This is a genomic window from Kitasatospora sp. UYEF31 (assembly GCF_057291755.1).
Genome location: NZ_JBXAWK010000023.1, coordinates 2,501 through 59,348, shown reverse-complemented (window position 1 = coordinate 59,348; position 56,848 = coordinate 2,501). Strand labels below are relative to the sequence as shown.

Annotated in this window: 53 protein-coding genes, 1 tRNA gene and 1 pseudogene (2 of these 55 cut by a window edge); 25 read left to right on the top strand and 30 right to left on the bottom strand. The window is 70.1% G+C overall.

What is annotated here, in order from left to right; genetic code table 11:
• Nucleotides 1-477: the 5' portion of an HNH endonuclease family protein gene (locus tag AC0Z36_RS14140; protein ID WP_485463193.1), read on the bottom strand. 219 nt of this gene lie to the left of the window's left edge; 477 of the gene's 696 nt are visible here — the first part of the coding sequence; it begins with the start codon at nt 475-477; the stop codon falls past the left edge of the window.
• 216 nt (nt 478-693) lie between these two features.
• Here AC0Z36_RS14140 and AC0Z36_RS14135 point away from each other — a divergent pair, with 216 nt between their 5' ends.
• From AC0Z36_RS14135 to AC0Z36_RS14115, 5 genes are all read left to right on the top strand, one after another.
• Nucleotides 694-1,170 carry a GNAT family N-acetyltransferase gene (locus tag AC0Z36_RS14135; RefSeq protein ID WP_485463192.1) on the top strand — a complete coding sequence of 159 codons (477 nt, stop codon included), beginning with the start codon at nt 694-696 and terminating at the stop codon, nt 1,168-1,170.
• 146 nt (nt 1,171-1,316) lie between these two features.
• Nucleotides 1,317-2,006 (top strand): class I SAM-dependent methyltransferase, encoded by a 690-nt coding sequence (locus AC0Z36_RS14130; protein WP_485463191.1) that lies wholly within the window; start codon nt 1,317-1,319, stop codon nt 2,004-2,006.
• Between the two features lie 157 nt (nt 2,007-2,163).
• On the top strand, nt 2,164-2,640 hold the full coding sequence (locus AC0Z36_RS14125; protein ID WP_485463190.1) for a DUF3237 domain-containing protein: 477 nt from the start codon (nt 2,164-2,166) through the stop codon (nt 2,638-2,640).
• A gap of 135 nt (nt 2,641-2,775) precedes the next feature.
• Nucleotides 2,776-3,552 carry an FAD-dependent monooxygenase gene (locus AC0Z36_RS14120; protein WP_485463189.1) on the top strand — a complete coding sequence of 259 codons (777 nt, stop codon included), beginning with the start codon at nt 2,776-2,778 and terminating at the stop codon, nt 3,550-3,552.
• Nucleotides 3,553-3,605: 53 nt separating this feature from the next.
• Complete coding sequence (locus AC0Z36_RS14115) at nt 3,606-4,277, top strand: hypothetical protein (RefSeq protein ID WP_485463188.1); 672 nt, start codon at nt 3,606-3,608, stop codon at nt 4,275-4,277.
• A gap of 43 nt (nt 4,278-4,320) precedes the next feature.
• On the opposite strand, the gene AC0Z36_RS14110 is transcribed toward AC0Z36_RS14115, so the two are convergent.
• The 5 genes from AC0Z36_RS14110 to AC0Z36_RS14090 all read right to left on the bottom strand — a co-directional run bounded on the left by AC0Z36_RS14110 (nt 4,321) and on the right by AC0Z36_RS14090 (nt 8,223).
• A complete protein-coding gene (locus AC0Z36_RS14110; RefSeq protein ID WP_485463187.1) occupies nt 4,321-4,698 on the bottom strand; it encodes a hypothetical protein in 378 nt (125 codons plus the stop codon).
• A gap of 19 nt (nt 4,699-4,717) precedes the next feature.
• Nucleotides 4,718-5,269, bottom strand: a complete 552-nt coding sequence (locus AC0Z36_RS14105; RefSeq protein WP_485463186.1) for a methylated-DNA--[protein]-cysteine S-methyltransferase — start codon at nt 5,267-5,269, stop codon at nt 4,718-4,720.
• A complete protein-coding gene (locus AC0Z36_RS14100) occupies nt 5,266-6,819 on the bottom strand; it encodes an AlkA N-terminal domain-containing protein (RefSeq protein WP_485463185.1) in 1,554 nt (517 codons plus the stop codon). The genes AC0Z36_RS14105 and AC0Z36_RS14100 overlap by 4 nt, the downstream gene beginning before the upstream one ends.
• A 174-nt stretch (nt 6,820-6,993) precedes the next feature.
• Complete coding sequence (locus tag AC0Z36_RS14095; protein ID WP_485463229.1) at nt 6,994-7,656, bottom strand: B3/B4 domain-containing protein; 663 nt, start codon at nt 7,654-7,656, stop codon at nt 6,994-6,996.
• A 6-nt stretch (nt 7,657-7,662) separates the two neighbouring features.
• Nucleotides 7,663-8,223, bottom strand: coding sequence for a helix-turn-helix domain-containing protein (locus AC0Z36_RS14090; RefSeq protein WP_485463228.1), 561 nt, complete (start codon nt 8,221-8,223; stop codon nt 7,663-7,665).
• Nucleotides 8,224-8,589: 366 nt separating this feature from the next.
• Here AC0Z36_RS14090 and AC0Z36_RS14085 point away from each other — a divergent pair, with 366 nt between their 5' ends.
• The 3 genes and pseudogenes from AC0Z36_RS14085 to AC0Z36_RS14075 all read left to right on the top strand — a co-directional run.
• Nucleotides 8,590-9,585 carry an aldo/keto reductase gene (locus AC0Z36_RS14085; RefSeq protein ID WP_485463184.1) on the top strand — a complete coding sequence of 332 codons (996 nt, stop codon included), beginning with the start codon at nt 8,590-8,592 and terminating at the stop codon, nt 9,583-9,585.
• 264 nt (nt 9,586-9,849) lie between these two features.
• Nucleotides 9,850-10,650, top strand: coding sequence for a putative protein N(5)-glutamine methyltransferase (locus AC0Z36_RS14080; protein ID WP_485463183.1), 801 nt, complete (start codon nt 9,850-9,852; stop codon nt 10,648-10,650).
• A gap of 389 nt (nt 10,651-11,039) precedes the next feature.
• Nucleotides 11,040-11,165, top strand: a pseudogene (locus AC0Z36_RS14075) (Appr-1-p processing protein); the annotation flags it as partial.
• 173 nt (nt 11,166-11,338) lie between these two features.
• Here the strand turns inward: AC0Z36_RS14075 and AC0Z36_RS14070 are convergent.
• Entirely contained in the window at nt 11,339-11,899 is a 561-nt protein-coding gene (locus AC0Z36_RS14070) for a rhomboid-like protein (protein ID WP_485463182.1), read from the bottom strand.
• A gap of 68 nt (nt 11,900-11,967) precedes the next feature.
• Nucleotides 11,968-12,042, bottom strand: a tRNA-Cys gene (locus AC0Z36_RS14065).
• A 182-nt stretch (nt 12,043-12,224) separates the two neighbouring features.
• Between AC0Z36_RS14065 and AC0Z36_RS14060 the strand changes: the two genes are divergently transcribed.
• On the top strand, nt 12,225-12,947 hold the full coding sequence (locus AC0Z36_RS14060) for a Mut7-C RNAse domain-containing protein (RefSeq protein ID WP_485463181.1): 723 nt from the start codon (nt 12,225-12,227) through the stop codon (nt 12,945-12,947).
• 12 nt (nt 12,948-12,959) lie between these two features.
• On the opposite strand, the gene AC0Z36_RS14055 is transcribed toward AC0Z36_RS14060, so the two are convergent.
• The 7 genes from AC0Z36_RS14055 to AC0Z36_RS14025 form a co-directional block, all read right to left on the bottom strand.
• Nucleotides 12,960-13,205, bottom strand: coding sequence for a type B 50S ribosomal protein L31 (locus AC0Z36_RS14055; protein WP_485463180.1), 246 nt, complete (start codon nt 13,203-13,205; stop codon nt 12,960-12,962).
• Between the two features lie 188 nt (nt 13,206-13,393).
• Nucleotides 13,394-13,672 (bottom strand): 30S ribosomal protein S18, encoded by a 279-nt coding sequence (gene rpsR, locus AC0Z36_RS14050; RefSeq protein ID WP_485463179.1) that lies wholly within the window; start codon nt 13,670-13,672, stop codon nt 13,394-13,396.
• A gap of 18 nt (nt 13,673-13,690) precedes the next feature.
• On the bottom strand, nt 13,691-14,842 hold the full coding sequence (locus AC0Z36_RS14045; RefSeq protein ID WP_485463178.1) for a GTP-binding protein: 1,152 nt from the start codon (nt 14,840-14,842) through the stop codon (nt 13,691-13,693).
• A 161-nt stretch (nt 14,843-15,003) separates the two neighbouring features.
• Entirely contained in the window at nt 15,004-16,056 is a 1,053-nt protein-coding gene (locus AC0Z36_RS14040; RefSeq protein WP_485463177.1) for a L,D-transpeptidase, read from the bottom strand.
• Between the two features lie 203 nt (nt 16,057-16,259).
• Complete coding sequence (locus AC0Z36_RS14035; protein WP_485463176.1) at nt 16,260-16,592, bottom strand: hypothetical protein; 333 nt, start codon at nt 16,590-16,592, stop codon at nt 16,260-16,262.
• A 78-nt stretch (nt 16,593-16,670) separates the two neighbouring features.
• The gene (locus AC0Z36_RS14030; RefSeq protein WP_485463175.1) at nt 16,671-17,051 is read right to left on the bottom strand and encodes a PPOX class F420-dependent oxidoreductase; all 381 of its coding nucleotides are present in this window, start codon (nt 17,049-17,051) and stop codon (nt 16,671-16,673) included.
• Nucleotides 17,052-17,186: 135 nt separating this feature from the next.
• Entirely contained in the window at nt 17,187-17,828 is a 642-nt protein-coding gene (locus tag AC0Z36_RS14025) for a hypothetical protein (protein WP_485463174.1), read from the bottom strand.
• Between the two features lie 325 nt (nt 17,829-18,153).
• Between AC0Z36_RS14025 and AC0Z36_RS14020 the strand changes: the two genes are divergently transcribed.
• Entirely contained in the window at nt 18,154-19,047 is an 894-nt protein-coding gene (locus AC0Z36_RS14020; protein ID WP_485463173.1) for an ADP-ribosylglycohydrolase family protein, read from the top strand.
• Nucleotides 19,048-19,101: 54 nt separating this feature from the next.
• Here AC0Z36_RS14020 and AC0Z36_RS14015 read toward each other — a convergent pair whose 3' ends face one another.
• The 6 genes from AC0Z36_RS14015 to AC0Z36_RS13990 all read right to left on the bottom strand — a co-directional run bounded on the left by AC0Z36_RS14015 (nt 19,102) and on the right by AC0Z36_RS13990 (nt 27,108).
• A complete protein-coding gene (locus tag AC0Z36_RS14015) occupies nt 19,102-20,169 on the bottom strand; it encodes a DegT/DnrJ/EryC1/StrS family aminotransferase (protein ID WP_485463172.1) in 1,068 nt (355 codons plus the stop codon).
• A gap of 86 nt (nt 20,170-20,255) precedes the next feature.
• Nucleotides 20,256-21,632 (bottom strand): hypothetical protein, encoded by a 1,377-nt coding sequence (locus AC0Z36_RS14010; RefSeq protein ID WP_485463171.1) that lies wholly within the window; start codon nt 21,630-21,632, stop codon nt 20,256-20,258.
• Entirely contained in the window at nt 21,633-22,694 is a 1,062-nt protein-coding gene (locus AC0Z36_RS14005) for a GNAT family N-acetyltransferase (RefSeq protein WP_485463170.1), read from the bottom strand.
• Nucleotides 22,691-23,806 carry a glycosyltransferase gene (locus tag AC0Z36_RS14000; RefSeq protein ID WP_485463169.1) on the bottom strand — a complete coding sequence of 372 codons (1,116 nt, stop codon included), beginning with the start codon at nt 23,804-23,806 and terminating at the stop codon, nt 22,691-22,693. Before AC0Z36_RS14000 ends, AC0Z36_RS14005 begins: the two co-directional genes overlap by 4 nt.
• The gene (locus tag AC0Z36_RS13995; RefSeq protein WP_485463168.1) at nt 23,803-25,668 is read right to left on the bottom strand and encodes an AAA family ATPase; all 1,866 of its coding nucleotides are present in this window, start codon (nt 25,666-25,668) and stop codon (nt 23,803-23,805) included. The genes AC0Z36_RS14000 and AC0Z36_RS13995 overlap by 4 nt, the downstream gene beginning before the upstream one ends.
• A gap of 327 nt (nt 25,669-25,995) precedes the next feature.
• Nucleotides 25,996-27,108, bottom strand: coding sequence for a glycosyltransferase (locus tag AC0Z36_RS13990; protein WP_485463167.1), 1,113 nt, complete (start codon nt 27,106-27,108; stop codon nt 25,996-25,998).
• A gap of 395 nt (nt 27,109-27,503) precedes the next feature.
• Here AC0Z36_RS13990 and AC0Z36_RS13985 point away from each other — a divergent pair, with 395 nt between their 5' ends.
• The 7 genes from AC0Z36_RS13985 (at nt 27,504) to AC0Z36_RS13955 (ending at nt 35,391) form a co-directional block, all read left to right on the top strand.
• Entirely contained in the window at nt 27,504-28,565 is a 1,062-nt protein-coding gene (locus AC0Z36_RS13985) for a glycosyltransferase family 4 protein (protein WP_485463166.1), read from the top strand.
• A gap of 164 nt (nt 28,566-28,729) precedes the next feature.
• Nucleotides 28,730-29,704 carry an ABC transporter permease gene (locus AC0Z36_RS13980; RefSeq protein WP_485463165.1) on the top strand — a complete coding sequence of 325 codons (975 nt, stop codon included), beginning with the start codon at nt 28,730-28,732 and terminating at the stop codon, nt 29,702-29,704.
• Nucleotides 29,694-30,929, top strand: coding sequence for an ABC transporter ATP-binding protein (locus AC0Z36_RS13975; protein WP_485463164.1), 1,236 nt, complete (start codon nt 29,694-29,696; stop codon nt 30,927-30,929). Before AC0Z36_RS13980 ends, AC0Z36_RS13975 begins: the two co-directional genes overlap by 11 nt.
• A 3-nt stretch (nt 30,930-30,932) precedes the next feature.
• Nucleotides 30,933-32,129 (top strand): glycosyltransferase family 4 protein, encoded by a 1,197-nt coding sequence (locus tag AC0Z36_RS13970; protein WP_485463163.1) that lies wholly within the window; start codon nt 30,933-30,935, stop codon nt 32,127-32,129.
• 61 nt (nt 32,130-32,190) lie between these two features.
• Nucleotides 32,191-33,228, top strand: a complete 1,038-nt coding sequence (locus tag AC0Z36_RS13965; protein WP_485463162.1) for a glycosyltransferase family 4 protein — start codon at nt 32,191-32,193, stop codon at nt 33,226-33,228.
• Nucleotides 33,225-34,091: a glycosyltransferase gene (locus AC0Z36_RS13960; RefSeq protein WP_485463161.1), complete on the top strand. Its 867-nt coding sequence runs from the start codon at nt 33,225-33,227 to the stop codon at nt 34,089-34,091. The genes AC0Z36_RS13965 and AC0Z36_RS13960 overlap by 4 nt, the downstream gene beginning before the upstream one ends.
• 91 nt (nt 34,092-34,182) lie before the next feature.
• On the top strand, nt 34,183-35,391 hold the full coding sequence (locus AC0Z36_RS13955; RefSeq protein WP_485463160.1) for a glycosyltransferase family 4 protein: 1,209 nt from the start codon (nt 34,183-34,185) through the stop codon (nt 35,389-35,391).
• Nucleotides 35,392-36,039: 648 nt separating this feature from the next.
• Here the strand turns inward: AC0Z36_RS13955 and AC0Z36_RS13950 are convergent.
• From AC0Z36_RS13950 to AC0Z36_RS13935, 4 genes are all read right to left on the bottom strand, one after another.
• Nucleotides 36,040-37,293 (bottom strand): MFS transporter, encoded by a 1,254-nt coding sequence (locus tag AC0Z36_RS13950; protein ID WP_485463159.1) that lies wholly within the window; start codon nt 37,291-37,293, stop codon nt 36,040-36,042.
• A 244-nt stretch (nt 37,294-37,537) separates the two neighbouring features.
• Nucleotides 37,538-38,308 (bottom strand): ABC transporter permease, encoded by a 771-nt coding sequence (locus AC0Z36_RS13945; RefSeq protein WP_485463158.1) that lies wholly within the window; start codon nt 38,306-38,308, stop codon nt 37,538-37,540.
• On the bottom strand, nt 38,308-38,727 hold the full coding sequence (locus tag AC0Z36_RS13940; RefSeq protein ID WP_485463157.1) for an ATP-binding cassette domain-containing protein: 420 nt from the start codon (nt 38,725-38,727) through the stop codon (nt 38,308-38,310). Before AC0Z36_RS13940 ends, AC0Z36_RS13945 begins: the two co-directional genes overlap by 1 nt.
• Nucleotides 38,728-38,904: 177 nt before the next feature.
• Nucleotides 38,905-39,318, bottom strand: a complete 414-nt coding sequence (locus tag AC0Z36_RS13935) for a sensor histidine kinase (RefSeq protein ID WP_485463156.1) — start codon at nt 39,316-39,318, stop codon at nt 38,905-38,907.
• Between the two features lie 124 nt (nt 39,319-39,442).
• Between AC0Z36_RS13935 and AC0Z36_RS13930 the strand changes: the two genes are divergently transcribed.
• Entirely contained in the window at nt 39,443-39,628 is a 186-nt protein-coding gene (locus AC0Z36_RS13930) for a hypothetical protein (RefSeq protein ID WP_485463155.1), read from the top strand.
• On the opposite strand, the gene AC0Z36_RS13925 is transcribed toward AC0Z36_RS13930, so the two are convergent.
• The 3 genes from AC0Z36_RS13925 to AC0Z36_RS13915 form a co-directional block, all read right to left on the bottom strand.
• Nucleotides 39,618-40,379 carry a trypsin-like serine peptidase gene (locus AC0Z36_RS13925; RefSeq protein WP_485463154.1) on the bottom strand — a complete coding sequence of 254 codons (762 nt, stop codon included), beginning with the start codon at nt 40,377-40,379 and terminating at the stop codon, nt 39,618-39,620. The genes AC0Z36_RS13930 and AC0Z36_RS13925 overlap by 11 nt on opposite strands.
• Before the next feature lie 171 nt (nt 40,380-40,550).
• On the bottom strand, nt 40,551-41,348 hold the full coding sequence (locus AC0Z36_RS13920) for a trypsin-like serine peptidase (RefSeq protein WP_485463153.1): 798 nt from the start codon (nt 41,346-41,348) through the stop codon (nt 40,551-40,553).
• Between the two features lie 71 nt (nt 41,349-41,419).
• Complete coding sequence (locus AC0Z36_RS13915) at nt 41,420-42,454, bottom strand: glycosyltransferase family 2 protein (RefSeq protein WP_485463152.1); 1,035 nt, start codon at nt 42,452-42,454, stop codon at nt 41,420-41,422.
• Between the two features lie 345 nt (nt 42,455-42,799).
• Here AC0Z36_RS13915 and AC0Z36_RS13910 point away from each other — a divergent pair, with 345 nt between their 5' ends.
• The 4 genes from AC0Z36_RS13910 (at nt 42,800) to AC0Z36_RS13895 (ending at nt 45,884) form a co-directional block, all read left to right on the top strand.
• Nucleotides 42,800-42,922 (top strand): hypothetical protein, encoded by a 123-nt coding sequence (locus AC0Z36_RS13910; RefSeq protein ID WP_485463151.1) that lies wholly within the window; start codon nt 42,800-42,802, stop codon nt 42,920-42,922.
• Nucleotides 42,923-43,206: 284 nt separating this feature from the next.
• Nucleotides 43,207-44,031, top strand: coding sequence for a polysaccharide deacetylase family protein (locus AC0Z36_RS13905; protein WP_485463150.1), 825 nt, complete (start codon nt 43,207-43,209; stop codon nt 44,029-44,031).
• Nucleotides 44,024-45,199, top strand: a complete 1,176-nt coding sequence (locus AC0Z36_RS13900; RefSeq protein ID WP_485463149.1) for a glycosyltransferase — start codon at nt 44,024-44,026, stop codon at nt 45,197-45,199. Before AC0Z36_RS13905 ends, AC0Z36_RS13900 begins: the two co-directional genes overlap by 8 nt.
• A gap of 40 nt (nt 45,200-45,239) precedes the next feature.
• Nucleotides 45,240-45,884 (top strand): sugar transferase, encoded by a 645-nt coding sequence (locus AC0Z36_RS13895; protein ID WP_485463148.1) that lies wholly within the window; start codon nt 45,240-45,242, stop codon nt 45,882-45,884.
• 39 nt (nt 45,885-45,923) lie between these two features.
• Here the strand turns inward: AC0Z36_RS13895 and AC0Z36_RS13890 are convergent, their stop codons facing one another.
• Nucleotides 45,924-46,922 (bottom strand): O-antigen ligase family protein, encoded by a 999-nt coding sequence (locus AC0Z36_RS13890; RefSeq protein WP_485463147.1) that lies wholly within the window; start codon nt 46,920-46,922, stop codon nt 45,924-45,926.
• A gap of 14 nt (nt 46,923-46,936) precedes the next feature.
• On the opposite strand from AC0Z36_RS13890, the gene AC0Z36_RS13885 reads away from it, so the two are divergent.
• A complete protein-coding gene (locus tag AC0Z36_RS13885) occupies nt 46,937-47,545 on the top strand; it encodes an acetyltransferase (protein WP_485463146.1) in 609 nt (202 codons plus the stop codon).
• Between the two features lie 52 nt (nt 47,546-47,597).
• Here the strand turns inward: AC0Z36_RS13885 and AC0Z36_RS13880 are convergent, their stop codons facing one another.
• Nucleotides 47,598-48,527 carry an NAD-dependent epimerase/dehydratase family protein gene (locus AC0Z36_RS13880; RefSeq protein WP_485463145.1) on the bottom strand — a complete coding sequence of 310 codons (930 nt, stop codon included), beginning with the start codon at nt 48,525-48,527 and terminating at the stop codon, nt 47,598-47,600.
• 420 nt (nt 48,528-48,947) lie between these two features.
• On the opposite strand from AC0Z36_RS13880, the gene AC0Z36_RS13875 reads away from it, so the two are divergent.
• Together AC0Z36_RS13875 and AC0Z36_RS13870 are read left to right on the top strand one after the other, a co-directional pair.
• Nucleotides 48,948-52,172, top strand: a complete 3,225-nt coding sequence (locus tag AC0Z36_RS13875) for a DUF4082 domain-containing protein (protein WP_485463144.1) — start codon at nt 48,948-48,950, stop codon at nt 52,170-52,172.
• A 249-nt stretch (nt 52,173-52,421) separates the two neighbouring features.
• Nucleotides 52,422-56,848 carry the 5' portion of a DUF4082 domain-containing protein gene (locus AC0Z36_RS13870; RefSeq protein ID WP_485463143.1) on the top strand. It continues 226 nt past the right edge of the window, so the window shows 4,427 of its 4,653 coding nt (coding positions 1-4,427); it begins with the start codon at nt 52,422-52,424; the stop codon falls past the right edge of the window.

The following is a 56,848-nucleotide window of genomic DNA, read 5'->3' as shown; positions in this document are numbered from 1 at the left end:
GCGCTTCGTGTCGTCCCACGTGTCCGCGCCCGACCGCCACGCCTCGGCCAGCGGCACGTGGTGGTCGATGTCGATGTCGGCCGGCTTTGTGTAAGCCTTGCCGTTCCACGGGTCCACCCAGGTGCCGGACGTCACCTTGGTCCCGGTGACCTTGACGTCCACGCCCTGGAGGAAGAGCACCGCCTGGCGGGAGTCCATCCCTGGGTTCGGCAGGCCGGTGAAGCCCATCGCGACCGCGTTCGACCAGTGCGGGAACCGGGTGCGGCTGTAGCCCTTCATCGGGTGGTCCGCGGCGACCGGGAGCGCGTCGAGCTGCTTGACGAGTTCGCTCTTCGAGGCCAGGTCCACGGTGGGCCGCGCGGCCCCGGGCGGGGGTGTCGTCCCCGCGTCCTTGGTTTCCGAGGCGGTGCACGAGGCCAGGATGGCAACTGAGGCCGCGCAGACCAAGGTCGCACGGAGGGCGTGGGCCTGCCGCATGGTGGATCTCCCCGAGAAGGATATAGAACGTACGAGCGGACGCCGGACGTCTGCCCCAACCGTAGTCGAACAAAAGTCCAGTGGGGCGGCGCCGACAATCAGGACAAGGGCCGTCGGGTCGTCCGGGCGCGGGTCGTCGGGTCCCGTCGTGCGGGAGGCCGGGTCCCCGGGGCGCGGGACGTCAGTCCGCGCCGGAGGTCCCGTAGGCTCCGACGCATGATCAGAAAAGCCGTCGAAGCCGATGTTCCGCAGATCCACGCGATGGTGTGCGAGCTGGCCGAGTACGAGAAGGCCCGGCACGAAGTCAAGGCGACGCACGAGCAACTCCGTACGGCCCTCTTCGGTCCGTCCCCGGCCGCGTTCGCGCACATCGCCGAGGACGACAACACCGGCGGGACCGTCGGATTCGCCCTGTGGTTCGTGAACTTCTCCACCTGGCGGGGCGTGCACGGCCTGTACCTCGAAGACCTCTACGTCCGCCCCGACAAGCGCGGCGCCGGCCACGGCCGGGCGCTGCTCCAAGAACTCGCCTCCGTGTGCGTCGAGCGCGGCTACGCCAGGTTCGAGTGGAGCGTGCTCGACTGGAACGAACCGTCCATCGGCTTCTACAAAGCGCTGGGTGCCAAGCCCATGGACGAGTGGACGGTCTTCCGGATGGACGGCGACGCTCTGCGGGAGTTCGGCACCCGCTGACCGGTCACCGCACGCGCCGACCGCACGCGCCGACCGCACGCGCCGACCGCGTGCTCCAGCCGCACGGCCTGGCCGCGCGGTCTACCGGAACCGTTGACCTTCTGCCTTCAATGGTCAGGACATTGCGACGGATCCCAGGAGGACGCATGGCCCGGACGAACGTCAGACTCCTGCTCGTGGCGGCGGCGCTCGGGGGCGCCGCCTTCTGGAGCTCCCGGCAGAGCGGCCACTACCTCTTCGCCGCGTTCTACCAGCGGCGCAGCGAGGCCATGGAGAAGTCCTGGCTCGGGGGAGTGCGCGAAGAGCTCCTGCGCGACATCTCCGGCACGGTCCTGGAGGTCGGCGCGGGCACGGGCGCGAACCTGCCGCACTACGGCGGGGCGAAGCGCGTCGTCGTGACCGAACCGGACCCGGCGATGGGCCGCCGCCTCGCCGGGAATCTGCACACAGCCGCCGCCCCGGTCGGGATCGTGGCCGCTTCCGCTGAGCAACTGCCTTTCGCTGACGGGAGTTTCGACACGGTGGTGTGTACGGCGGTGCTCTGCTCAGTGAGCGACCCCGGGCGGGCCATCGGTGAACTCCGCCGGGTCCTGCGCCCCGGCGGTTCGCTGCTCTTCCTGGAGCACGTCATCGCGGAGCCCGGTGCCCGCCGCCGCCGTCAGCGGCGCATCGACCCGGTGTGGCGGCGGCTGTTCGCCGGCTGCCGCCTCACCCGGGACACCGTCGGAGCCCTGGAACAGGCCGGGTTCGTCATCGACGGCCTCCGGACGATCCGTGACTCTTCGGAGCTGAAGCCGTCCTCGCCGCTGGTCGCGGGAACCGCCGTACGCCCCTGACCCCCCTGCCGGGGATTGTCCGCGGTTGGACTACGGTCCGGCCCGGACGAGGGCTTCCGGACGAGGGCTTCCGGACGAGGGCTTCCGGACGAGGGCTTCCGGACAAGAGCTTCCGGACAAGAGCTTCCAGGCAAGAGTCAGAGCACAGGGGCGCACGATGAGCACGCAGTACGAACCCGCCAAGCCGGGTCTGGAATTCCTCGCGCGGTTCAGGGTCGCGCTGGACCCGGTCCTGCGACTGGGCGACACCCCGTGGGGGAACCGCCGGATCGTCAACATCGTCGGCGGTTCCTTCGAGGGCCCCCGGTTCGCCGGTGAGATCCTGTCCGGTGGCGCGGACTGGCAGGTCGTCCACGGCGACGGCTGCGCGACCATCGACACCCGGTACACCCTGCGGACGCACGACGGGGCGCTCGTCTACCTCCAGACGGGCGGCCTGCGGCACGGTCCCGCCGAGGTCATGGCCCGGGTCGCGGCGGGCGAGGACGTGGACCCCGGCACGTACTACTGCCGACAGACCTGCCGTTTTGAGACCGGTGACGCGCGTTACGGCTGGCTGAACCGCACGGTCGCGCTGGCTTCGGGCATGCGGGCGGCGGACACGGTCCTGCACGACGCGTACGCGGTCCTCTGAAGTCTCTTATGTCAACACGGTTGTCATAGATCGCGGCAGGGGTGATCCTTAGCTCTATCCGGTCCACATCCCTGTCGCGGTCAATCGCCGCGGCCGGGGATGGGGCGACCCAGAAATCGAGCAAGGGGAACTTCCGTGCGGGTGATCATCGCCGGTGGCGGTATCGGCGGACTGACGGCGGCACTGTCGCTGCACGCGGCCGGGATCAAGGACGTGACCGTCCTGGAGGCGGTCCCGCAGATCAGGCCGCTCGGCGTCGGCATCAACCTCCTGCCGCACGCCGTAAGGGAGTTGACCGAACTCGGCCTCGCTGCGGACGTCGCGGCACTCGGTGTCCCGACCGGTGAGCTGGCCTACTTCAACCGCTTCGGCCAGCGCATCTGGTCCGAGCCGCGCGGCGTCGACGCCGGTTACCGCTGGCCGCAGTTCTCCGTCCACCGGGGCCGTCTCCAGATGATGCTCCTGAACGCGGTCCTGGACCGGCTCGGGCCCGACGCGGTCGTCTGCGGTGCACCGGTCAGGACCTGGGAGGACACCGGAGACGGCGTACGGGTGCACACCCCGGACACGGCCTACGACGGCGACCTCCTCATCGCCGCGGACGGCATCCGCTCGGTGATCCGGCAGCAGCTTTACCCGCAGGAGGGCGCGCCGCCGTGGAACGGCCTCGTGCTGTGGCGCGGAACAACGTACGCCGAGCCGTTCCTCACCGGGCGCACCATGATCATGGCGGGCGACGGCAGCGAGAAGTTCGTGACCTACCCGCTGACGACCGAACCCGACGAACACGGCCGCGTCCTGCTCAACTGGATCGCCGAACGCGAGGAAGTCGCCACGGCGTACAAGAAGACTGCGGGTTTCGACCCGGCGCTGCTCAACGACCGGGATTCGTACAGTGTGACCTTGACCTGATGATGGGTCAGTCCCGATGCGGCCTGAGTGTGCCAGGTCCTACGATGCTCGGCATGCTCAGGCGGCTGATTCCCCCGATGACTGTTCTTGCGCTGGCGGCTGCCCTCACAGCCTGCGGCGGGGACAGCGGTTCAGGCCCTACAGCCGGACACCGCATCAACCTTCTCGAACTCCGCGCGGCCGCCGCTCCACTCAAGGACGGCGGGCCGGTCTGCCCGGTCGCGTACGACATGGCCAAGGCCGCGAAGAGCGCCGGGATCCCCGGCGACGTGGTGCCCGGGACCCCGGCCGCGACCGCGGAGGCGGCCACCGCGTCCGACGCCGAAGCGGCGGCGGCGCGGGCCGACCCGGTGAACAGCAAGCTGTCGTTCCTGGCCCAGACCAACGGCGTCCACGTGGAATGCGACTACCGCGTCGGGACCGCGCAGGTCACCGTCCGCACGTGGGTGACCGAACGCGGCGGGGCGCTGAACATGGCGCTGCCGCAGTTCCGGGCCGACACGGGCATGAGCATGGAATCGCTGCCGGAGTACATCACCACGATCTACAAGACGCCCTTCGGCAAGGCACTCCCGACCCCCGAGGGCAAAGTCGCCGGGGTGCGCGTCCCGATGGACCAGAAGACCTTCCCCAAGAGCGACGCGGGGATCACCGTGAAGACCGAGGGCCTCGCCGCAGACCAGGTCACCGGCCTGACCGAAGCCCTGGCCGCACAGGTCTCCTAGCGCCTGGTCCGGTGGGAAACCCAGAACAGGCCCGAGAAGACCGTCACTCGCGCATCTCCGGCGGCAGCTCGTCCTGGCGCGCGAAGGTCCCCTCCGGCAGGACCCGGCCGCGCGGCACGTTCTGCCCCCGGCGGCGGTACGTGTTGCACAGCAGACAGCGTCCCCACCCCGGCGGCGTCTCCTCGGCGGGCTCCACCGCGCCCTGCGGGTGCACGTCGCAGCCGGTCAGTGACAGGGGCCGGGTGGAATCCTTCGCCGCCAGCCACAGGGCACGCGTGGCCTGGGAGATCTTCTCCAGGTCACCCTGGGTCGAATAGGGACCGGCCTCCTGGAGGAGCTCGTCCACCGCCCGGTGCAGGCGGCGGAGGTCGGCCAACTGGCCGGGAAGGCCCTCGGGTACGCGGAAGGAACTGGATGCCATGACGTCGAGGGTAACCCGGTCAGTTGCGTTCGAGACCCAGAAGCAACTGTTTGCGCGGCAGCCCGCCGCCGTACCCGGTCAGTGAACCGTCCGCACCGATCACCCGGTGGCACGGCACGATGATGGACACCGGATTGCGACCGTTGGCCATGCCCACGGCCCGCGACGCCGACGGCTTCCCCAGCCGCGCGGCGAGCCGGCCGTACGACGTCGTCCTCCCGTACGGAATCGTCGTCAGCGCCCGCCACACGCTCAGCTGGAACCCGGTGCCACGCGGCGCCAACGACAGGTCGAACGTCGTCAGCTCCCCGGCGAAGTAGGCCCCGAACTGCGCCACGGCCTCCTTGAAGGGGCCGCGGTCCTCGACCCACTCGGCGCCCATCGACGGGGCGTACTTGTGTTCGGCCCCCATGTGCACGCTGGTCAGCGACCGCCCGTCGCCGGTGATCAACAGTTCACCGACGGGGGAGGGCTCAAGGGTGTACCGCACCGGCCCGTCCAGGCGCGGCAGGAACTCCACCGGCTCCCAGACCTCCTCGGCCGGGACATCGAACAGTGACATCTCGCTCATGCCTCATCATCCTCAGGGGTCTCACGTACGGAGTGGGTCTCACGTACGGAGTGGGTCTCACGTACGGAGTGGGTCTCACGTACGGAGTGGGTTTCGAGCACGGAAGGAGTTTCGAGTACGGACCACACATGGTGCATCGCGTACGAACGCCAGGGCCGCCAGGTCGCGGCCAGCTCCGCCACCGCGGCGGGCTTCGTGTCGCAGCCGAGCCGGGCCAGGCCGTGCTTCACGCCCAGATCCGTCGGCAGGAACACGTCAGGATCACCGAGCGCCCGCATCCTGATGTACGACGCCGTCCACGGGCCGATGCCGGACAGCTCCTGCAACCGCGCGTCGGCCTCGTCCCGGTCGGCACCCGGGCTCAGCTCGACCTTCCCGACGGCCAGCGCGCCGCACATGCCGACGAGCGCCTTCTTCCGGGCACCCGGCATCGGCAGGTCCGCGGGATCGGCCTCCGCCAGCGCCGCCGACGTCGGGAAAGCGTGCGTGAGCCTGCCGTCCGGGGAGGTGAGCGGCTTGCCGTACTTCACCGCCAACCGCCCCGCGACCGTCCGCGCCCCCGCCACCGACACCTGCTGGCCGAGCAGCGCGCGGACGGCCAGCTCCGCTGGATCGACATGGCCGGGGGAGCGCAGCCCGGGAGACCCTGAAACCAAAGGTCCGAGTACGGGGCTCCCGCCCAGCGCCTCGGCGACGGCCTGTGGATCCGCGTCGAGGTCGAGCAGCCGACGGCAGCGCTGCACCGCGGTACCGAGATCCCGCAGATCCGCCAAGGCCAACCGGCACTGTACGTAGCCGTCCCCCGCCGAAAGCTCGACAACCCCCGTCGCGTGCGGAAGGGACAGCACCCGCCGGTAGACGCCGCCGGAGAACTCCTCGACCCCCGGCACAGCGCGCAGCCCGATGAACCCCAGCAGCCTGGGCAGATCGATCGGCGGCCGGTACGGCAACCGCAGTGCGATAGTGCCCGGAGCGGCGGTCTCCCGCCGCCCTGGAACGGACGCCCGAACCTGCGACGGCGTCCGCGCGAACACATCCCTTACGGTTTCGTTGAACTGCCGCACACTCGCGAACCCGGCCGCGAAAGCCACCTGCGTCACCGGCAGCCCGGTGGTCTCCAGGAGCACCCGCGCGGTCTGCGCCCGCTGCGCCCTGGCCAGTGCCAGCGGACCGGCCCCCAGCTCCGCCAGGAGCAGCCGGTTCAGCTGCCGCCCGCTGTAGCCGAGCTGCGCCGCGAGCCCGCTGACCCCGTCCCGGTCGACCACACCGTCGGCGATCGACCGCATCGCGCGGGCGACTACGTCCGCCCGTACGTTCCACTCCGGCGAGCCCGGCGACGCGTCCGGACGGCACCGCTTGCACGCCCGGAACCCGGCCGCCTGCGCGGCCGCCGCCGACGGGTGGAACTTCACGTTCTCCCGCTTCGGCGTCTGCGCCGGACAGCTCGGCCGACAGTAGATGCCCGTACTGGTCACCGCAGTGATGAACCAGCCGTCGAAACGGCTGTCCTTACTGCTGATGGCCCGGTACCTGCTCTCGTCATCCTTCATGGGGTCCAGTCTCGTCGCTTGACACCGAGACTACTAGCGGATTTCGGACATCGCCGTTTCGCGGTGCACTGCGGAATATTCGCACAGGCTCGTCGCGGGCCGCCGTAATGACCCTGGAGCCTGCGGGGAGGGGTGATTCCCCGCAGACCCCAAGATCATCACACTAGTGGCATTTCAGGCGGTCCGGGAAGTCACCCGAACCCCGGGGTTGCCGGCGGTCAGCGCTCCGGTGAGCGCCGCGCCGGCGTCGGCCAGTTCCGCGTCGCTCATCGGCTTGAGCGCGTCCAGGATGAACAGCGCGTGGGTGGTGTTGTGGGAGATGCGCGTACGGACGCACTGGCGCCAGTTCCACCGGCGGCAGGTGACGCCCGCGTCGTCCCGCCACACGACCTCGCCCGCGCGCGGGTGCTCGGCCTCGAACTCCTCAGTGCCGTCGGCCCGGACGAGCCGGGCCGCACCCACGTAGCGGTCCAGGTCCTCGCCGCCCACCGGCACGACGTGCGCGATGGAGACCGCGTTGTAGATGTCGGTCAGCCGGTCGATCCGGGGGAGTCCTTCGTCGAGCCGCCGGAGCAGGGCCTCCACGCTGGGCCTGGTCCGCTGCGGCTTCGCGCCGAACGCGCGGTAGGCGTCCCGCCACGCGACGACGTGCGGGTGGTCCCCGGACTCCTTCAGCTGCTCCATCTGCTTGCGGGCGGACTCTTCGGCCCCGCGTAGCAGGTCCTCGCTGAACCCATCGCTCGGACCGGGTTTCAGCCCCTCGGCTTCGATGAGCAACACCCGGTAGTCCGGCTGGAGTTCACGTACGGCCGCGTCAACGGTGACGGCGTCGAGCATGGTCACTTATTCCCCTCGCGGTGGTGCGGGTGGCAGGTGGACGGTCATCAGCAGTTCGCAGCCGCCGCGCCCGGCTCCCCGGTAGGAGTGCGCGACGTCCGCGTCGAAGGCGGCGGTGGTCCCGGCGGGGACGGTGTGCGCGCTGCCGCCGAGGGTGAGGGCCAGGGTCCCGGACAGCACGGTCACGGTCTCGGTGACACCGTCCGGATGCGGGTGGCTGTCGTACGTCTCGCCCTTGCCGAGCAGCCATCGCCAGAACTCGACCGGCGTGGGTCCTGTGGTGAGCAACAGGCGTGCTTCGCCGCCCAGTTCGCCGCGCCACAGGGGTTCGGCGTCCACGGTTTTTGCGAACCGCACCCGTTGTTCCGCCGGCTGCTCAAGGAGTGCTGACACCGGCAGCCCGAGCGCGTCGGCGAGCCGGACCAGCGTGGCGAGGTTGGGGTTGGCGGCGGCGTTCTCCAGCGCCACCAGCGCACCCTTGCTGACGCCCGCCCGGACGGTCAGCTGGTCCACGGACAGTCCGAGCCGGGTGCGCGCCGCGCGCACGTTGCGCGCGACGTCCGCCATCGCTTGATCGCCGGTCAACCGCTCCACCATCCTTCGGTCGGTTGAATGTATCAGGCGGTCGGTTTGTTGTGTCCACCGGAATTCGCGGGCAGGGCGGCCGTAACGGTCACCCAGGTCCGGCACCGCCTGCCTGCCCCGAGGTCTCGTCGGTGATCCACGCGGACTCGACCGACCGGCGCCTGTCTTCGCGGCGGCGATCCGCAGGAGTAGGTGATTTTGGCCGCTGAGGGGTGTCGCCCCGGCCAGAGAAGCTGATCTTGAGTGGTCTGTGACGCTGGGGCGTTACTTTCCACTCAAGGTCAAGAGCGTGCGCGTGTCCGTAAACCCCCTTGCCTGGGCGGCACTTCAGGCGTTGGCTGTACGTCCATGAAATACACCCAGCTCGGACGCACCGGTCTCAAGGTCAGCCGACTCGTGCTCGGCACGATGAACTTCGGCCCGCAGACCGATGAGTCCGGCAGTCATACACTCATGGACGCGGCCCTCGACGCGGGCGTGAACTTCTTCGACACCGCCAATGTGTACGGCTGGGGCGACAGCAAAGGGCGGACCGAGGAGATCATCGGATCCTGGTTCGCCAAGGGCGGCGACCGCAGGGAGAAGGTCGTCCTCGCCACCAAGATGTACGGCTCGATGCTCCCCGGCGGGGAGGTCTGGCCGAACCACGACAAACTCTCGGCGCTGAACATCCGCCGGGCCGTCGAAGCCAGCCTCAAGCGGCTCAACACCGACTACATCGACCTCTACCAGTTCCACCACGTCGACCGCAGCACGCCCTTCGAGGAGATCTGGCAGGCGATCGACGTACTGGTCCGGCAGGGCAAAATCCTTTATGCGGGATCGTCCAACTTCCCCGGCTACAAGATCGCCCAGGCGAACGAGACCGCCGCCCGTACCGGCCGCGTCGGACTGGTCAGCGAGCAGTGCCTCTACAACCTCGCCGAGCGCCGCGCCGAGATGGAGGTCATCCCGGCGGCGCAGGAGTACGGCGTCGGCGTCATCCCCTGGTCCCCGTTGCACGGCGGGCTCCTCGGCGGCGTCATCCGCAAGGAGCGCGAAGGCGGCGCTGCCCGATCCGGCAGCGGCCGGTCGGCGGCCTCGCTCGCGAACACGACCGTACGGGCCCAGGTCCAGGCGTACGAGGACCTCCTCGACAAGCACGGCCTGGAACCCGGCGAGGTGGCCCTGGCCTGGCTGCTGACCCGGCCGGGGGTGACCGGACCGATCGTCGGACCGCGTACGGAGGAGCAGTTCGCGTCGGCGCTGCGGGCCGTGGAGCTGGAACTCCCGGACGAACTGCTGGCCGCGCTGGACGAGGTCTTCCCGGGCCCGGGTCCCTCGCCGGAGGCTTTCGCCTGGTAGTCCGCCGGGACCAGCCCGAGGAGTTCCCGCGGGGGCGGTCGCCGCGGGAACTCCACAGGCACTGCCGGGCGACGCTGTCCATCGTGTATGTTTCAGCGCGACACGGTCTGGACTGACCAGTTCTGCCGTACTCAACACCGCACAAGCCAAGGAGGTGGGACCCAATGACGCTGTGTCAGATCGGGTGCTCTCCCTCCGCGATTGTGCGGTCAGCCTGAAATAGGTGACCGAGAGAGCGCCCTTGGCGTCCCGAAAGGCTCTCTCATGCTGGTCTCCTCGGCACCTCTCCACCGCTCCGTCATCGTCTCCAAACTTCGTGCCGCCGGCTGTGTGTTCGCCGAAGACGAGGCGGAGTTGATCCTCTCCACCGCACAGACCCCGTCCGACCTCGTCGCCATGCTGGACCGGCGCGTCACCGGGGTCCCCCTCGAACACGTCCTCGGCTGGGCCGAGTTCTACGGCCTGCGGATCGCAGTCGACCCCGGCGTCTTCGTTCCCCGCCGCCGTACGGAATTCCTCGTCCGCCGGGCCGCCGGCCTCGCCCGGCCGGGGGCCGTCGTCGTAGACCTGTGCTGCGGCTCGGGCGCGGTGGGCGCCGCGCTGGTCGCGGCACTTGGCCGGATCGAGCTGTACGCCGCCGACATCGACCCCGCCGCGGTGCGCTGTGCCCGCCGCAACGTCGCCGCCGGTGGCGGGCTGGTGTACGAAGGTGACCTCTACGAGCCGCTGCCCGCCTCCCTCCGGGGCCGCGTCGACGTCCTGGTCGCCAACGCGCCCTACGTGCCCACCGGGGCGATCAGGCTGCTGCCCCCGGAGGCGCGCATCCATGAGGCCCGGGTGGCGCTCGACGGCGGAGCGGACGGATCCGACGTTCAGCGGCGGGTGGCCGCCGCAGCGCCGCAATGGCTCGCGCCGGGCGGCCACCTGCTGATCGAGACGAGCGAACGCCAGGCAGATCGGACCGCCGAAACCGTCGCCCGCAACGGGCTGATCCCACAGGTCGTCAGTTTCGATGAGCTGGACGCCACCGTCGTCATCGGAACCAGGCCCGTCCGTAGGGCGTAGCCCGGAAGCGGGTTCCGGTAATCGACGGCTGTTCATCTGCATTCCGGGTAGTCGTCGTTGTAACCGGCCTGCTGGCGCTGAGGGGGGCCATGAGCAATCCGCTTGATCCGTACAACCCTGATCCGTACAACCCTGATCCGTACAACCCCGGGCCACTTCCGCCGGGCCCGTACAACTCCGGTCCCTACAGCAGTAATCCGCCCAACCCGTGGGAGCCCTTCCGCCGCCCCAGTCGCCTCAACCGGTCCAGCCTCCGCTGCCCACCGGACCAGTGGGGCCGCCGCCCATTGTGCTGTTGATTCTGCTCGCGACGGTGGGAACGCCAGCGCTTCAGCCGCTGGGAGGCGTCCTTTGCGGGGGACGGCAGGTGTCCGGTCCGCTGACTGAAGGTAGCTCCCAAGCCGCTGGAACTGGAAGCCTCGGTTCACATGCCCCGCATCGGGTGCGGACTGGCTGGCGGGCGCTGGGAGATGGTGGAGCGGTTGATCATCGGTCGGCTCATCGACCGGGGGTAACCTCGCGGCCGTCCGCCTTCTCCGGCGGTCCGCAACTGATCTGTCGCTGAGTCAGGTCCGGAGCTACCTGGCAGCTGTCGCAGCTTCCGGAACCCCACCCGCAGTGCTGGTGGAGCTGACCGTGCACCTGCGTTGGAGACTCCGGTGGCCGATCCTGGCAAGCGGCCCGCCGCTTACCGCGCGGTCCGCAGCGCCGTCCCCGCAGCCACCCCCACCAGCAACGCCGTCAGATGCCCGGCGTCTGTGAACCCCGGATCGTCAAGCAGCGGCTTCACGCCCAGCAGGCCCACCAGCAGCGGCACACTCACCGCCCGGCCGGGCGCGTGCGCCGCGATCGAACCCAGCAGGCAGTACGTGCCGTAGCTGACTCCGACGTCCACCGCCCCATCCGTTTCCGGGTCGCGGGCGCGGAGTTTCAGCCCCGCGTAGACCAGCGCGGTCGTCCCGGCGTGGCCGAGCAGGAACAGCCCCGCCGACCTGCGGCTGCCCCAGTACAACTCCGCGCCGCCGAGCAGCGCGAGCAAGGTGGCCGCGTCGCGCGGGGCCGGCTTCCGTTCGACCAGCAGCGCGCTCGTGAACAGGGTGTGCAGCCGACGCAGATCGAGGTTGACGACATTGCTTGAGTTGGCCCGTACGACGGACTCGGAATGTTCACTCCGATGTACGAACGCACTCCCGGCCATGACGGTCGCGGTGTAGGCGGGGGACCAGCGGAAGCGGGACAGGATGCGCACCCGGCAGGTCTATCACTTCGCCGGGGGTCGTCCCCCGGCAGACGCAGCACCTGTCGGGCGCGAACTTATGGAAGCCGTGATCGGATTCGAACCGATGTGCTCTGCTTTGCAGGCAGATCCCTGGGCCTCTCGGGCATACGGCTGGGCTGGTTTCCTGTTGTTTTTCCCAGACAGACAGACAGACAGACAGACAGACAGACAGACCGACCGTAAGAGCCTCCGTGATCGCGCATCAACGGTTCCCCGTGAGATGTAACACAGCGTTCACAACTGCGTACGGATATCCCTTGGCCGCAGTCGGGGCACCCATGGCAAGCTGACCCCCGTGAACGGGCCTGAGATCACCATGGACATCGCCGCGGAACTGCGGATCTTCGTTGCGCCGAACCGGCGTGAAGGGCGCTTCGCCGTGACCACCGACGGGATGTCGACACTCGGCCACGTCGTGGAGGCGGCGGGGATCCCGCTGACGGAGGCGGGAACGCTGACCGTGAACAAGGGGACGGTCGAGCCGTCGTACGTCGCCGTACAAGGCGACCTGGTCGAGGTCGCGGCCGTCGCGCGCCCCCAGGGGCTGCCCGCGGACGTGCCGTTGAAGTTCCTGCTCGACGTACACCTGGGCACGCTCGCCCGGCGGATGCGCCTGCTCGGGATCGACACCGCGTACGAGAACCTGAACGACGACGCGGACCTGGCCGCACAGTCCGAGGCCGAACAGCGGGTGATGCTGACGCGGGACCGCGGGCTGTTGCAGCGCCGGCAGATCTTCGCGGGCGCGTACATCTACAGTGACCGGCCCGATGAGCAGATCAAGGACGTACTGGAGCGGTTCGCTCCGGAGCTTGTCCCGTGGACGCGGTGTACGGCGTGCAACGGGCTGCTGGAGTCCGCCGGCAAGGACGAGGTGGAAGCCCGTCTGCTGCCCGGCACGGAGCGGTCGTACGACGTCTTCGCGCAATGCACCGCGTGCGAGCGGGTGTACTGGCGCGGCGCCCACCACGAACGTTTGGAAGCGATCGTGGCGGACGCCGTGAAGGTGCTCTCCTGAAAAGGAGGGAACTTACTTCTTGCCGAACCGGCGCTCGAACTGCTCGACGCGGCCGGCGGTGTCCATGACGCGCGACTTGCCCGTGTAGAACGGGTGGCTCGCGGACGAGATCTCCACGTCGACGACCGGGTAGGTGTTGCCGTCCGTCCACTCGATCGTCTTGGTCGACGTCATCGTGGAGCGGGTCAGGAAGGTGAGCTCCCCGACGACGTCGCGGAAGACGACCGGGTGGTAGTCGGGGTGGATGTCAGGCTTCACGGTGGGCCTCCTGCTCGGGCGTGGATGTGGGGGGAACGCGGCGGCCGGCCGCCGCATTCCGGTTCCGGGAAGCCACTGGAGTCCCCGGCCGGTGGTGCTGATCCGGCCGGGGACCCCAGTGGTCTCCCAGATTCCCTGGATGACCAGGGCCTAGGTGCTGGTTCCCCGGTCAGACCGGGGAACCAGTGCTAGCGCTGCTTCTTGCGGGCCTCGGCGCCGGTGGGGTTCGAGGAGTACGGAAGGAGCGCCATCTCACGGGCGTTCTTCACTGCCTTGGCGACCTGGCGCTGCTGCTGGGTGGTGAGCCCGGTCACGCGGCGGCTGCGGATTTTCCCGCGGTCGGAGATGAACTGACGAAGGAGGTTGAAGTCCTTGTAGTCCACGTATTCGATCTTCGCTGCGAACAGCGGGTTCTTCTTGGGCTTGCGAGGTTTCAGCGTCTTTTCCGGACGCGGTCTGGCGGCCATGCTTTGCTCCGTACGTAGTTAGGCGGTCACATCGAGGAAAACGGCGAAGGGATCAGAAAGGGTACGCCAGAAGGCGGGCCCTTGGGCGATCTCCTCGTCCGTGAGCAGGCATGCGTCCAGGACTTCGAACAGCGGATCGCGGTCCAGCCCAAGTGCGGTGAAAGCCACCTGTTGGCCGCGGTCGCCGTGCAGCGGGTCCCAGTCGAGGGCTGCGGCGGCCTGCCGAACGGCCGGCATTTCGTCCCAGACTTCATCGGTCACCGCTGCCAGCCACGGTCCTGCGGTCTCAATGGTCAGGTTGCCGCCGGCAGTGCTCCAGGACAGCAGGTCGTCGGGGCGGCTGGCAAGCCACACGCGTCCCCGGCTGCGTGCAGCCCCCAGGACGATATCCTCCAGCGCCTCGAACAGTCGCCCCGGGTGCAGTGGACGGCGTCGGTTCCACAGCGCGGTGGCCGCTCCGCCGAGCTCGGCGTCGAACGGAAGCTGCGCGCACGCGGGGTGCACGCCGGCCGACGCGGCGACGACGTCGAAGCCCGCGAGGCTCTCCGCGGCCAGGGTCCGCGACGCGAGGCGGACGACGCGGGCGGCGGGGTGGAGGAGCCGGATGAGCTCGTCGCCGGGGCCGGTTTCGGCGTCCGCGGGGCAGACGATCAGTGGCGCGTATTCGATCTGGCGGGCCAGGACTTCGGCGACGGTGCCGTCGTCCCCGGCGGTCATCGCCAGGTCGATGTCGGACAGGTCGACCGGCTGGGTGAGGTCTTCGGGCAGCCGGCACGGGTCGACGGCGGTGACGACGGCCGTCAGCAGCAGGGACTCCCCGCCGTACGTGACGACGGACTCGGCCGCCTCCTGGAGGTCGACTGACTCCCAGGTCTCGATGACGGCCGTGCGGTAACGGCCCGAGGCGGCGAACGCCTGCAGCAACGGGAGCAGGTCCTCACGCAGCCCGCAGCAAGCGCAGTCGTTCTCCAGCTCGACCCGGACCCGCTCGATGACGCCGGTCGGGTCGCTGACCACACGTTCGATCAGTCCGGTGCCGTTGCGGCGCAGGTTGTGGTGCACGACGACGGCTTCCGGCGCGGTTTCGAGCAGTTCGGACACCGTCGCCCGCCGGACGTCGGCGTGCAGACCGCCGACGAGGACGACGTTCATCGGTGGACGGTCCTCCATGCGGCTCACCTCATTCCAGCAGTGCGGTGGAAACGATTTTCATTAACTTACCGCACGCCAGGCCGGTAGTCCCGCCCGCACAGTCGTCCCCCAAGGAGAACACGGCCGAGGGGTGCGGCCCAACCGGGGTCAGGGAGGGGCCGTACGGGTGAGGATATCGATCAAGTGTTCCGCACGCCCGTGGCACTCCCCGCCAGCCAGCGGTCCCACGTCAGGTTCCAGTCGCCGTACCCGTTGCCGAACTCGTCCATCGGCTTGCCGGAGCTGCCCACCGCGTAGACGACGTCGCCCTTCCGGGAGAGCCCGTACAGCCACTCGGCGTCCGCCTCGGACATGCCGACGCAGCCGTGGCTGACATTCTCCCTGCCGAACGATTCGGCGTTGTCCGGGGCCGCGTGGATGTACTCGCCGCTGACCGTCTCGCGCATGCTCCAGTTGTACTTCCCGTAGTACCCGTCCTTGTGGCCGCGCGGGATCCCGATGGTCCGGGAGTCCATCAGGACCGTGCCGTCCTTGGCCAGGACGACCTTCACACCGTCGCGGGTCTTGAACCGGGGTTCCCCGCCGCTGAACGGGATCGTGCGCAGCGTCTCGCCGTTCCGTACGACCGTCATCTTGTAGCTCGCGAGGTCCAGCGTGGAGACCATCGAATCACCGAAGGCGAACGTGACCCTGCGGTCCTGGCCCGCCGCGGTGCCGTCGGCCAGCTTCACCTCGGCGAGCCTGGCGTCCAGGGTGACCCTGGTGTTCGCCGGCCAGTACTTCTCCGGGCGGAAGTTCAGGTAGGTGCTGCCCTTGGCCTCGCCCCAGTGCCACGCTCCGGTGACCTTCGCCGGGCTGGTGGTGACCTTCAGCCGGCCCTCGATGCCCGCGCGCAGCGACGTGTCGATTTTCAGGTTCTTGAAGACGATCGACACGGGGTGGCCGACGCCGACCGTCTCGCCCTCCAGTGGGGCGATCTCCGGCTTCACCGTCCTCCGGGCGCCCGTCAGCGTCGCCGCGGCCGGGGCGGGAGCGCCTGACGGCCGCGTGGAGGGTGTCACGGGCGTCTTGGGTGCTGGGACGCCCAGGGCGGCGTCCTGGGCGGCTGGAGGTGCCGTACGGGCCTTCTCCGACGGGGAGCCGCACGCAGCCAGGGCCAGGCCTGCGGTGAGGAGTCCGGTGAGGGCGCCTGCGGGCGTGCGGAAACGGCGACTGCGGGCGGCGGATATCAAGACTGCGTCGGTCCTTCGAAGGGGTGCGGGGAGCATCCGTACGATACGGTACGGCCCGATAACCTCCCGAAACGGACATCTGTCGAGTGGGTCTGAGTCCGTGAAGGGCTGGTGAAAGGCCCGCGGGAGACCGGCGGGTGTTCGAGGAGCCGTCAGCCGGGTTCGCCCGGCGCCCGGTCCTGGCCGCGGTCGCTGACGCCCAGTCACACAGCGGGCGTTCCGGTGACGTCGTACAGGTGGTGCACCGGGTCGTGGATGAAATAGCGCGCGAGCGACTCCACCGTGAACACGGACCCGTCGCTGCGGTTGCCCGTCCGGTCCCACTGGTCGCCGGAGACCTGCTCGAACCCCGCGGCCAGGACTTCGGCGGCAGCGGCCAGGCCGCCGTCCGCCGCCAGGATGTCCGTCCAGGCCCCGGCGTTGGCCCGCAGCAGCCCGGCGACCGCTTCGCGGACGACGCCCGGGGTGTCGAAACCGCAGTCGGGGCAGGGCAGTCGCAGGACCCAGGTCCAGTCTTTGGTGTCAGGAGTGATCATGGAATCAAGAATCGCGACCGCCGGCCCTTCAGCACCAGCGAAATATCCTGCGGGATTCCGTTCGGCAGAACTGAACAGTCAGGTCAGCGTGACCGCGATGCCGACCGTGCCCTGCTTCCCGCGCCGCAGCCGGCTCCCCAGCATCGTCAGCCGGCCGACCACGCCGTACTTCTTCCGGATCGCCACCCTGGCCTGCTCCGAACCCGCCTCGTCGAGCAGCCGCGCGGTGCCGGGCACGGAGTCGCCGAGCGGCTTGCCCCGCAGGTCGCACGGGCCGACGAGCACAGCCGGGTTGTTCCGGATCCGCTTGACCTTCCACGAGTCGGACACCGTCCACACGATCAGCTCCGCACCGTCCCTGGCCACCCACACCGGAGTGGGCACGGCGGTGCCGTCCTTGCGGAAGGTGCTGACGAGGAGGTACTTGCCGTCGCCGAGGTGCTGCGTGTCCGTTGCCATGGGCCGACTCTGTCACGGCCGGCCACCGCGGAATACGACAACTGAGCGGCACCACGCCGGGAATGACCCGGTGTGGTGCCGCTCAGTTGTCGAACAACTGCTGACCCGGCTGCGTCCTTCAAACAGTCGGTCGTATCAATAGCGCGGGGGCAGTTGCCCCGGGTTGCCCGGACCGGGCGCGCGCGGAGTCGGCACCTGCGACTGCTGGCTGAACTGCGGCCGCTGCGGGAACGGCGGCGGGTTCGGCACCGCGGACGGGTTGGTGCTGTAGCCGTTCGGGTTCGGCTGTGCCTGCACGGGACCGCCGAACGCGTTGAACGAACCGCTCGGCGCACCGGCCGGTTGCGGCTGCGGATAGGCGGACGGCGCCGGAGGAGTGCCGTACTGGCCACCGCCCTGCTGCCCGCCGCCCTGCTGGCCGTTGGCGTACTGCCCGTTGGAGTACTGGCTGTTCCCGTACTGGCTGCTGCCGTACGGCGCGGGCTGTGGAACAGCGCCGTACTGGCCGCTGTTCGGGTTGGGCCCGCCGGAGTTGTGACCGAATCCGTTGTTCCCGTACTGCGGGCGCGACGATTGGCCACTCGGCAGCGCCGGCAGTGCCGGACGCGACTCCTGCCGGTCGCCCATCATGCCGCCGTAGCCGAGCCGGAAGTCCGGAATGGGCAGATGGAAGGGGGTGTTGTCCGGTCGGCCCAACTCGGCCACCAGACGGTCGTAGATCGGGGTCTCCGAATACGGCGAGGTGTAGCCGCCGTCATAGGCACGAGCCGAGGTCATGGCCGATAAGGTACGCGATCCTCCGTGGTTGGGAACCCCCCGGGGCCGTTGTTTTCACGTTAATCCGCGCTCATGTTTCCCGCGGGTACGGACGAAGTCCCCCCGCGCAACTGATATTCGCCTGTGACCTGGGGTTTCGCCCCCATTCGGGCCGATGTGAGATAGCTCGCCCACAACTCTGGCCAACCCGTGGTAAGCGGAGGATGATTCAGCGCGACTGACTGCTGCGGCGTCCGGATGGTGACAGGCGAACGGCGGCGTACCCCGGAGAGGGGTGGACGTGCGATCCCGAAAACGCATTTCAGGAAATTTCCATAATTCGACGGTGGTTTCCCCGCTGCGCAAAGCACCGCGCCACCGGGACGGAACCGACGCGATCGACGCGGCGCTGCCGGTGGACACCCGCCCTGATCCGCCCCCGCCGCCCGACGTCCTCCTCGACCGCGTGCACGGCGGCTGGCTCGGCCGGCACACGACCGCGCCGGAGTCCCTGGACCGCAGCATCTTCACCCTGCGCATGGTCGAGACGTACGGCATCGGCTTCACACCCGCGGACGCGGCCGCGGCCTGGCTCCGGATGATGCCGCTGCTGCACGGCGACGCCGCAGACTCCGCGGCGTACACGAACCTCGGTGAAGGACTCCTGCCGCCGGACACCGCCGAACCCCGGTGGGCCGACTCGGACGGCGCGATGCGCCGCGCCGACCTGTACGGCTTCTTCGCCCCCGGCGATCCGCGCCGGGCCGCGCGGCTCGCCCGCAAGGACGCCGCGGTGACCCACAGCGGCGAGGGCCTGTACGCGGCGATGTGGACGGCCGCACTGTTCTCCGTCGCGTTCACGGCCTACGACGCCGAGCAGGCTGTCGGCCTGTCGCTGCGTCACCTGCCGCCGACCTGTCAGGTCGCCGAGACCGTCCGGGCCGTCATCGTCGACCGTGTGCGGGGGACAGGGCTGCCGGAGGCCACCGGAACACGGGGTACCGCGGTCCGGTCGGCCGGTTCGCTCGCCGCCGCGTTCCTGTGGAGCGAAGGCGACTGGGAGCAGTGCGTGGAACTCGCGGCACCGGAGAGCGCCGCGCTGGCCGGTGCGCTGGCCGGGGTACGGAGCGGCGCGGAGCGCTTCGCCCCACAGTCCGGGCCGGTCGCCACGGCGGTCCCGGAGGCGGGGGACTGCCGGGTGATCGACCTGGCGGCGCGCACGTGCGTGCTGGCGGTGTGAGCGGCGGTGTGAGCGGCGGGGTGTCCCCGGCGGATTGAGGGCACCCCGCCGCCGTCAGATCCGCGCCGCGTGCTCCTGCACCCGCACCACCGCGTCCGCGATCCGCAGCACCTCAACCTCCGTCATATGCGACCAAAGCGGCACCGTCAGCACCCGCTCGGCCAGGTCGTCGGTCACCGGCAGCGGCCGGAACGGCAGGTGAGCGTACGCCTTCTGACGGTGCACCGGCGGATGGAAGTAGCGCCGGGTGTCGATGCCTTCGGCCTTGAGCGCCTCGGCAAGCCGCACCGTGCCGAGGCCGAAGAGTGTCGGATCGACGATCAGTGTCAGGTCCTTCCACGTGGAAGTGTCCCGCGTGTCGAGTCGCGGCAGCCGTACGCCGGGAAGTCCCCTGACCCGCCCGGCGAACGCCCCCACCATCGCCGTCCGGTGCGCCACCCGTTCCTTCAGTCCCCGCAGTGAGACCAGCGCGACGGCGGCGTGCAGCTCGGACATCCGCGCGTTCAACCCCGGGAACAGGCAGTCGTAGTCGCCCGGATTGCCGTAACCGCGACCGATCCGCACGGCCTCCGCGAGGCCCTCGTCGCGCGTCGCGACGATGCCGCCCTCGCCGGCCACGACCACCTTCGTCGGGCTCATGCTGAAGACTTCGGCACTCCCGAAACCGCCGACGGGACGGCCCCGGTACGTCGAACCCAGACCGTGCGCGGCGTCGTAGAGCAGCGGGACCCCGGCCTCGTCGGCGACCTGCTGCAACTCGTCGGCCCGGCAGGGCGTTCCGTACACATGGGTCGCCATCATCGCCGTCGCGCCCGACTCCGCGACCGCGCGGGCCGCGTCCACCGGGTCGAGTGTCAGAGCGTCCGGCTCCACATCGGCGAATACGGGTGTGCCGCCGTTCCAGTGCGCCGCGTGCGCGGTCGCCGAGAACGAGAACGACGGCATCACCACCGGCCCCCGCGTGCCCAGCGCCTGGAGCACCAGCATCAGGCCGCTCGTGCAGTTCGACACCGCCACGACGTACGGGACGTCGAGGACCACGGCGAGTTCGGCCTCCAGCTCCCGCACGGTGGCCCCGTCGGTCAGCTGCCCCGAGTCCAGGATCGCGTCCAGACGCTTCATCAGCTCAGGCCGGTCCGGTATCTGAACCCGCGTCAGTGGCAGACCCTCCGGAAACGCCGCTTCCCCACCCAACACCGCAGGCAGACTCATCTTTTCCCCCCAGATACCCGTGACGACGGAACCGGCGGCTGCCTGGAACCGGCCTTGCCCGCAGGGCCCTTGCGGTCCGCCCCGGGAGGCGGTGGCAGCGCGAAGAGCACCAGTACGAACGGGAACACCTGAACACGCTCACGCGTCAGGATCCCGAAGTTGTGGATGTTGGAGAACGCCATCGCGAACAACAGCACGTAGATGATCGAGAAGGCCACGTACGGTTGCTTGACCAGCAGTTTGGGAATCCGTCGCAGCCGCGACCAGGTCGCCACCACCATGCCGAGCAGCACCACGCCCTCCATCGACGCGATCAGCGCCTGGAGGTTGTGCGCCTCGAACGGGAACGGCCGGAAGACCACCGTCATCAGCGACTGCGGCAACTGGAACGGCGAAATGCTCGGCGCGGCGGCGTCGGCCACCACCGAACCGCCCTGCCCGGTCTGTGTCTGGGTCTTGGCGAGCACGGCGTTGGCCGAAGTCACACTGACGTCAGCGGTGTTGAAGAACTTCCCCACCTGTTTGAGCGCCACCACGCACCCCGCGCCGATGGCCACCGCGCCGACACCGGCCCGCAGCGGTCCGAGCGCGGAGACCTGGTCGGGTTTGCTCCGCAGCAGATAGGCCACCACCAGCGCGCCCATCGCGATGACCGTCACATGCGGGCGGACGAAGCCGGACCCCACCATGCCGAGCGCGAGCATCACGAACGCCCCGCGCCGCCGGGCCAGGAGCAGCGCGGCGCCGTAGGTCGTGATGCCGAGCGTGAACATCATCCAGGTGTCCTTGCCGATGCCCGAAGGCCAGAACAGCAGGGACGGCAGGAAGAAGACGAGGTACGCGTAGCGCTTCCGGTCGCCGTCCGGGAAGGCGATGGTGAAGGAGCGCCAGAAGAGGTACAGGCCCCAGAACCCCAGCCAGGAGTACACCAGGTAGCCGCCGAGCAGTGACTGCCCGGTGAAGGCGTACACGGTCCCGGTCAGGATCATGATGAAGCCGGTGCCGACCACCTTGCGCCCGATGTCCACGTCGAAGTCGCCGACCCGGAACTGGTCGGCCACGAAGCGGCCCACTTTGTCGTACAGGACGGCGTCGGCCTGCCCGTCGTACAGCACGAAGGACATCCAGTAGCGGGCGAACGAGCACAGCAGTTTGAGGATGACGGCGTAGATGACCAGGCGTTGCAGCCACGGTTCATCGTGGACCGTGAGGCGCTGGAGCAACGGCACGCTGATGGTCAGCAGTAGCGGGAACACGATCAGCGCGCCCCACATGTCGTACGCCTTGTGCTCCATCGACCACGCGAACGCACCCGTGTAACCCGTGACGATGATGATCGCGAGCGCCGACCCCCACGGGAGCCTGACGGCCACCTAGAAGACCTCCAGATCGCCGAGCGCGAGCTGCCACTCACTCAGGCGACCGGTCTCGTACGGGAGTTCCCGCAGCGCCCTGGTCACAAGACCCATCCCCAGGCCGGGCGCGGTCAGATACCCGGCCGTCGGGGCGGCCCGCTTCAGATTCGATCCGCAGGTCGGGTGGGTGGCGACATGGTCGCAGCCGGACAGCTCCTTCGAGGCGACGGCATTGAGGAGACGGCGCGCGGTCCGCCGGTCGCCCGGCCGGGTCAGCACTTGCGACAGGGTGAACTCGCGCAGCGGGCCGCGCATCCGCGGCCGGCCGAAGGCCACCCCGGCCAGGATGCCGTGCTCGTACGCGGCGACCACCCGGTAGTCAAGGCCGGGAGCCGCGCCGTACCGCCAGCCGAGGTAGGCGGGGGAGAGCTTGGTGTGCAGGCGTTCGGGGTGGTGCGCCGACTCCGCCGCCGCGACCAGCTCGGCGAGCCCGCGGTGCGCGGCGGGGTCGCCGAAGAACTGCCGGGCAGTGGGGAACCGGCACACGGCCGGTCCGGCTGACGGGTGCGCGTTCATGTCCCGCACCCCCCGGAGGAACCTGGCGGGGCGCAGGACCCGTACCGCGACCGGCACGTGACCTACCTCGTGCCAGCCCATCTTCAGATAGCCGGGCCTGCTGCTGCTGTTCGGCGTGTTGAACACGAAGTCGGCACCGAGGCTGCCGTCTCCGACGAGTTGCAGGGTCAGCTTCTTGAACAGGCCCCGGCCCTGTGCGTCGGGGTGCGTGGCGGTGTCCACCGCGCGGACCGCGCGCACGGTTTCGCTCCCGCGTTTGAACTCCCAGCGCAACAGTAGGCGTACGGCGACGATCCGGCCCGAGTCCGCGACCGCGACCAGGCCCGGACTCGGGCCGAACGGACTGTCCAGGTGCTTCCAGCTGAAGAAGTCGGAACTGCGGTCGCCGGTGGGGCCGCCGCCGAGGCTCGCGCCGAGCAGGTCCAGGAGCTGCGGCAGATCGTCCCCGGTGTACCCGCGGACGCGGTACCCGCCGGCGATGGGGTCCTCGCGTGGGGCGGTCATCCGGTCAGCACCCGTCCGTAGAGCAGTTCGATCCGGCGTTGGGCGTCCGCGACGTCGAACGCCCGGGCGCGTACGGCGGCGGCTTCGCCCAGCATCGTCCGCTGCGCGGGATCCACGGCGAGGCCGACCAGGACAGCGCCCAGGGCCTCGGGGTCGCCCGGTGGCACAAGCCGGCCGTCGACACCGTCGGTGACGATCTCCGGCATCCCGCCGACACGGGTGACCGCCGCCGGGAGCCCGGTGGCCATCGCCTCCATCAGCGAGACGGGCAGCCCCTCCTGACGGGAACTCAGACAGAAGACGTCGAACCCGGGCAGCAGCTCCGGGACGTCGGAGCGGGAACCCGCGAAGACCACGGACCCCGCCAGGTCGGGCTCGGCGGCGCGGGCGCGCAACCCGGCCTCGAGGGGTCCGGAGCCGATCATCACCAGCGTCGCGCCCGGAACGTACCGACGGAGTTTCGCGTGCGCGTCGAGCAGACAGGCCTGGTCCTTCTTCGGCGTGAAGTTGGCGACCGTGCCGACGACGAAGGCGTCCTGACCGAGGTCGAGCCGGGCGCGGGCCCGCGCCCTGGCCCCCGGGCCGGCGATGTGCGCACTCAGGTCGGGCCCGTGGTGGACCACTTCGACCGGGGCCTTGGCCCGCCGCGGGTCGATCGACTCGGCCACGGCCCGCGACACCGCGACGACACCGTCCACCCGTCCGTACGTCCACGTGTTGGCGATCCGGGTGGCGGCCCGGTAGCGGGGCCACAGGTTGTGCTCGGTGTGCACCATGGGGAGGCGCCGGGGCAGTAACAACCGGGCGGCCACGGCCGGGACGGGGGCGTGCGTGTGTATCAGGCCGTAGCCGCGCGGCCGGGCGAGACCGCGCAGCCGCAGCGGCCAGCGGCGGTCGAGGCCCGCGCCCTGTTTCCGCGAGCCCAGGCAGTGCACCGTCAAGCCCTGTTCGCGCAGCGCGGGTACAAGCGCGTCCTTCCAGGGCAGGACGTACGCGATCTCAACCTCGTAGCGCGAAGTGTCGATGTGCCGCGCGCAGTTCACCAGCAACTGCTCGGCACCGCCCCGACCCAGGCCCTTGGTCAGCCACAGCACCCGGACCCGGTCGCTCATGGCTGGTCCCCGCTGCCGGGCCGGGGGGAGGCCGCGGGGTACGGCGCGCCGTAGCCGTCCCCGGGGTGCCCGTCGTCGAACGGGCCCGGGGCCAGGCCGCGGCCCCCGTCGACGTCCTTCGCCCAACTGGGCGTGGCCCGCGAGGAGACGGCGACCGTGTCGTCGTCGAGGTCGTCCGGGTCGCTGATCCCGCCGGTGGGCAGCGGCCGGGGCTGGCCGAGGGGGGCGTCCACCGCCGTGCGGGGGGTCCCGGCGACCGGCCGTGCGCCCCAGCGGAAGGAACTGTTGCCACCGCCGCCGGTCTCCGTCGCACCCACGAGGGCGATCCCCGCCACGGGTACACCCGTACGACTGATCAGATCGGCGACCCGACCGGCCTGGTCGGGGGACAGGTTGCCGCTGCGGGCGACCACAAGCAGCGCGTCGGCGTGCTGCACCAGATCGTTGGTGTCGTTGGCGAACAGCAGCGGAGCCGAGTCGAGCAGCACGATGTCGCCGTGGTGCCGGGCCTGCGCGATGACCTCGCCGATGTGCAACAGCAGGGCCGCCGGGTAGGAGGTCGGCGCCCCGGCGGTGACCATCCGCACGTTCGGGACCGGCGTGGAGCGGATCACGTCCTCGAGGTTCATCGGACGCTCGGCGGTCAGCAGGTCGGACATGCCGGCACCAGGCTTCGCGTCGAGGTAGAGGTGCGTCTGCGGATTGCGGAAGTCGCAGTCCAGGACCAGCACACTGCGCCCGGCCTCGGCGAGTGCGGCGGCCAGGTTCGTGACGGTCGACGTGCGCCCGTCCTGCTGGCGGGCCGACATCACCAGCACGACCGGAGCCGGGTTGTCGTAACCACGCTGCTGCGGGACGGCCGCCGGCCTGCGCGGACCCGGGCCGGGCCGGTCACCGCCCAGCCGGAAGGCCAGACCGGGCGGCCCGGACAGCATCAGGGCCGACCGCAGGGCCCGGTAGGCCTCGGCGACGGGGGAGTCCGGGCGCGCGGCCACCAGCACCGCGTGCCCCTTGCGGTGGCGGCGTGGGGCCGGTGGGATCTCCGCCAGGACCGGGAACCCGAAAGCCTCTTCGACCTGCGGCCGGGTGCGCAGCCGGGTGTCCATCCGGTCCAGCATCAGCGCCGCGACCAGGCCGAGCGCGAGCCCGAGTGCCCCCGCCAGCGCCAGGCGCAGCGGACGCGAGGACGGCGCGAGGATGCTGCCCTTGGCGTCCGGGATGCTCTTCGGACCCTCCAGGACCTGCATGCCCGGGTCGTTCAGCGCGGTCGACAGTTGCGCGTACTGGATCTGCAGGGGCTTGAACACGGAGAGCTTGGCGTCCAACTGCGCCTGGAGTGCGGTGGACTTCTTGCCGCCCGCCGAGGCGGACTGCACCTGACTGTCCAACTGTGCGATCTCCTGGTTCAGCTGGTCGAGCTGGGGTTTCATCGTGTCGGCCGACGCCTGGTTGGCCTTGCGCTGGGTCTCGGCGAACACCTTCACCGTCGTCTCGGCCCAGACCTGCGCGCGCTTCTCAGCCTCGGCCTGCGACCCGCCCTTGGCGGTGACCGTCAGCATGCCCAGTTCGTTGTTCGCCCCGGCGGTGACCTGACCGGCGAGCAGGGCGGGGTCGGCGTTCAGCTTCACCGCGGACTGCTTGGCGACTTCGCCGCCGTCCGCGATGATCTGCACGCGGATCAGACTGAAGTCCTTCGGCGTGTTCGGGGAAGCACCCAGGCGGACACTGCTGGACCAGCCCCGCCCCGCGCCCTTGGGATCGGAAGGCGTCAGCACCATCCCGGCCACCAGCCCCACGAACAGGCAGGCCAGGACGAGACGCCAGCGCCGTTGCAGGACGGCGAGGTAGCTCGAGGAATCCAACGGTTGCTCCCCCTAGTGCTGTGTTCAGCGTCCAACGCAGTGCTTCGCCGCCGGATTCCGCACCGGGTGCGCATCGGGCACCGTGCAGTTGGCCAGGACAACGCACCCCCCTGGCGTGCTGATCCCGGCCTGCCTGATCCTTCGTGCACATTCCTGCGAGCTGATCGTCATGCCTACCGCGCGACCCCGCAACCGCTTTGGCGGAATCCGCAGGTGGTTCCCGGTTTCGAAGCCTAGGTGAAGCACCGTCAGAGGAGAGGCCCTACGTGTGGGGAAGCTGTGAAGGTTCGGCACACGTGAGCGCACGGGCTACTGGCAGGACTCTGCTCAGTGTCCGGCGACCGCGCGTGCGTAGAAGGCGATCATCCGGTCGGTCACCTCGGTGATCGTGTACGTGGAGAGGAAGCGCCCACGGGCTTTCTCCGCCAGGGCCAGCGCGGTCACCCGGTCGGTCAGCGCCCGCACGATGGCCGCGGCCAGCGCGCCCGGGTCCCCCGGGGGCACCAGCGCGACGTCACCCACCGTCTCCCGGACGGGCGGCAGGTCGCTGGCCACGACCGGCACACCCACACCCATCGCCTCGATCAGCACACTGCCCAGGCCTTCCCAGCGGGACGGCAGCACGAACACATCGGCGGCACCCATCAGTTCGGGCACGTCCGCGCGGGCGCCGAGGAACCGCACCCCGGTGTTGTCCATGGCCTGGAGTTTTGTCGTCTGCGCCCCCGCCCGCCCCGCCACCACCAGCTCGACCTGCGGGACCCGGGTGTGGACCTGCGCAAAAGCCTCCAGGAGGACGTCGATGCCCTTCTGGTACTCCTGCCGGGCCGCGCACACCACCAGGCGTGTGTCGTCGGCGACGCCGAGTGTGGCGCGCGTCTTGGCCCGCTGCGCGCCGGCCTGGGCCAGCCGCAGCGGATCCCGGCCCCGGGGGATCACGTCGATTTTCGTACGGGGGACCCGCAGGCGTTCCGCCATCGAGTCCGCGACGTGCTCGGTCAACGCGTGGAAGCGGGTGACCCGGCGCGCGGTGAGCGCGTCGAGGGTCTGCGCGCCGCGCACCTTCCAGGACTTCAGCCCCGGGTCGTTCACATGCTCGGGGCCGTAACTCGCGTTGACCAGGCTCGACACGACCGGGGTGTCTCCAGCGGCCAGCCGCCCGGCGATGTCGGCCTCGAACAGGCTCGTGTGCACGAGATCGGGGCGGCGTTCCCCGATCAGGCTCCGCAGGGCGCTGATCCGGGCTGGTCTGGACGGGCGGTGCACGCCGAACAGGGTGGCCCCGGCCGCGTCCAGCTCCTCCTGGAGCCCGTCACGGTCCGTCAGATAGGCGATGTCGAGACTGATCCCGGCGCGGGTGAGGTGCGGGGCCATGGCGGCCAGGGCCTGCTCCGCACCTCCGTTGCGGGCCAGACTGTCGATCACTTGAAGTACACGCACGCTGCGGATCCCCCCACTCGCGGATGACGGCGTGAGTATGGCAGCGGGGGTCTGGGCAGCGGGGTGGAACGGGTGGATTTCGACACCGGGAAGGTTGTTCGGAATCTTGCGCTGACCCCGTTCACGCGGGTTCCCAGGTCCGTAGCGGTTCGAACTGGATCACACGCCTGCCCTGCCAGAACACGAGGCTGAGGTCCGCGGACGGTTGCGAGTCCGGAACCTGCTTGATCACGTGCCCTCTGCTTCCGGCACCCGCGAGTGGGGGGAAGTTGATCAAGAGGCTGCGCCAACCCCGACCGCCCCGATCACCCCCGAACGGCCTCCCCCCACCCCCTAGATCCCGTAGGTTCGGTGTCCGAGGCGGACTCGGGTGTGCTGGACGGGGGTTTGGGCCGATGTCGGTGTCAGTGCTGCACGTGGTCACCGACCCCCGGAAGCGGGGGGCCCAGGCGTTCGCGTACGACCTGCACCGGGAACTGCTCCAGCGCGGGCACAACTCCGACATCGTGGCGCTCGCCGGTGAGGGTCCCCTCGACATCCCGGCACTCGGTTCGGCGCGGCTGAACATCCGTACGCTCCGGGCCTTGCGGCTCAGAGCGCAGGACAAAGAAGTAGTCGTCGCCCACGGGTCCACCACACTCCCCGCCTGCGGGCTCGCGCTGCAGAAGACGACACCGTTCATCTACGTCAACATCGGCGACCCCCGGCACTGGACCGGCACCCGGCTGAGCCGGGCCCGGACAGGCGCGATGATGCGCCGGGCCGCGGCGGTCGCGCCCGTGTCCCCGCAGGCCGTCGACATCCTGACCGAACGCTTCGGGCTCGATCCGGAGAAGATCCACCCCATCCCCAACGGGCGCTGTACGGAGGAGTTCTCGCCGCCCACCGAGGCCGAACGCACCCAGGCCCGCAACGACCGGGGCATCCCGCCGCACGCCCGCGCGGTGCTCGGCATCGGAGCGCTGAGCAGCGAGAAACGCTGGGACCTCGCGGTCGACGCGTTCGCCGCCAGCCGCGCGGACCTGTTCCTCATCGCCGGTGACGGACCGCTGAAAGAGCAGATCCAGGAACAGGCGGAGCGCAGCGCCCCAGGCCGGATCCGGCTGCTCGGCGCGGTGGAGAAGCCCCTGTCGCTCTACCACGCCGCCGACGTCGTCATCCTGGCGAGCGACAGCGAGGGTGTCCCCGGCGTCCTGGTCGAAGCCGCGCTGTGCGGCGTCCCGGCCGTGGCCACCGACGTCGGATTCGTCCGCGACGTGGTCCGCGACGGGGAGTCGGGGATCCTCGTCCCACCCGGTGACGTACGGGCGTTGACGGACGCGCTCGACACCGTCACCGACAGCAGGTTCCTGCTCGGTGTCCAGGCCCTGCGGCACGCCAGGGGGCGGTTCGCGATGGCCGGAGTGGTCACGGCCTGGGAGGAACTCCTCGGTCAGGTCGTCCGCGGAGCACGCTGAGGAACCGGGAACCACCAGGTGGTTCAGCAAAATCCAGCCGGGGCAAACCAATCGACCGGCACGGGCCCCCGGCGTGTGCCAAGGTGGGCTGCGGACACCGTGGGGGTGCGGCTGCGGGCTGCGACAAAGACCGGGCCGAGCGGACTGCAGTTGGGGGAATTACTGTGGGGGATCGTGTCGAGGACGTCATGGACGGGGTGGGTTCCACTTACACCCCCGTCAACGGGACGAACCTGGACCATGTGCCGAACGCGCGGCCGCCTGCGGGGCGTCATGCCCGCAGACCGGTGCCCGTCCCGGACGGCCCGCCGCCGGAGCTGCGCTTCAGACGGCGCGCCAACCTGGTCCGCTACGTCCGCGCCCTGTGGCGGGCCCGCGAGCTCGTGCGCACGCTCGCCGAACGCGACCTGCGGGCGCGCTACAAGCAGGCCATGCTCGGTTTCGCCTGGGCCGTCATCACCCCGCTGATGCTGATGCTGGTCTTCACCGTGATCTACCAACGGGTCAGCACCCAGAAGGACTTGGGCCTGCCCGACGGCGTTCCGTACGCACTCTTCTCCTATCTCGGTCTGCTGCCGTGGACCTTCTTCATGACCTCGGTGACCCAGGGCGCCAACGCGCTGGTCTCCAACACGTCACTGCTCAACAAGGTCTACTGCCCGCGTGAGGTCTTCCCGATCGCCGTGGTGATGGTCGCGGGCGTCGACATGGTGATCGCGTCCGGTGTGCTGCTGGTCCTGTTCACGGTGCTCACCACCGCGCCGGCCGCGACCTTCTGGGTCTTCCCGTTGTTCCTGCTGATCCAGCTCGCGGTCACCCTGGGCGTGGTGTTCTTCCTGTCGGCTGTCGTCGTGTACTTCCGCGACATCCGGCACATGCTGCCGCTCATCATGCAGATGGGCATCTTCGCCACCCCGGTCGCGTACGGGCTCAACAAGATCACCCACGACTGGCTGCTGCTGTACGTCGGCCTCAACCCGCTCGCCGCGGTCATCGACGGCTACCGGCGCACCATCCTGTACGGGCAGATGCCCGACTGGCACGTCACCGGGGTCGCGGGTGCGTCGGCGCTGCTGATCCTGACCGGTGGCTACCTGTTCTTCAAGAAGCTCGAACCGGGGATCGCCGATGTCGCCTGACGCTCTCGAAACAGCGCGGACCAGCCAGGACACCGCAGTGCGGACCAAGGGCGCGCTGCCCCCCGGCAGCCTCCAGGTCGACCACCTCTGGAAGCGCTTCCGGGCCGACTCCACCCGCATGCTGCTGCGCGACAACCTCGGCCGGATCGCGCGCAAGGTCACCCGCAAGGACTCCGCGGACTACCGCTGGGTGCTCCGGGACATCAACCTGTCTATCAAGCCCGGTGAGGCCGTCGGCCTCATCGGCTCGAACGGGTCCGGCAAGTCGACGCTCCTCAAGCTCCTCACCCGGGTGATGTACCCGTACGCCGGGAACATCGAAGTCACCGGCCGCGTGGGTGCGCTCATCGAGGTGCGGGCCGGTATCCACCCGGACCTGACGGGGCGTGAGAACGCCTATCTGTACGGTTCGCTCCTCGGTTTGAAGCGCACCGAAGTCGCCGCCCGCTTCGACGACATCGTCGAGTTCGCCGAGCTCGACACCGCCATCGACCGGCAGGTGAAGTTCTACTCCTCCGGCATGCAGATGCGCCTCGGCTTCGCGGTCGCGGCCTTCCTCAACCCGGACGTCCTCCTGGTCGACGAGGTCCTGGCCGTCGGCGACGCGGTCTTCCAGCAGAAGTGCCTCGACCGCATGCGGATCGTCCTCGAACAGGGCACGACCCTCGTGCTCGTGTCCCACGACCTGGCCTCCGTCGAGTCCGTGTGCACCCGCGGGGTGTGGCTCGACCAGGGGATCATCAAGGTCGACAGCGACATCCGGGACGTGCTGCGGCACTACCGCGACAGCGTCGAGGAGGAGACCGGGCTGCGGCAGGCGACCAACGAACAGGTGCGCCTGGAATCGTGCGACGTGCGCGGCCCCGACGGGCGCGGCACGTCCACCAACCACCCGGTGACCATCTCGATGACCGCACTGTCGGGCGTCTCCCGCAAGGCGGTCCTGCACATCGGTGTCACCGAGGGCACCGCCAGCCCGGTGTTCACCCTGCGGCGCGACGTCCACCTGGACGCCTCCGGCACTCCGGTCGTCTGCACGATCGACCGGCTGCCGCTGCCCCGCGGGCGCTACACGCTGTTCGTCGGGGCGTACGACGAGCACGGGCACCCGTTGATGGCCTGGGCGCCCGCCACCCAGTTTGACGTGCACGGACCCGACCTCGACCATCCACCGCGCGCGGTCGTCCTGGCCGCGCCCGTCTACGTCGAACACCGGTGGGGGTAGACCGTGCGCATCCTCGTGTGCCCGCACGACATGCAGCTCGGCGGAAGCACCATCAACGCCCTCGACCTGGCCCGCGCGGTGCGCGACCGGGGCCACGAGGTATGGGTGCTGGGCCGTCCCGGTCCGCTGCGACAGCGGGTCGGTGAACTGGGTCTGGGCTACGTCGACGGGCCGGAGCGGCTTCCGGTGCGTCCGGCTCCGGCGGCCGTGCGGGCGATCCGCAGGGCGGTCGGGGACCTGCGGATCGACATCGTCCACACGTACGAGTACTGGACCTGTCTCGAAGGGTTCTACGGCACGCTCGGCACCAACGCCGCACTCGTGTCGACGGTGATGTCGATGGGGGACCTGCCGGGGTACTTCCCGCGCCGGGGAGTCGCCGTCACCGTCGGGTACGGCGGCCTGGCGGTCACCGAAGCCGACCGCCGCAGCCCCGTCCACCTGCTCGAACCACCCGTCGACACAACGGTGGACGACCCCGCGGTGGTCGACACGACCGTTTTCGCCGCAACGTACGGCCTCACCGACCCGGCCCCCACCGTCGTGATCGTCTCCCGCCTCGCCCGCGCGATGAAGCAGGAGTCCGTCGAACGCACCATCGACGCGGTGGCGGCACTCGCCCCGGACATCCCCGGAATCCGCGCTGTGGTCGTCGGCGGCGGCAGCGCGCAGGACGACGTCCGCACCCGCGCCGCCAAGGTCAACGCCGACCTCGGCCGGAAGGCGGTGACACTCACGGGTGCCCTCACCGACCCCCGGCCCGCCTACGCGTTCGCCGATGTCGTCACCGGCATGGGCAGCTCAGTCCTGCGGGGAATGGCGTACGGGAAACCCGCCGTCGTCGTCGGCGAACGCGGGTTCAGCTGCGAAGTCACCCCGGCCACGCTCCCCGTGTTCGACCGGAACGGCTTCCACGGCGTCGGCGACGGCATCCCGGACCCCGATCCGCTGCCCGCGCAACTGCGGCCGTTCCTCACCGACGAGGGGTTCCGGACGATGACCGGCGACTGGTCGTACCGCCTCGTCCAGGACCGGTTCGCGCTGACGCTGCTCGCCGGGCACCTGGCCGGATGGTACGAACAGGCGCTGCGCGACAGGCCCGGAACGCTGGAGGCGGCCGGGGTCACCGGACGCCTCATCGCCTACAAGTCAGGCCAGGCCGGACTCCGCGCCCGGCTCTCCCGGCTGGTGCGCCGATGACCCGGCCGGGTGCGGGGCGGCCCGGCCCGCTGCCCCGGCCGGGTGCCGGACCGGTGGGCCCATGACGCTGACCTATCTGCACACCGGCGCCTTCTCCGGTTCCGCGCCCGCGCTGCACGCCGCACTTGCGGCCCGTACGCACGTCACGGCGTTCGACCTCATGCCGCTGGCCCGCAGCCCGCGGCTGATGACCGCGCGGATGTGGGCGCAGAAGGAAGCGCGCGGCCGACCGTGGACCAAGACCGCCGCCTGGCCGTCGGCTGTGCAACACGAACTCGACCGGCGCGGACTGCTGGCCGGCCCGTTGCTGATCCTCCAGTCACAGTCCGCGATCACCCCGCCCGCTGATGTCCACTACGCCGTGTACACCGACCGCGTCGGACTCGAAGGCGCCGCTGTCGGCGGGGAGTTCAGGTCCCGGTTCACCGACGGCTGGCTGGAGCGGGAGCGGGCGATGCTGCGTGGCGCGCACCGCGTCTTCGTCATGGGCGCGAGCACAGCCGCCGCCCTGGAACATTCGTACGGGATACCCGGAGAGCGCATACGCATCGTCGGTGCCGGAGTGAACGTTCCGCCACCGGAGCGGAATTCACCCGGTAAACCGAGCGGTCTCCTCTTCGTCGGCACACAGTGGGGCCTCAAAGGTGGTCCCGACCTCCTCGAAGCGTTCGCGAAGCTGTACGCGGACGACCCGACGTGGACACTGACCCTCGCGGGCAGCGGTCCGGAGGGCGAACTCCCGCCCGGCGTGCGGGCGATAGGCCGGATCCCGCACAGCCGCATGTCCGCCGAGGCGTACGGCCCTGCCGGGATCACCGTCATCCCCACCCACATGGAGGCCTTCGGTATCGCCCTGGTGGAGTCGCTGGTCCACGGGATCCCGTGCGTCGCCAGCATCGTCGGCAACCAGCCCTGGATCATCGGCGACGCCGGACTGTGTGTGCCCCCCGGCGACCCGACGGCGCTGGCCGGAGCCGTCAGCTCCATCCGTGCGGAGTATCGCGAATTCAGCGAACGGGCGGCGGAACGCGGTGAGTTCCTCCGTACGTCAATGACCTGGGACGCCGTGGCGGACACCATTCTCAAGGAGTTGCTGTGACGGTCGCCGTTGTCATCGTCACCTACAACCGCAAGGACCTGCTGCGTGAGTCGCTTCAGGCCCACCTGGCCCAGTCGCGGCCGGTCGACGAGATCCTCGTGGTGGACAACAACAGCAGTGACGGTACGACCGACATGCTCGCCGCGGAATTCCCCGGTGTGGTCCATCTGAAGCTCCCCGACAACACCGGCCCGGCCGGTGGGTTCGCGCACGGCATGCGCGCGGCGCTGGACCGCGGCCACGCGTGGATGTGGCTCTTCAACGACGACGACCAGCCGCTGCCGGACGCCCTGGCGACGCTGCTCAAGGAAGACCTCCCGCCCCGTACGGCCATGGTCGCCGGGTGGGTCCGCGACGACACCGGCGCGGTCCAGCAGCTCGGCCTGCGCTGGCGGAACCGACACCTGCCGTTGACCCCGCCCGCTGACGGCAGTTCGTACGACGCGGACGTCCTGATCTTCTGCGGCGTCCTGGTGGACTCCGCGGCGGTCGCGGAGCTCGGCCTGCCGGTGGCCGGATACTTCGCCATGTGCGAGGAGCTGGAGTACTGCCTGCGGGCCCGGCGGGCCGGCTGGCGCATCCGGATCGTGCCGCAGCCGCTGACGGTGACCCTGCACGCGGGCGCCGCGCTGGCACCGCTGTGGCGGCTGTACTACCAGAGTCGCAACCAGCTGGCGATGAGCCTGTCCCACCGCTCCGCCGCCGAACTCGCCTTCTACGCCGTGCGGCAGGCGAAGTTCACCGTGGCGACGCTGACATCCCGTCAGGACCGCAAGGCGGCGCGGACGAAGGCCCGGCTGCGCGGCGCCTACCACGCACTCCGTGGCGTGACGGGGCGCAGCGTCGAGCCTTCATCCGGCTGACCGTGTGAAATCAAGTCGACCTTGAGTGGGTGGTGACGTCACGGCGTCACCACCCGCTCAAGGTCGAATCCCGAGCGAGGAGAAACGCGGCATGCGCGTTGTCATGATCACGGCGTTCCCCGGGCTGCCCTGGGAGAACGACTGGACCAAGGCCGCGGCCACCGCCGCGGATGTCGTCTGGATCGGGCACACGACCGGGCCCACGTGGCCGCGCGTGCCCGGTGTGCCGTTCCTGCACCGCAATCCGGACAACCCCGCCGAGTACCAGCTGCGCCGGTTCCTCTGGCGTCCCGCGCGCTACCTCGGCAAGGTCTCCCGCCTCCTCAACACCCGTTCGTACACCGCCGCAGTACGCCACATCCGCCGCGAACACGGGCACGTCGACGTCCTGCACGCGCACTTCTACCACTCGTTCGACTACCTTCCTGCCGTCGCGCGGCGTACGGGAATCCCGTACGTCGTCACCGAACACCACACCTCCTGGCAGGGCCACTGGTCCGAGCCGCTGCCTAGCCCGCGCGGGCTGGCGGGGGCCAAGCGCCTGTTCGGGCAGGCCGCCGTCACCATCGCGGTGTGCGACTCGTTGCGGGCCAAGATGGAGGAGCAGGGTGTACGGGGGAACTACCGCGTCATCGCCAATCCCGTGGATGTCACGGACATCCCCCAGCCCAGCGTCCCCCAGCCCATCGTCCGCGAGTCCGGCGTCCGCGAGTCCGGCGTCCGCGGGCGGCGGGACACCATCGAGGTCTTCTCCACCGGCCGCCTCGCGCCGGCCAAGGGGTACGACGTACTGCTCAAGGCTTTTGCCAAGGCGCGGGAGAAGGAGCCCCGGCTGCGCCTGACTGTCGCGGGTGGGGGGCGGGACAAGGAAATGCTGGAAGCCCTCAGCGCGCAGTCGGAAATCTCCGGAGTCGTGGACTTCCTCGGGCCGCGACCCCGTACGGAAATCGCTGAACGCCTCGCCGACGCGGACTTCTTCGTCCTCGCCTCCCGGGCGGAGAACCTCACCGTCGCGGTGCTCGAAGCCCTGTGCGCCGGACTGCCCGTCGTGACCACGGACGTCGGCGGACACCGCGAGGTCATCGACGACAGCAACGGCCGCACCGTTCCGTCCGAGGACGTCGACGCGCTGGCGGCCGCACTCCTGGAGACCGCCCGCGCCGACTACGACCGGCAGCGGATCGCGGCCGACGCCCGGAAGCGCTTCGGTGTCGAGACCGTCGGAGCGGAACTCGCGGAGGTGTACCGGACAGCCGCCGGGAGCGCGCGGACCGTACCCGGTCAGGAGACAGGACTTTAGTCCTCCGGCCCGGCCCACACCGGGATGTGCGGTTAATCCCCACTGAATTCCAGCCGGCATTCGCCGGATTGGTTTGCCCTGTGCGTGTTCCCTATTCCTGCATTCTTTTGGGGCTGGCCGGCTTTCGTCGGACTGCTGGCGCTCGGCACTGGCGCGACGTTCTTCTGGCTCAAACGCAAGCGGTGGCTCTGAGCCGGGCCGCTTCCTTGTAGAGCTCGGCGATGTCGCTGTCGAACACGGCGCTGTACGAGATGTCTGGAGTGTCGCCGCCCTGTTCGTGGCCGCCGTGCCGGCCCGCAGACCGGTGGACAGTGTGTCCGCGCCGACGACGTCCTGGACCTCATCGCCGTCGGACAGCACACCCACTTGCTTCGTCGCGGCGACCGATCCCAGGCTGTGGCCGGCGCCGGACTCCGTCCTGGCCGGGGCCGGGGCTGTCGGTCCGGGAGCCGGGGACTCCGTGGGGACGGCCGGTCCGGGAGCCGGGGACTCCGTGGGGACGGCCGGTCCGGGAGCCGGGGACTCCGTGGGGACGGCCGGTCCGGGCGTCGCCGGTTCAGTGGGTCCGGGCGTCGCCGGATCCGGAGGGCCGGTACCGCAACCGGTCCTGAGTTCAGTCTGGCGAACGGTTCGGTGCCCGGCCCGGCGCTACTCGCTCGTGGTGTCCACCTGCGGCGTCGAGCCGTGCGGCAGCCCGGCCGCCTGGGTCGTACTCCCCGCAGCCGGCTGCAACCAGCGCGTCCCGAGCGTCGCGATCAGCGCCGCCAGGAAACCGGCGGCCACCACCACGGTGTAACCCGTCGCGGGGCCGTGCCTGTCGATCACCGCGCCGCCCACCGACGAACCCGCCGCGACGCCGGCGGCGAGACCGGTGGTCGTCCACGTCAGGCCCTCGGTCAGCTGGGCGGCCGGCACCATCTTCTCCACCAGGGCCATGCTGCTGATCAGGGTCGGCGCGATCGACAGGCCGGCGACGAACATCATCGCGCCCAGCGGGACCAGGCCGAGCCCGTCAGTGAACAGGAGCGGCAGCAGGCTGACCGCCATCACCCACACACCCGTCAGCAGCCGCGCCCGCGGCGACCGCTTCGGCTTGAGCACACCGAACGCGATCCCGGCGACGCACGAGCCCAGCGCGTACACCGACAGGACCAGGCTGGACAACGACTTGTGACCGAGGTCCTCGGCGAAGGCGATGGTCACCACGTCGACCGCGCCGAAGATCGCGCCGGTGGCGCCGAAGGCCAGCACGATCACCCGGAGGCCCGGCACCCGCAGCGCGGACCCCTTGTGCTGTCCGTCGTAAGGACGCACCGGCGGCTCGGTGCCGCGCTGCGCGCACAGCAGCAGGACACCCACCGTCAGGAAGACGCCGGACAGCAGCGGCCCGGCCTCCGGGAACAGCGCCGTCGACAGGCCCACAGCCAGGATCGGCCCGCTGATGAAGCACAGTTCGTCGACCACGGACTCGAAGGAGTACGCGGTGTGCAGCCTCGGATCGCCCCGGTAGATCTCCGACCAGCGGGCCCGCACCATCGCGCCCACGCTCGGCATGAAGCCGACCGGGACGGCGCAGACCAGGAGCGCCCAGTCCGGCGCGCCCGTGCGGGCGCACAGCAACAGTGCGGCGAGTCCGGCGAGTGTGACGGCCGTGGCGGGCAGGGCGACTGAGCGCTGGCCGTGCCGGTCCGCGAGCCGGGATATCTGCGGGCCGAGCAGCGCGGAGACGACCAGGACGACGGCCGTGACGATGCCGGCCAGTGTGTACGACCCGCGGATCTGCGACAGCATCGTCACGATGCCGATGCCGGTCATCGAGAGCGGCATCCGTGCGATGAACCCGGCGGCGCTGAACCCCCGGGTTCCCGGCACGGCGAAGATCTCACGGTAGGGACTCAGCACGGGGACTCCACGTCGGTGCGGGTGGGCGGATACGCCGCAGGGGGCCACGACCGAAGTGTCAGTTTATGTGACGGGGCAATCACATTTCCCGGCCACCCACCGCTTTCCGCCCGCTCCACACATCAGGTCCCGCCGCCCTTCGCCAGCCCGGCCGCACTCGCATCGCGTAGGCGGTTCTTCTGCTCTTCCTTACGGGAAGACCAGAGCGTGCGGCCTGGACGTGCCGTCCGGGCCGCACGCCCCGTCACTTGACTTCAGTACGCAGGACCCGCTGCCAGCCGAGCACCAGCGGCAGGGCGACCCACACCGCCGTCGACGTGCCGAGGTGCGCCCACTCCCGGGCCGTCATGCCCTGCTCGAACAGGGGTGCTGTGGTCCGTGAGGTGTCCAGCCAGTCCGCCACTCCGTCCAGCGCCGACACGGTCCCGCCCAGGGCCGACCACACCGTCGGCAGGATGAAGTACAGGACGATCGCGAGCGGGGTGTTGAGGAAGAGCATTCCGAAGGCCATCCCCATCACCACACCGATCAGCGCGTTCAGGGCGACCGTTCCGATCAGCGCCGTCCCGAAGCCCCAGCCGCCGTCCATCTCCCCGGTCAGCTGCCCGAGCCCGCACACCGCGAGTGATACCAGGAGCCCGGCGAGTGTGGCGACCAGTACCAGGTGCGCGCCCGCGAGGAGTTTCGCGCCCAGGACCCGGCTCCGGTCCGGGACAAGCGCGAACGTGGTCAGCGCGGTGCGCTGCGACCACTCCCCGGTCACGGCCAGGATGCCGACCACCGGGAGCAGCACCGACACCCCGATCTGCGACGCGGCGAAGAGGCCCGCCCGGTCTTTGTCAGCGGAGTCCCCGACGAACAACGCCACGGACGAAAGCGCCAGGCCGGCCAGCGCGATGACTCCGAGGAGCCAGAAACCCGCGCGGGTGTCGGTCATCTTCCGCAGTTCGACCCGAGCCAGGCGCACCAGGTCCGGAGCCTCCGCCACTGATTTCTCCAGAGTCCGCAGCGCCATCACGCGACCGCCTTCACCGGGGATCCGGCGGCGGCAACAGTCCCGGCCGCGCTGGAAGTTCCGGAAGTGCTGGATGTGTTTGAAGTCAGCGCCAGGAACAGCTTCTCCAGACCGCCGTCCGCCCGCAGTTCGAGCAGCGCGACCCCGGCCCGCGCCGCCGCCCGGCCGACGGACGCCGTGTCACCCGCGACGGTGAACTCGTCCCCCCTCCGGGCGGCCGTAAGTCCGTCCGCCGACAAAGCGACGGCCAGCACCTGCGGCTCACCGAGCAGCGCGTGCGCGATCCCCAGACGCTGTCGCATACCGAGGGAGTACGTGCCCACCCGGCGGCCCGCGGCCTTCCCGGACAGGCCGACGGTCTCCAGGACTTCGTCGACCCGCCGCGCGGGGACCCCGAGGACCCACGACGTGACCGACAACGCTTCGCGTCCCGTACGGCCGGCGTGCTGCGCCGACCTCGCTCCCGTCGGTGGCCTCCCCGACGACCACAACGGCGTCGGACCCGGCGAGGATCATCGACAGTCCGGCCCGGACGAGTGCGTCGTCGTCCACGATGAGGACCCGTACGGCATCGGTCTTCTGTTCTCCGGCGTTCTTCACGAAGGCAACGGTAGCCAGGCCCGCAACCGGAAGTCGCCCTCCGGTGTCGGCCCGGCCTCAAGGCGGCCGCCGACCAGCGCGGCGCGTTCCCGGAGCCCGATGATCCCGGCGCCCGCGCCCGGGATGTCCCGTACCGGACGCAACGGCAACGGATTTGCGACCTCGACCGTCAGTCCGGCACCTGCGGTCTCCACCGACACCAGGACCCCGGCCCCCGGGGCGTGCTTGCGCGCGTTGGTCAGCCCTTCCTGCGCGATCCTGTAGGCGTGCCGACCGATCCTGGCCGGGACCTGAGCGGTGACGGTCCCGGTCACGGTGAGCCGCGCCCCCGCCAACCGGGACTCCTCGATCAGCCCGGCTACGGCCGCGACACCCGCATCCACCGACCAGGCCCGGCGTGAGCGCCGCATACCGTCACCTCCTCGACTGTCCAACCTAAAGGTCGCCCACGGCTCAGGGCAGCAGCCGAAGGTCTACGGTGGCGTCGACTTCCAGCCTGACCGCCTGACCGCCTGACCGCCGCGGACCGGGCGTGTGCTCCGCGAACTCCACGAGGAGATCGGCCTCGACCTCGCATCCACCGGAGTCCTCGGCATCCCCGACGACTTCACCACCCGGTCGGGATACGTGATGACCCCGGTCGTCCTGCACGGCCGGCACACCCGGGTGGCGCACCTCGAACAACCGGACCGGGCCTGGAAGCAGAGCCTCAGCTGGTGACAGCCAGCTTGTAGAGCTCCTCGACCTCGGCCCCGAACGGTGCGCTGTACGACACGTCAGGCGTGTTCCCGCCCTGCTCGAAGCCGCCTGTCACCCCGATGACCGTGCCGGTGTGCTTCCCCGTGTCCAGGTCGGCGATCCACGGCCCGCCGCTGGTCCCGTCGAGGAACCCGAGGCAGGCTATCCGCGGAAAACGTTTGTCCTGCACGGTCGTGGTGTTCGTGCAGGTGATCGGTTTCTCGCTGCCGTGCGGATAGCCGTAGAGGGCGACCTTGGCACCGACCGGGCGGTTGAAGTCCAGAGCGTAGGCACCTGACACGTCCTGCAGGCCCTTCCCGTCCAGCGGCTCCACCTGGACGAAGGCCACGTCGAACTCCTCGTCCTGGCTCTGCGTCCAGCGCGGGTCCACGGTCACCCGCGTCACCCGCCACTGGCCGAACGGTTCTTCCCCGTCGTGGTAGCCGGGGACGTAGACCACATCGTCCGTACCCCCGACGAAGCAGTGCGCGGCGGTGACCAGCAGGTCGCGCCCCGGACTGTCGACCACCGAGGCCGTGCACAGCCGCTGCCCGTCCGCATCGTCCTGGAACAAGGCGCCTATCCGGCCGGTCTCCGTGTCGAGACCGGCGGTCTGCGACCTGGCGGGCTTCTCACCTGACCGTGTTCCCTCAGCGGTGCCGCAGGAAGTGGCGAACACGCCGGCCAGCACAAGGAGGACGGTCGTCCGCCACACCAACCCGTTGTCGATCATGCGTCCATGATGCCGGACCGCGGGCCGCGCTCCGCGCGGGCTTCGCCGGAGCGGTCCGGTCAGGCATTTGCCCGGGCCGGCAACCTGGTCAGGGTTGCCTGCGTGCGGTTCACCCGGCGGCCCGGCCCCGGCCTGGCCCCGTTGCACCCGGCTGAGGTCCCGTCAGCCGGCTCAGCGGCCTTCGTCCACAGCCCGCGCGTACAGCTTCTTCACCTCAGCCCCGAACGGCGCGCTGAACGACACGTCCGCGGAGTCCCCGCCGCCCTCGAAGCCGCCGGTCACACCGACGACCGTGCCGGTTTGCTTCTTCGTGTCCAGGTCGGCGACCCACGGGCCGCCGCTCGTACCCTCGGTGAAGCCCGTACAGACGAAACGCGGGAACCTGTCGTCCTGCAGCGTGGTGGTGTTCGTACAACTGACCGGCTTGTCATCCTCGCCGGGATAGCCGATCACGGTGACCTTGCGGTCGGCGGCCTGGTCAAAACCGATGCCGTACGCACCGACCACGTCCTGGAGATTCCGCCCGTCCAGCGGCGCGACTTCGACGAACGCCACGTCGAAGGCCTCATCGTCCGGATTGGTCGTGTCGTCCTTCCACCGCGGGTCCACGGTGATCCGGGAGACCTTCCAGACACCGTACGAGGCCTGGCCCCCGTGGAAGGCCGGCACAAAAGTGAGCCCGGCGGGGCCCGCGCCGAAACAGTGCGCCGCGGTGACCAGCAGGTTCCGCCCCGGACTGTCGACCACACTCGCCGAACAGAAGTGCCCTCCGGTGAGCGCGCCCTCGAAGAACGCACCGACCCGGTCGGTGGCGCCGGACGACGTCGTCGGACGCGAACTGGGCGGCCCCGACGTGCTGTCCGCACGGGCTTCGTCCCCGCTGTCACAGGACGTGGTGATCAGGAGACAAGCCAGAGCCGCAGCCGCGGCGGCTGAAACTCTCAGCGCGGCCGATCCGTTGGTGATCATCGCCCCATCATCCCGGGGAAACCAGTGCGGGCAAGGATTTTATGGTCGTACGGATGTTCTGCCGCCGCGCCTCACACAGGATGGACCCGGTTCCAGTGCCACCGCGCCCACGTCCGCGGATAGGCGACCGCCCGGACCACCGGGGCCGCCTGCCGGCACCGCTCCGGCCCCGCGGCCAGCCGGGCCCGCACGGCCGGATACTCCGGAAGCCACCGCACATCCGTCAACTCCCAAGCGATGTCGACGACTTCGCCGACCGGGGAACCGTGGACCTCCGTCTCGCCCGCGTCCAGCGCGCGGGCGGCGCTGCGCAGCACCGCGCGGGCCAGTGCCCGGCGCATCTCCTGCCGCAGCCGGGGTGCCTGCGACAGGAGGCCGCCGTCACGGTCGAAGAAGCCTTCGTACGCGCCGCGCAACTGCTGGAGGCGCTCGCGTGCGTCGAACGTCGAGTGGTGCATGTTGTTGTCGTGCATCCGGTAGAAGGCCTGGTCGGCGTCCGGCAGCCAGCCGACGTCCGCGCGCGCGGCCAGGCGCAGCCAGAGCTCCATGTCGGCCGAGTGGGGGAGCGCCGCGGTGTAACCCCCGGCGTCGTGCTGGACGGACGTCCGTACGAGGACCTCGGGCGCCAGGATCAGGTTCCGCCCGGCCCGGCACACCCCGCGGATCCAGCGCTCGCCGGACCAGACCTTCGCGCGTGTGCCCGACCGCGCCGTGGGGAGCGGCTTCCCGCTGGTGAACCGCACCGGGTTGCCGTACGTGAATCCGACTTCCGGGTGGTCCTCCATCAGGTCCACCGCCCGCTTGAGCGCGCCCGGCGTCAGCAGGTCGTCGGCGGACAGCAGCATGCAGTAGTCGCCGTCGGCCCAGTCGAGGAGACCCTCGTTGTAGGTCGCGATGTGCCCCGCGTTGACGACGTGGCGGCGGTAGGTGACCCGGGGGTCGGCCGCCAGTTTCCCGCCGACCTCCGGCGTTTCGTCCGACGAGGCGTCGTCGATGATCAGAACCCGTACGTCCACACCCTGCTGGTCGAGGATGCTCCCGACACTCTCCGGCAGATAATGCGCGTAGTTGTACGACGGTACAACGACACTGACCGATTTCCCCACGACAGTCCCCTCCCCAGGCGGTACGGGCATCGTACGAAGCCGCAGGCCGGGACGGTGGTGCTTTGGGCAGATCCGCGGCCCGCCCAGCTGCGGACAGCGGCCTGCGGACAGTCGCGCTGGTCCCGGGGGCGGCACTGGTCGTCCTCCTCGTGGGCGCACAGGTGTTCCTGTGCATCCGTACGAGACGGGTTTTCAACACGGGACTCCTCGCCGCAACGTTGATCGCCCTGCCCCTGCTCGTCCTGGGCACCGGAACCGCGTTGTCGGCCACGGCCCGGATGCAGACGGCCAAACAGGACGCCGAGCTATCTCCCGGACAAATCCAACTGGGCCTTCGACAACCTGATGCGCGCACTGAGCAAGGTCACGGCGATCAACGCGGGGCACCTGAAGTCGGCTTCCGACGAAGGACTGGACCAACTGGCGGGCCGTACGGCAGGGGTCGCGGCGGCAGCCTGCGCCGAATGAGCCTGTCGCACCACGCGCGCCCTGGAGAGATCAACACCCACGGCGGCGGCCGGGGCGTGGACCTCCCGGACAACCCGTGCATCTTCCGCGAAAACCCCACCCCGATCATCGGACAGTACGTACTGTGGCTGCGGGCGGCCTGCGCCCGGGGCGCGAGGGGTGCCTGTGCTGGGAGCGGGCCGGTGGGACATGCTCCGGTGTTGCTCACACCGGGGCTCGACACGGGGGCAGGCCGGCGCGATGCACGACCAGGCTGAGTACAACCAGTTCACAAGTGGGTCCGCGTGAGCGCCAAAGCCGCGCTCAGCGGCGACCGCGCGCGCACCAACCTCAAGCACGGCCTGGCGGCACTCGCCGGCCGGCGCCTCGGCTGGGGCGCCACCGCCTTGATCTACCACCGCGTCGGCGGCGGCACCCGCGACGAACTCGACCTTCCCCTCGGGGCGTTCGCGGAACAGCTCGACCTGCTGCCCCACGACGCGGTGGTCCCCATCGACACCGCGATCGACCGCATCGCGGGAGCGGACCGTACGCCGTCATTGGTCCTGACCTTCGACGACGGCTTCGCCGACCTCCACACCAACGCCTGGCCGCTCCTGCGTGAGCGCGGGCTGCCGTTCACGGTCTACCTCGCCACCGCCTACATCGGCGGCGAGATGCGCTGGGAGGGCTCCACCGGCACTAGCGCGGGCGCACCCGCGCTCACCTGGGACCAGATCACGGAAATGGTCGGGTCGGGGCTCTGCACGGTCGGCAACCACACCCGCAACCACGCCCGCCCCGCAGCCCTGACCGAGCAGGAACTCGACGGCGCCACCGACGACATCATCAAGAACCTCGGAGTGACACCCCATCACTTCGCCTACCCGTGGGGGATCCCGGTGCCCGGCATGGCAGACGCCCTGCGGGCCCGCTTCCGCAGCGCCGCCACCGGCGAGGTCGGCCGCAACCAGCCCGGCGGCACCGACCTGATGCGGCTGCGCCGCGTGCCGGTCCGCCGTACGGACCCTCCCGCGTTCTTCCGCGCCAAACTCACCGGCGCACTGGGGCCGGAGAAGGCCTACGGCGTCTTCGTCGGCCTGGCCAAGAAAGCCGGCGCACATGCCTGACGGGCCGCATTCCCCGCGAGCGGCTCCGACAGGCCCCGGCGGACGGCCGCTGCGCGTCGCCCACCTCACGACCGTCGACATGAGCCTGGCGCTGCTGCTGCGCACCGAGCTCCAGGTCGACGTCGAGTCCGGGTTCACCGTCTTCGGCCTCAGCGCACCGGGGCCCTACGTCGAGGAGATCGAGGAACTCGGCGTCCAGCACGTGCCGTTGACCTCGTTGACCCGGGCGTGGGACCCGCGCGGCGACGCGGCGGCGGCCCGGGAACTCCTGCGGACCCTCCGGCGGCTGCGCCTCGACGTGCTGCACACCCACAACCCGAAGACAGGCGTCCTGGGGCGGCTGCTCGGCCGCGCCGCACGCGTCCCCGTTGTGGTGAACACCTGCCACGGCCTGTGGATCAAACCGGAAGACCACTGGGTCGGCAAGGCGTTCGTGCTCGGCGCGGAGTCGGTCGCCGGGCAGGCGTCGCACGCCGAGCTGTACCAAAACGGTGAGGACCGCAAGACGCTGCGGAAAGCGGTCCCGGCGTGGCGTTCCAAGGTGGTCGGCAATGGAACCGACCTCACCCGCTTCGTCCCTGACGGGGAATCAAGGGCGAAGGTACGGGCGGAGCTGGGCGTCAGCGACGCCGAAGTCCTCGTGGGGGCCGTGGGCCGGCAGGTCGCGGAGAAGGGCGTCGCCGAGTTCCACCAGACCGCTGACGCATTGTCAGGCCGCGCCCGGTTCGTCTGGACCGGCCCGGCCGACCCCGACAAGTCTGACGCGTACGCAGCCCACGGCGGCAACGTGCGGAGCCTCGGCGCGCGCACCGACATGCCGGCCCTCTACAACGCGCTCGACATCTTCGTGCTCCCGTCGTACCGCGAAGGCTTCTCCCGCTCAGCCATGGAAGCCGCGGCCTGCGGCACCGCCATGGTGCTCAGCGACATCCGCGGCTGCCGGGAGATCGGCACCCACGGCGAACACCTGCTGCTCGCACCCGCCGGGGACGCGCCCGCGCTCACCGGGGCCGTCGGACTGCTCATCGACGACCCCGCGCTGCGGACCCGGCTGGCCGGTGCCGCCCGGCGGCGCGCGCTGGAACATTTCGACCAGCGCGCCGTCGCCCGGACATCCATCGACACATACCGCGCGGTGGCCCGCAGGCGGGGACTGGGCTGGAGATGAACAACAGCTGATGAACAACAGTCAAGGGGGAGGGACAGGCATGCGACGGGCTTTCGACATCACCGTCGCCGGACTGGTACTGCTCATCGCCAGCCCGGCGCTCATCCTCATCGTGCTCCTCATAAAGTTCAGCGTGCGCGGTCCGGCACTGTTCATCCAGACCCGCAGCGGACTGCGCGGCGCGGACTTCCGCATCTTCAAGTTCCGCACCATGCGCCACCCCGCGTACGAAGGGGAGCCCGACGCCCCACGCATCACCCGCGTCGGCAGCCTCCTGCGCAAGACGAGCCTCGACGAACTCCCGCAGCTCGTCAACGTCCTGCGCGGCGACATGGGCATCATCGGCCCGCGCCCCACGCTGCCCGACCAGGTCGCCGACTACACCCCGCGCCAACGCGGGAGACTGAACATCCGCCCCGGGCTGACCGGCTGGGCCCAGGTGCAGGGCCGCAACGCGCTGAGCTGGCCGGCCAGGATCGAATACGACCTCTTCTATGTCACGAACCGGTCGTTCGCCTTCGACCTGAAGATCCTCCTGCGTACGGTCGTGGTGCTGTTGCGCCCCGACGGCGTCACAGCGGAGGGCGGCATCAACCCGGGCTTCCCGGTGGCGGTCCTGCCACTGCGCATCCCACAACAGCGGGCGGCGCCCGTTGAACAGGTCGCCCTCGAAGAGACTGCCTGAGGAGACCAGTCCAGGCGCGCTCGGAGGTGCCCGGACCGCTCAGCGTTCGCCAGTCGCTTCGGCGGTGCCGAGGCCGACGATCAGAGCGGTGGCCACCAGGACCGCCGGGAACTCCGCGATGTAATCCATCGAAGCCTGTACGGCGAACGCGGTCAGCGTCGCCGCGCCCACCGCGACCACGGCCGGCTCCTGCGGCGACCGCCACAGCCGGGCGTAGCCCCAGCCGAGCAGCGCTACGAGCAACACCCCGCCGGGCAGGCCCTGTTCGGCTGCCTCACGCAGCCACATCGAGTGCGTGGACTTCACATCGGCGTCCGCGCGCACGGTCGCACTCCGCGCGGGGAAAGTCCCGGTGCCCGATCCGCGCAGCGGATCGTCGCGGACCATCACCACCGCCTCGTGCCACAGTGTCAGCCGACGGTCCGTCAGGCCGTTGGAGGCGGCGGTCTCCGACCGGGTTATCCCAAGCGCCACCGTCCCGGCGAGGACCGCCGCCGCACACAGTGCCCCGGCCAGCACTGTCGGGCCGCGCCGCCGGATGAGCGGGGCGCAGAAACCCACCGCGAACACCCCGGCCGCGCACGCCGCCGCTGCCGCGGAGCGGGTGGACAGCGTTCCCAGGACCAGGCCCGCCGCCAGCAACAGCCAGCCACGCCGGTGCCGTTCGTCCCACGCGGCCATCGCGGCCAGGCAGGCCGCGCCGACGGCCTGGCCCACCAGCGCGCCGTTCGCGTTGCCGTATCCCAGGGGGGGAGCGGTGGCAGTGCCGGACAACGCGTCGGGGGTCACCAGCACCACCACCGCGACAAGCCCGGCGAGCGCGCCGGCCGTCCGGACGACTCCCACCGCCGGTCCCAGGAACCGGCCGGTCACATAGGCGACGGTCGCCAGGGCGAGCGCGGCGAGGAACGACTCCGGCACCGAAGGGCGTCCGGCGGCGGCGACCAGGGACCACAGGGCGGTCGCCGCCAGCAGTCCGAGCCCCACCGGATCGAGGCGGGACATTCCCGGTCGGCGGTACGTCGTCGTGTGCTTCACGGCAGGATGCCCCCATGCCTGACACCCTCTACATCGCCGGAGCCGGCGGCGTCGGCCGCGAAAGCCTCGACGTCGCCCTCGCCCTCGGCCTGTCGGTGGCCGCGTTCCTCGACGACGGTACGGCGGGGGGCAAGGTCCGCGGCCTCCCCGTCATGTCCCCCAAAGAGGCCGGGGCCGGAGGTGTCTACCTCATCGGCATCGCCGCGCCCGCCGCCCGCCGCAGACTGTCGCAGTCGCTCGACGCGCGCGGGCTCACCCCGTACACGCTCATCCACCCGAGGGCGGTGGTCGCGCCGGAGACCACAGTCGCCGAAGGCTGCCTCGTCCTGGCCAACGCGCATGTGTCCAGCAGCGTGACCGTCGGGCCGCACTGTCAGGTGCACTACAACGCGACCGTCGGCCACGACACGGTCCTGGAGGCCTACGCCTCCGTCTATCCGGGGGCCAACATCAGCGGCAACGTGACGCTGTGCGAAGACGCGACGGTCGGCAGCGGCGCCGTGGTCCTGCAAGGCCTGACCGTGGGCCGCGGCGCGTTCGTCGGCGCGGGGGCCGTCGTCACCCGGGACGTGCCCGCCGGGGTGACCGTGGCCGGCTCCCCGGCGCGGGCACTGCGCCGGTGACGCCGGTCCGGACATTGACGCCGGTCCGGAAACTAACGCTGGTCCTGACATGTCAGAGCGACCTGAACCAGGCGACCGTCTCCTCCAGGCCCTGCCGCAGCGGCGTGGGCGAGGCCTGGGGGAAGAGGTTGTGCAGGCGGCCCGTGTCGGCTTGCGAATCGCGTACGTCGCCGGGGCGCGCGTCGATGTGCTCGACCTTGACGGACTCGCCGAGGACCTCCTCGAGGAGCGTGATCAGTTCGCTGAGCGAAGTCCGGCTGCCGAACGCCAGGTTCACCGGGATGTCGGAGGTGACCTTGCGCAGGACTGCGTCGGTCAGTGCCGCGCAGACACTGCCGACGTACGTGAAGTCGCGGGTCTGGCCGCCGTCCCCGTGCACGGTCAGTGGACGGCCGTCGAGCGCCGCGTCGATGAAACGCGGGATCACCGCGGCGTAGGCGTGGTCGGCGGCCTGAAGCGGTCCGAAGACATTGAAGAAACGGAACGGCAGTACGGGTAGCCCGTAGCAGTTGCCGAAGGCGATCAGGTACGACTCGGTGGCCTGCTTGCCCACCGCGTACGGGCTCAGCGGCGCGGTCCGCATGTCCTCCCGTTTGGGCAGCTCCCGGTTCGCCCCGTAGACCGACGACGAAGAAGCCGCCACGACGTGCAGGTTCCCGGCCCGGCGGGCGGCCTGCAGGACTTCGAGTGTCCCGGTCGCGTTGGCGTGGTGCGAGGCGACCGGGTCTTCGACCGAGCGCGGTACGGAAGGCAGCGCGGCAAGGTGCACCACGGCATCGGCTCCGGCGAACGCTTCGTCGAGCAGCGCCGGGTCCAGGATCGAGCCCTGATGGAAGTCCACATCGACGCCGATGAGGTTCGACACCGAGCCGGTGGACAGGTCGTCCACGACCCGGACCTGTGTCACTTCGGGACGCTGCGACAGTGTGCGCACGAGGTTCGCGCCGATGAATCCGGCTCCGCCGGTGATGACGACCTGCAAGACGACCCCTTGTGTCTGAGAACGACCGGCGGCAGGGCCCGCTCCGTGGCGACACTGCCCACCACCGGTTGTTCGGACTTCGACCAACCGCCCCCCGGCGGCCCCGTCATGCTAGCTACCAGCAGGTAGTCGCCGGGGGCGTTCGGCCGACTTCAAGGTTGTTCTTCGTACACCGCATAACGGATGGGTCCAACCGTCCGGTAGTCCGCACGGCACGCCCCGGGAAGCGGAAAACTTCCCTCAGGTCTTCCGCCGACGCTGCTCAACCGTGGTGCCTCAAACGCCCCGCGGGCTTCGGTGGGAGGCAGGGGAAAACCGGTTGAAACAACTGCCCGGGCGGTTTGCAGCAGGTGGGGGCGACCGCCGTCGGGCGATGGGGGCGGGGTTGTCGTGGGTTCTGTGTCCCTTGCGTTCCGGAGCGTGACTTCCGCGGGCCGGAAACGCCGTCTGGCGCTGATACTCGTTCTCGGGCTGGTAGCCGCGCTCGCGCTGGTACTGCCGGCCGCCACCCGCGCGTCAGCGGGTCCTTGCGACACCGGGAACGCGGTCGTGTGCGAGAACAGCAAGGCGGGCTCGGCGCGCAGCGTCTGGGACGTCACCGGTTCAGGGCCGGACAACCTGCAGGGCTTCAGCACGCAGATCAGCGTGAACAAGGGCGAGACCGTCCGGTTCAAGATCTCCGGCGGAGGCCGCTACAAGATCGACGTCTACCGCCTGGGCTGGTACGGCGGAAACGGGGCCCGGTTGCAGGGGGCCGCGGCCGTCACCGCCGGTCTCCCGCAGAACCAGCCGGACTGCGACGCCGACAACCAGACGACCGGCCTGGTCGACTGCTCGGCCTGGGCCGAGTCGGCGAGCTGGCCGGTGCCGGCCGGTGTCGTGTCCGGCTACTACATCGCCAAGGTGACCGGTGTCAGTGGCACTACCGGGGCGTCGCACATCGCCTTCGTCGTCCGGGACGACGCGTCGCACTCGGCGGTGACCATGCAGGCCAGTGACACTACCTGGCAGGCGTACAACGAGTACGGCGGCAACAGTTTTTACAAGGGCCGCCCGGCCGGCCGGGCCTACAAGCTCAGCTACAACCGGCCGTTCACCACCCGCAGCGACAACGCCGAGGACTGGCTGTTCAACGCCGAGTACCCGATGCTGCGCTACCTCGAACGCAACGGATACGACGTCACCTACTCGACGGACACGGACTCCGAGCGCCGCGGTGGGCTCATCAAGAACCACAGGGTCTTCCTGTCCGTCGGCCACGACGAGTACTGGTCGGCGGGGCAGCGCGCCAACGTCGAAGCGGCCCGTGACGCCGGGGTCAACATGGCGTTTCTGTCCGGCAACGAGGTCTTCTGGAAGACCCGCTGGGAGAACGGCGGCATGGGTGGGCAGGGCGACCCGTACCGCACCCTCGTCACCTACAAGGAGACACACGAGAACGCCAAGGTCGACCCGGCGGGCCCGGGTGTCTGGACCGGCACCTGGCGCGACCCGCGGTTCTCCCCGCCGGCCGACGGCGGGCGCCCGGAGAACGCGCTGACCGGGCAGATCTTCACCGTCAACTGCTGTACGACCGACATGACGGCCGACGACAAGGACGGGAAGATGCGCCTGTGGCGCAACACCCGTCTGGCGACCATGGCGGCGAACACCGAGACCACGCTCGGCTCCGGGACGCTCGGCTACGAGTGGGACTCCGACCTCGACAACGGCTTCCGCCCGGCCGGGCAGATCCGCCTGTCGTCCACGGTGCGCGACAACATGGACACCATCCAGGACTACGGATCGACGTACGCCAAGGGCAGCCAGTCCCACCACCTGACGGTGTACCGGGCGGCCGGCGGCGCGCTGGTGTTCGGCGCGGGGACGGTGCAGTGGTCGTGGGGCCTGGACAACGCCCGTACGACGGGCACCGGGACCGTCGACACCGCGATGCAGCAGTCCATGGTGAACCTGTTCGCCGACATGGGCGTGCAGCCCGGCACGCTGATGACCGGCCTGGTCGCGGCCACCGCTTCCACGGACACCGCCAAGCCGGTCTCCACGGTCACCGCGCCGGTGGCCGGGCAGAACCTCGCGGTCAACAAGACCGTCACGGTCGCGGGAACGGCGGCCGACACCGGCGGCCGGGTCGGCGGCGTGGAGGTATCGGTGGACGGCGGGGCGACCTGGCACCCGGCCGCCGGCAGCCGCGAATCCTGGACCTACAGTTTCACTCCGCGCACCGCCGGACCGCTCACCATCAAGTCCCGTGCCACAGACGACAGTTCGAACACCGAGCCGCCGGGGGCCGGAGTCGCCGTGCTCGTGGGCGACGGCGGACCGCCGCCCACGGTGACCTGCCCGTGCACCATCTGGCCGACGGGCACCACACCCAACGCCGGCCCCGACCCGGACACCAAGTCCACCGAGGTCGGGGTGAAGTTCCAGCCCGACCGGGCCGGCTGGATCTCCGGAGTCCGCTTCTACAAGGACGCGTCCAACACCGGGACCCACACCGGGAACCTGTGGTCGGCGAACGGCGCCAAGCTCGCCACCGTCACCTTCACCGGCGAGACCGCGTCCGGCTGGCAGCAGGCGAACTTCAGCCAGCCCGTGGCGGTCACCGCCAACACCACCTACACCGCCTCGTACGTGGCGCCGAACGGCCACTACAGCGCGGACACCGGCTACTTCACGCAGAGCGGGTTCAGCCGTCCGCCGCTCACCGCGCTCGGTGACGGCGAAGTCGGCGCCAACGGGGTGTACGCCTACGGCGGCGCCTTCCCCGGCACCGGCTGGCAGTCGTCGAACTTCTGGGTCGACGTCGCCTTCACCACCGACAACACCCCGCCGCCGGTCGGACCCGCGGTCACCGCGACCACCCCGGCCGCCTCCGCGACCGGAGTGGCGACCGGAACCGCGCTGAGGGCCGCCTTCAGCAAGGACGTGCAGCCGGCCACGGTCGTGTGGTCGCTCCGCAAGCCGGACGGCACCGGGGCGCCGGGCACCGCGTCGTACGCGGCGGCTACGAAGACCGCGACGTTCACGCCCGGCTCGGCCCTGGCCCCGGGGACCGTCTACACAGCGTCGGTCAGCGGTGCCAAGGACACCGCCGGTACGACGATGACCCCGGTGTCGTGGACCTTCACCACCGCCGGCACCACCCCGCCGCCGGTGTGCGACCCGTGCACGGTCTGGCCCGCCACCGCGGTCCCAGACACCCCGGCCGACCCGGAGGCCAGCGCCATCGAAGTCGGCGTCAAATTCAAGACCGACGTCGGCGGGAAGATCACCGGAGTCCGCTTCTACAAGGGCGCCACCAACACCGGCACCCACGTCGCCCACCTGTGGGCCCCCGACGGGACCAAGCTCGCCGAGGCCGCCTTCACCGGTGAGACCGCGTCCGGCTGGCAGCAGGTGACCTTCAGTCAGCCGGTCACCGTCACCGCCGGAACCGTCTACACCGCCTCCTACTACGCGCCGAACGGGCACTACGCCGCCGACGAGGGCGGCCTCACCCAGCAGACCGGGAGCGGACCGGTCAAGGCCCTGGCGGACACGGAATCCGGCGGCAACGGCGTGTACCGCTACGGCACCGGACTGCCCGACCAGAGCTGGAACGGCAGCAACTACTGGGTCGACGTGCTGTTCAGCACCAGCTGAGCCCGACCGGCGGCAGGCCACCGCGCCACAGCGGGGCCTACCGCCGGCCGACCCCCGGATCCTCCACGCGGGAACCTCGGTGGATCGAAGCGGAGCAACGACCGCCGCTTCACCGGCCCCGGCAACGCACGACTCCGGCCACCCGGAAACCCCAGCACCAGCACCGCGAAGAAGTGGACAGCAGACATGGCAGCACACCGGGCAGAAATGCTCCCCGGAACAACAAGGTCCAGACGACGGGCCAGCCAAGTGGGAACCGCGTTCGCGGCCATGGCCGCACTGCTGTTCACCTTCTTCTCACCGCTCAGCGCGAACGCGGACGCGGCGCCCTGCACGCGCTGCACACTGTTCGGCACCGAGCAGCCGACCGCGGGCCCCGACCCGGACCGCCTGGCCATCGAGGTCGGCGTCCGCTTCCAACCCAAGGCCGACGGCCGGATCCTCGGCATCCGGTTCTGGAAGGACGCCACCAACACCGGCGTCCACACCGGGCGCCTGTGGAACACCTCAGACGGCACCAGCACCGCCGTCACCTTCGGCGCGGAGACAGCGTCCGGCTGGCAGGAGGCCACCTTCGCCCAACCGGTCACCGTCTCGAAGAACACCGTCTACATCGCTTCGTACACCGCACCGGTCGGCCACTACACCGCGACCGAGGGCTACTTCAACCAGGCCAAGGACAGTGAACAGCTGACCGCCCCGGCCTCCACCGGCAACGCGGGCAACGGAGTCTACAAATACGGCTCCGGGGGAACCATGCCCACCGATTCGTGGAACGGGAGCAACTACTGGGTCGACGCGGTCTTCCAGCCCGCGGCCGACAACACCGCGCCCACGGTCACCGCCACAGTGCCGGTCAACCAGGCCACCAGTGTCGCCGCCAACGCACCGCTGAGCGCGACGTTCAGTGAAGACGTCCAGGCGGCCACCATCGTGTGGAACGTCAAGAAGACCTCCGACAACACGGCGGTGGCGGGCACTCCGGGCTACGGCACCGGGAAGGCGACCTTCACCCCGGCCGCAGCACTGGCGCTGTCCACTGGCTACACCGCGGCCGTCAGCGGCGCCAAGGACGCCGCCGGCAACACGATGGCCCCGGTCACCTGGACCTTCACCACCGCCGCCTCGACCCCGACCACCACCACGGTCAGTATCTTCACCGGCAACGAAGCGGTGACCACGCCGAACAACGACAACAACTCCGTGACAGTCGGCGTGAAGTTCCGCGCCACCTCCGCCGGGTTCATCAAAGCGGTGCGCTTCTACAAGAGCGCGTCCAACACCGGCCCGTTCACCGTCACGCTCTGGAACTCCGGCGGAGCGAACCTCGGCACGCTCGACAACGTCACCCTCACCGGAACCGGCTGGCAGACGGTGACCCTGCCCACGCCCGTCTCCGTCAGCGCGGGCACGACCTACATCGCCTCGTACTTCACCCGCAGCGGCAACTACGCGGTGAACAACGACTTCTTCACCGGTCAGTCCGCGGGGAACGCCCAGATCACCGCACTGGCCTCGGGAACCGACGGCCAGAACGGCGTCTACTCGTACGGCACCTCGAATGTCTTCCCGAACAAGAGCTTCCGCGACTCGAACTACTGGGTCGACGTCGTCTTCGACACCAACGGCCAGGACACGACCGCCCCCCTGATCACCGCACAGGTGCCCGGCCCGAACGCGACAAGCGTCCCGGTCGCCGTCCAGCCCAGCGTGACGTTCAACGAGCCGCTGGACCCGACGACCGTCTCCCTGACGCTGAAGAAGGGCACCAGCGCGGTCGCCGGGACCCAGGCCTTCGACGACCCGGCACGCCCCACCCAGGTCACCTTCAAACCGACGACACCCCTGGACTACAGCACCCAGTACACGGTGACCCTCGGCGCGGTGAAGGACCTGGCTGGCAATCAGCTCGCGGGCAGCTCCTGGACCTTCACCACCGGAGCTGCCCCACCGGCCGCGCCCTGCACCTCACCGGGCACCGGCCCGATCCTGGTCGTCACCACCCAGACCAACCCCTTCAGCTGCTACTACAGCGAGATCCTGCGCAACGAAGGCCTCAACTCCTTCACCACCCTCGACGCCGGATCGGTGACGCCCGCCGAACTGGCGAAGTACACGACCGTCATCCTCGGTGACTTCGACCCGGCTGCCGGACTCGTCACGAACCTGACGACCTGGGTGAACGGCGGAGGCAGCCTGATCGCGATGCGCCCCCGGGCCTCCCTCGCACTGCTCCTCGGCCTCACCCCGGCCGGCGGCGGCACGATGGCCGACCAGTACCTCCAGGTCGACGCGGCCACCTCGCCCGGCGCGGGCATCCAGTCGGCACGCAGCATGCAGTACCACGGCCCCGCCGACCTGTGGACCGCCGCGCCCGGTACCCAGACCGTCGCCGAACTCTTCCGCCGGACGGGCTCCGCCCAGCCGGCCGGCACCGGGAACGCCGGAGTGACGCTGCGTCAGACCGGCTCCGGATACGCGGCCGCGTTCGCGTACGACCTGGCCAAGTCGGTCGTCTACACCCGGCAGGGCAACCCCGCCCAGGCCGGACAGGAGACCGACCACGCCGGAGTCGACAAGGGCAACGACGTCATCCGCTCCTCCGACCTGTACTACCAGGACTGGATCGACCTCAGCCGCGTCGACATCCCGCAGGCGGACGAGCAGCAGCGCCTGCTCGCGAACATCATCGAACAGGTCAACCGCGAGAAGGCCGTCGTACCGAGGTTCTGGTACCTCCCGGGCACAGCCGGCTCACCCCAGCCCGGCATCAACAAGGCCGCCCTCGTCTCCACCGGCGACCACCACGGCTCCCCGCTCGCCGGGGTCACCGGAAAGATCGACAAGTACAACGCCAACAGCGACCCCGTCTGTACGAACGCGGCCACCCAGGCCCAGGCCGTCAAGGACTGGCGCTGCATGCGGACGACTGTGTACGGCTGGGACCAGCGCAACGAGATCCCCCGCGCGACCGCCTACTCCTGGTCGGCACAGGGCTTCGAATGGGCCAGGCACGTCGCCACCAACCAGGGCTGCGTCCCCTCCACACCCGGGATGACGCCCGCCCAGATCGACTCCACACTCGCCAACGCCTACACCGCGAGCCTCAACGACTTCGCCAACGGCTACCCGGCGCTGAAGCCGGTCAGCGAGCGCACCCACTGCCTGTCGTGGCCCGACTGGATCTCCGTCCCGGAGACCGACGCGGCCTACGGCATCCGCATGGACGTGAACTACTACTACATGCCCAACGGCTGGACGAACTCCTACGGCGGCCCCGCGATGGAGGCCAGCCCCGGATTCTTCACCGGTTCCGGGATGCCGATGCGGTACGCCGACACCGACGGCCGCATGGTGGACGTCTACCAGGCCGCCACCCAGCTGACCGACGAGATGCGCCAGCCGTACCCGCAGGCCTTCCAGTCGATGGTCAGCAAGGCGACCGGGGCGGCGGGCTTCTACGGCACCTTCGTCATAAACAACCACCTGGACAGCGCCAACGCGAACAGCGGCTGGGGCAACGTGAGCCAGCAGCAGATCGAAGACGCGATGATCACCGCGGCGAAGAACAACGGGGTCCCGGTCATCACCGCACAGCAACTGCTCGAATGGACCGACGCCCGCAACCGCTCGAAGATCAGCGCGCCGGTCCGCACCGGCAACGCCGTCACCTTCACCGTCACCGCGGACGCGGCGGCCGCCAACCTGATGACGATGCTGCCCACCAGCGGGGCCGGCGGGACGGTCCTCACCGGCCTCACCCGGTCGGGAGCGCCGGTGCCCTTCTCCAAACAGACTATTAAGGGCATCGAGTACGCGATCTTCACCGGCACCACCGGCGGCTACACCGCCACCTACGCGGCCCCCGCCGCGCTCCAGGTCCTGAACGCCCAGGCCGCACCGCAGCCCGACGGCACCGCCGACGTCAGCTGGACCAGCGACACCGCTTCGACCACCGAGGTCGCAGTCGGCACCAAGGCGGACAAGCTCGCCCTCGCCGCACAGGTCGGCGAGCAGACCGCCCAGCACAAGACGACGGTGGGCGGTCTCAAGCCGGACACCACGTACTACTACCGGGTGACCTCGGTCGACCCCGGCGGACGGCGCACCGTATGGCCGGCACCGTCGGCCAAACCGGCCCAGTTCAAGACGCCGAAGGCGGACAAGACGGCACCGAAGATCAGTGACGTGGGTGTCACCACGTGGCCTGACGGCACCGCGGACGTCACCTGGAAGACCGACGAACCCGCCGACTCCAAGCTGACGGTCGGCCCCGGCATCCGGGAGATGCGCGTCGGTTCAGCCGACAACACCCTGTCCACCGAGCACACCGCCAAACTCGGCGGCCTGACCGCCGGCCAGTCGTACCTCTTCCGCGTCGAGTCCGCGGACAAGGCGGGCAACCGCGAGCAGTGGTCGGGAAAGAAGGCCGACACGGCCCGGTTGTCGATGCCGAGGAACGGAGTCGCCGAACACGACGCCTCCACCTTCACCGCGGGGGATCGCAAGGGCGGCCTGGTCGTCCAGCGGAACGCCGGGAGCATGAGCCTGGGCAACGCGCCGGCGGCCAACGACGGCACGTACACCTCCAAACTCCTCGACGCGGAGCAGATGGTCACCTGGATCCAGGCCGACTGGAAGGCCGTACTGCCGCCCGGCAGCTCGGTGAAGGTCTC

What these genes read in the sequence shown, in the direction of transcription:
- AC0Z36_RS14135 (WP_485463192.1), top strand. Translation starts at nt 694, where the DNA reads ATGATCAGAAAAGCCGTCGAAGCCGATGTTCCGCAGATCCACGCGATG.
- AC0Z36_RS14130 (WP_485463191.1), top strand. Translation starts at nt 1,317, where the DNA reads ATGGCCCGGACGAACGTCAGACTCCTGCTCGTGGCGGCGGCGCTCGGG.
- AC0Z36_RS14125 (WP_485463190.1), top strand. Translation starts at nt 2,164, where the DNA reads ATGAGCACGCAGTACGAACCCGCCAAGCCGGGTCTGGAATTCCTCGCG.
- AC0Z36_RS14115 (WP_485463188.1), top strand. Translation starts at nt 3,606, where the DNA reads ATGCTCAGGCGGCTGATTCCCCCGATGACTGTTCTTGCGCTGGCGGCT.
- AC0Z36_RS14110 (WP_485463187.1), bottom strand. Translation starts at nt 4,698, where the DNA reads ATGGCATCCAGTTCCTTCCGCGTACCCGAGGGCCTTCCCGGCCAGTTG.
- AC0Z36_RS14105 (WP_485463186.1), bottom strand. Translation starts at nt 5,269, where the DNA reads ATGAGCGAGATGTCACTGTTCGATGTCCCGGCCGAGGAGGTCTGGGAG.
- AC0Z36_RS14100 (WP_485463185.1), bottom strand. Translation starts at nt 6,819, where the DNA reads ATGAAGGATGACGAGAGCAGGTACCGGGCCATCAGCAGTAAGGACAGC.
- AC0Z36_RS14095 (WP_485463229.1), bottom strand. Translation starts at nt 7,656, where the DNA reads ATGCTCGACGCCGTCACCGTTGACGCGGCCGTACGTGAACTCCAGCCG.
- AC0Z36_RS14090 (WP_485463228.1), bottom strand. Translation starts at nt 8,223, where the DNA reads ATGGCGGACGTCGCGCGCAACGTGCGCGCGGCGCGCACCCGGCTCGGA.
- AC0Z36_RS14085 (WP_485463184.1), top strand. Translation starts at nt 8,590, where the DNA reads ATGAAATACACCCAGCTCGGACGCACCGGTCTCAAGGTCAGCCGACTC.
- AC0Z36_RS14080 (WP_485463183.1), top strand. Translation starts at nt 9,850, where the DNA reads ATGCTGGTCTCCTCGGCACCTCTCCACCGCTCCGTCATCGTCTCCAAA.
- rpsR (WP_485463179.1), bottom strand. Translation starts at nt 13,672, where the DNA reads ATGGCCGCCAGACCGCGTCCGGAAAAGACGCTGAAACCTCGCAAGCCC.
- AC0Z36_RS14045 (WP_485463178.1), bottom strand. Translation starts at nt 14,842, where the DNA reads ATGGAGGACCGTCCACCGATGAACGTCGTCCTCGTCGGCGGTCTGCAC.
- AC0Z36_RS14035 (WP_485463176.1), bottom strand. Translation starts at nt 16,592, where the DNA reads ATGATCACTCCTGACACCAAAGACTGGACCTGGGTCCTGCGACTGCCC.
- AC0Z36_RS14030 (WP_485463175.1), bottom strand. Translation starts at nt 17,051, where the DNA reads ATGGCAACGGACACGCAGCACCTCGGCGACGGCAAGTACCTCCTCGTC.
- AC0Z36_RS14025 (WP_485463174.1), bottom strand. Translation starts at nt 17,828, where the DNA reads ATGACCTCGGCTCGTGCCTATGACGGCGGCTACACCTCGCCGTATTCG.
- AC0Z36_RS14015 (WP_485463172.1), bottom strand. Translation starts at nt 20,169, where the DNA reads ATGAAGCGTCTGGACGCGATCCTGGACTCGGGGCAGCTGACCGACGGG.
- AC0Z36_RS14005 (WP_485463170.1), bottom strand. Translation starts at nt 22,694, where the DNA reads ATGACCGCCCCACGCGAGGACCCCATCGCCGGCGGGTACCGCGTCCGC.
- AC0Z36_RS14000 (WP_485463169.1), bottom strand. Translation starts at nt 23,806, where the DNA reads ATGAGCGACCGGGTCCGGGTGCTGTGGCTGACCAAGGGCCTGGGTCGG.
- AC0Z36_RS13985 (WP_485463166.1), top strand. Translation starts at nt 27,504, where the DNA reads ATGTCGGTGTCAGTGCTGCACGTGGTCACCGACCCCCGGAAGCGGGGG.
- AC0Z36_RS13975 (WP_485463164.1), top strand. Translation starts at nt 29,694, where the DNA reads ATGTCGCCTGACGCTCTCGAAACAGCGCGGACCAGCCAGGACACCGCA.
- AC0Z36_RS13965 (WP_485463162.1), top strand. Translation starts at nt 32,191, where the DNA reads ATGACGCTGACCTATCTGCACACCGGCGCCTTCTCCGGTTCCGCGCCC.
- AC0Z36_RS13955 (WP_485463160.1), top strand. Translation starts at nt 34,183, where the DNA reads ATGCGCGTTGTCATGATCACGGCGTTCCCCGGGCTGCCCTGGGAGAAC.
- AC0Z36_RS13945 (WP_485463158.1), bottom strand. Translation starts at nt 38,308, where the DNA reads ATGGCGCTGCGGACTCTGGAGAAATCAGTGGCGGAGGCTCCGGACCTG.
- AC0Z36_RS13935 (WP_485463156.1), bottom strand. Translation starts at nt 39,318, where the DNA reads ATGCGGCGCTCACGCCGGGCCTGGTCGGTGGATGCGGGTGTCGCGGCC.
- AC0Z36_RS13925 (WP_485463154.1), bottom strand. Translation starts at nt 40,379, where the DNA reads ATGATCGACAACGGGTTGGTGTGGCGGACGACCGTCCTCCTTGTGCTG.
- AC0Z36_RS13920 (WP_485463153.1), bottom strand. Translation starts at nt 41,348, where the DNA reads ATGATCACCAACGGATCGGCCGCGCTGAGAGTTTCAGCCGCCGCGGCT.
- AC0Z36_RS13910 (WP_485463151.1), top strand. Translation starts at nt 42,800, where the DNA reads ATGCGCGCACTGAGCAAGGTCACGGCGATCAACGCGGGGCACCTGAAG.
- AC0Z36_RS13900 (WP_485463149.1), top strand. Translation starts at nt 44,024, where the DNA reads ATGCCTGACGGGCCGCATTCCCCGCGAGCGGCTCCGACAGGCCCCGGC.
- AC0Z36_RS13895 (WP_485463148.1), top strand. Translation starts at nt 45,240, where the DNA reads ATGCGACGGGCTTTCGACATCACCGTCGCCGGACTGGTACTGCTCATC.
- AC0Z36_RS13885 (WP_485463146.1), top strand. Translation starts at nt 46,937, where the DNA reads ATGCCTGACACCCTCTACATCGCCGGAGCCGGCGGCGTCGGCCGCGAA.